General features: G+C 63.5%; 55 protein-coding genes and 1 riboswitch (2 of these 56 running past the window's edge). Of the genes, 26 read left to right on the forward strand and 29 right to left on the reverse strand.

Annotation, left to right across the window (positions count from 1 at the left end):
* Positions 1-66, forward strand: the final stretch of a protein-coding gene (locus ACIPV6_RS07470) for an alkaline phosphatase family protein (protein WP_400270267.1). The gene continues 1,482 nt to the left of window position 1, outside the view; only the last 66 of its 1,548 coding nucleotides appear in the window; its start codon lies off the left edge, out of view; it ends in the stop codon at positions 64-66.
* A gap of 98 nt (positions 67-164) precedes the next feature.
* On the opposite strand, the gene ACIPV6_RS07475 is transcribed toward ACIPV6_RS07470, so the two are convergent.
* The gene (locus tag ACIPV6_RS07475) at positions 165-1,352 is read right to left on the reverse strand and encodes an NADP-dependent malic enzyme (RefSeq protein ID WP_400270268.1); all 1,188 of its coding nucleotides are present in this window, start codon (positions 1,350-1,352) and stop codon (positions 165-167) included.
* A 381-nt stretch (positions 1,353-1,733) separates the two neighbouring features.
* Between ACIPV6_RS07475 and ACIPV6_RS07480 the strand changes: the two genes are divergently transcribed.
* Positions 1,734-2,291: an alpha/beta fold hydrolase gene (locus ACIPV6_RS07480; RefSeq protein WP_400270269.1), complete on the forward strand. Its 558-nt coding sequence runs from the start codon at positions 1,734-1,736 to the stop codon at positions 2,289-2,291.
* A gap of 15 nt (positions 2,292-2,306) precedes the next feature.
* Here the strand turns inward: ACIPV6_RS07480 and ACIPV6_RS07485 are convergent, their stop codons facing one another.
* Positions 2,307-2,912: a TetR/AcrR family transcriptional regulator gene (locus ACIPV6_RS07485; RefSeq protein WP_397324630.1), complete on the reverse strand. Its 606-nt coding sequence runs from the start codon at positions 2,910-2,912 to the stop codon at positions 2,307-2,309.
* A gap of 206 nt (positions 2,913-3,118) precedes the next feature.
* Here ACIPV6_RS07485 and ACIPV6_RS07490 point away from each other — a divergent pair, with 206 nt between their 5' ends.
* From ACIPV6_RS07490 to ACIPV6_RS07515, 6 genes are all read left to right on the forward strand, one after another.
* Complete coding sequence (locus ACIPV6_RS07490) at positions 3,119-4,246, forward strand: FG-GAP repeat domain-containing protein (protein WP_400270270.1); 1,128 nt, start codon at positions 3,119-3,121, stop codon at positions 4,244-4,246.
* 51 nt (positions 4,247-4,297) lie between these two features.
* A complete protein-coding gene (locus tag ACIPV6_RS07495) occupies positions 4,298-5,440 on the forward strand; it encodes an FG-GAP repeat domain-containing protein (RefSeq protein ID WP_400270271.1) in 1,143 nt (380 codons plus the stop codon).
* 157 nt (positions 5,441-5,597) lie between these two features.
* On the forward strand, positions 5,598-7,802 hold the full coding sequence (locus tag ACIPV6_RS07500) for an FG-GAP repeat domain-containing protein (RefSeq protein WP_400270272.1): 2,205 nt from the start codon (positions 5,598-5,600) through the stop codon (positions 7,800-7,802).
* 39 nt (positions 7,803-7,841) lie between these two features.
* A complete protein-coding gene (locus ACIPV6_RS07505; protein WP_400270273.1) occupies positions 7,842-9,689 on the forward strand; it encodes an FG-GAP repeat domain-containing protein in 1,848 nt (615 codons plus the stop codon).
* A 65-nt stretch (positions 9,690-9,754) separates the two neighbouring features.
* Positions 9,755-11,041 carry an FG-GAP repeat domain-containing protein gene (locus ACIPV6_RS07510; protein WP_400270274.1) on the forward strand — a complete coding sequence of 429 codons (1,287 nt, stop codon included), beginning with the start codon at positions 9,755-9,757 and terminating at the stop codon, positions 11,039-11,041.
* Positions 11,042-11,162: 121 nt separating this feature from the next.
* Positions 11,163-12,389, forward strand: coding sequence for an FG-GAP-like repeat-containing protein (locus tag ACIPV6_RS07515; protein ID WP_400270275.1), 1,227 nt, complete (start codon positions 11,163-11,165; stop codon positions 12,387-12,389).
* Between the two features lie 5 nt (positions 12,390-12,394).
* On the opposite strand, the gene ACIPV6_RS07520 is transcribed toward ACIPV6_RS07515, so the two are convergent.
* Positions 12,395-13,699: an MFS transporter gene (locus ACIPV6_RS07520; protein ID WP_400270276.1), complete on the reverse strand. Its 1,305-nt coding sequence runs from the start codon at positions 13,697-13,699 to the stop codon at positions 12,395-12,397.
* Positions 13,700-13,855: 156 nt separating this feature from the next.
* Here ACIPV6_RS07520 and rraA point away from each other — a divergent pair, with 156 nt between their 5' ends.
* A complete protein-coding gene (gene rraA / locus ACIPV6_RS07525) occupies positions 13,856-14,329 on the forward strand; it encodes a ribonuclease E activity regulator RraA (RefSeq protein ID WP_400270277.1) in 474 nt (157 codons plus the stop codon).
* Between the two features lie 132 nt (positions 14,330-14,461).
* Positions 14,462-16,114 carry an MDR family MFS transporter gene (locus ACIPV6_RS07530; protein ID WP_400270278.1) on the forward strand — a complete coding sequence of 551 codons (1,653 nt, stop codon included), beginning with the start codon at positions 14,462-14,464 and terminating at the stop codon, positions 16,112-16,114.
* Between the two features lie 175 nt (positions 16,115-16,289).
* Here the strand turns inward: ACIPV6_RS07530 and ACIPV6_RS07535 are convergent, their stop codons facing one another.
* The 7 genes from ACIPV6_RS07535 to ACIPV6_RS07565 all read right to left on the reverse strand — a co-directional run bounded on the left by ACIPV6_RS07535 (position 16,290) and on the right by ACIPV6_RS07565 (position 24,072).
* Positions 16,290-17,738: an aromatic amino acid lyase gene (locus ACIPV6_RS07535; RefSeq protein WP_400270279.1), complete on the reverse strand. Its 1,449-nt coding sequence runs from the start codon at positions 17,736-17,738 to the stop codon at positions 16,290-16,292.
* 374 nt (positions 17,739-18,112) lie between these two features.
* Positions 18,113-19,891 (reverse strand): urocanate hydratase, encoded by a 1,779-nt coding sequence (locus ACIPV6_RS07540; RefSeq protein WP_400270280.1) that lies wholly within the window; start codon positions 19,889-19,891, stop codon positions 18,113-18,115.
* Between the two features lie 42 nt (positions 19,892-19,933).
* Entirely contained in the window at positions 19,934-20,848 is a 915-nt protein-coding gene (locus ACIPV6_RS07545) for a glycine betaine ABC transporter substrate-binding protein (RefSeq protein ID WP_400270281.1), read from the reverse strand.
* A gap of 77 nt (positions 20,849-20,925) precedes the next feature.
* Positions 20,926-21,678: an ABC transporter permease gene (locus tag ACIPV6_RS07550; protein ID WP_400270282.1), complete on the reverse strand. Its 753-nt coding sequence runs from the start codon at positions 21,676-21,678 to the stop codon at positions 20,926-20,928.
* Complete coding sequence (locus tag ACIPV6_RS07555) at positions 21,639-22,289, reverse strand: ABC transporter permease (protein ID WP_400270283.1); 651 nt, start codon at positions 22,287-22,289, stop codon at positions 21,639-21,641. Before ACIPV6_RS07555 ends, ACIPV6_RS07550 begins: the two co-directional genes overlap by 40 nt.
* Positions 22,286-23,392: an ABC transporter ATP-binding protein gene (locus ACIPV6_RS07560; RefSeq protein ID WP_400270284.1), complete on the reverse strand. Its 1,107-nt coding sequence runs from the start codon at positions 23,390-23,392 to the stop codon at positions 22,286-22,288. Before ACIPV6_RS07560 ends, ACIPV6_RS07555 begins: the two co-directional genes overlap by 4 nt.
* Complete coding sequence (locus tag ACIPV6_RS07565; protein WP_400270285.1) at positions 23,389-24,072, reverse strand: IclR family transcriptional regulator; 684 nt, start codon at positions 24,070-24,072, stop codon at positions 23,389-23,391. Before ACIPV6_RS07565 ends, ACIPV6_RS07560 begins: the two co-directional genes overlap by 4 nt.
* Positions 24,073-24,472: 400 nt before the next feature.
* On the opposite strand from ACIPV6_RS07565, the gene ACIPV6_RS07570 reads away from it, so the two are divergent.
* Positions 24,473-25,939: a sugar porter family MFS transporter gene (locus ACIPV6_RS07570; RefSeq protein ID WP_400270286.1), complete on the forward strand. Its 1,467-nt coding sequence runs from the start codon at positions 24,473-24,475 to the stop codon at positions 25,937-25,939.
* 57 nt (positions 25,940-25,996) lie between these two features.
* Here ACIPV6_RS07570 and ACIPV6_RS07575 read toward each other — a convergent pair whose 3' ends face one another.
* The 3 genes from ACIPV6_RS07575 to ACIPV6_RS07585 all read right to left on the reverse strand — a co-directional run bounded on the left by ACIPV6_RS07575 (position 25,997) and on the right by ACIPV6_RS07585 (position 28,299).
* Positions 25,997-27,220 carry an MFS transporter gene (locus ACIPV6_RS07575; protein WP_400270287.1) on the reverse strand — a complete coding sequence of 408 codons (1,224 nt, stop codon included), beginning with the start codon at positions 27,218-27,220 and terminating at the stop codon, positions 25,997-25,999.
* Positions 27,221-27,232: 12 nt separating this feature from the next.
* Entirely contained in the window at positions 27,233-27,676 is a 444-nt protein-coding gene (locus ACIPV6_RS07580) for a MarR family winged helix-turn-helix transcriptional regulator (protein ID WP_400270288.1), read from the reverse strand.
* A 119-nt stretch (positions 27,677-27,795) separates the two neighbouring features.
* Positions 27,796-28,299 carry a GNAT family N-acetyltransferase gene (locus ACIPV6_RS07585; protein ID WP_400270289.1) on the reverse strand — a complete coding sequence of 168 codons (504 nt, stop codon included), beginning with the start codon at positions 28,297-28,299 and terminating at the stop codon, positions 27,796-27,798.
* Positions 28,300-28,406: 107 nt separating this feature from the next.
* On the opposite strand from ACIPV6_RS07585, the gene ACIPV6_RS07590 reads away from it, so the two are divergent.
* The 5 genes from ACIPV6_RS07590 (at position 28,407) to cycA (ending at position 32,270) form a co-directional block, all read left to right on the forward strand.
* Positions 28,407-28,736: a PadR family transcriptional regulator gene (locus ACIPV6_RS07590; protein ID WP_400270290.1), complete on the forward strand. Its 330-nt coding sequence runs from the start codon at positions 28,407-28,409 to the stop codon at positions 28,734-28,736.
* 1 nt (position 28,737) lies between these two features.
* Positions 28,738-29,103: a DUF1048 domain-containing protein gene (locus ACIPV6_RS07595; RefSeq protein ID WP_400270291.1), complete on the forward strand. Its 366-nt coding sequence runs from the start codon at positions 28,738-28,740 to the stop codon at positions 29,101-29,103.
* Complete coding sequence (locus tag ACIPV6_RS07600) at positions 29,100-29,879, forward strand: ABC transporter ATP-binding protein (protein WP_400270292.1); 780 nt, start codon at positions 29,100-29,102, stop codon at positions 29,877-29,879. The genes ACIPV6_RS07595 and ACIPV6_RS07600 overlap by 4 nt, the downstream gene beginning before the upstream one ends.
* Positions 29,876-30,637, forward strand: a complete 762-nt coding sequence (locus ACIPV6_RS07605) for an ABC transporter permease (protein WP_400270293.1) — start codon at positions 29,876-29,878, stop codon at positions 30,635-30,637. Before ACIPV6_RS07600 ends, ACIPV6_RS07605 begins: the two co-directional genes overlap by 4 nt.
* A gap of 172 nt (positions 30,638-30,809) precedes the next feature.
* Positions 30,810-32,270 carry a D-serine/D-alanine/glycine transporter gene (gene cycA, locus ACIPV6_RS07610; RefSeq protein ID WP_400270294.1) on the forward strand — a complete coding sequence of 487 codons (1,461 nt, stop codon included), beginning with the start codon at positions 30,810-30,812 and terminating at the stop codon, positions 32,268-32,270.
* 70 nt (positions 32,271-32,340) lie between these two features.
* Here cycA and ACIPV6_RS07615 read toward each other — a convergent pair whose 3' ends face one another.
* The 7 genes from ACIPV6_RS07615 to ACIPV6_RS07645 all read right to left on the reverse strand — a co-directional run bounded on the left by ACIPV6_RS07615 (position 32,341) and on the right by ACIPV6_RS07645 (position 40,350).
* The gene (locus ACIPV6_RS07615) at positions 32,341-33,099 is read right to left on the reverse strand and encodes an ABC transporter ATP-binding protein (protein WP_400270295.1); all 759 of its coding nucleotides are present in this window, start codon (positions 33,097-33,099) and stop codon (positions 32,341-32,343) included.
* Positions 33,100-33,112: 13 nt separating this feature from the next.
* Positions 33,113-34,180 carry an iron chelate uptake ABC transporter family permease subunit gene (locus tag ACIPV6_RS07620; protein ID WP_400270296.1) on the reverse strand — a complete coding sequence of 356 codons (1,068 nt, stop codon included), beginning with the start codon at positions 34,178-34,180 and terminating at the stop codon, positions 33,113-33,115.
* On the reverse strand, positions 34,173-35,180 hold the full coding sequence (locus tag ACIPV6_RS07625) for an ABC transporter permease (RefSeq protein ID WP_400270297.1): 1,008 nt from the start codon (positions 35,178-35,180) through the stop codon (positions 34,173-34,175). The genes ACIPV6_RS07620 and ACIPV6_RS07625 overlap by 8 nt, the downstream gene beginning before the upstream one ends.
* 12 nt (positions 35,181-35,192) lie before the next feature.
* The gene (locus tag ACIPV6_RS07630; protein ID WP_400270298.1) at positions 35,193-36,143 is read right to left on the reverse strand and encodes a siderophore ABC transporter substrate-binding protein; all 951 of its coding nucleotides are present in this window, start codon (positions 36,141-36,143) and stop codon (positions 35,193-35,195) included.
* Positions 36,144-36,394: 251 nt separating this feature from the next.
* Entirely contained in the window at positions 36,395-37,543 is a 1,149-nt protein-coding gene (locus ACIPV6_RS07635; RefSeq protein ID WP_400270299.1) for a mannitol-1-phosphate 5-dehydrogenase, read from the reverse strand.
* Positions 37,543-39,561, reverse strand: a complete 2,019-nt coding sequence (locus tag ACIPV6_RS07640; protein WP_400270300.1) for a PTS mannitol transporter subunit IICBA — start codon at positions 39,559-39,561, stop codon at positions 37,543-37,545. Before ACIPV6_RS07640 ends, ACIPV6_RS07635 begins: the two co-directional genes overlap by 1 nt.
* 66 nt (positions 39,562-39,627) lie before the next feature.
* A complete protein-coding gene (locus ACIPV6_RS07645) occupies positions 39,628-40,350 on the reverse strand; it encodes a TetR/AcrR family transcriptional regulator (RefSeq protein WP_397324597.1) in 723 nt (240 codons plus the stop codon).
* 130 nt (positions 40,351-40,480) lie between these two features.
* Here ACIPV6_RS07645 and ptsP point away from each other — a divergent pair, with 130 nt between their 5' ends.
* The 5 genes from ptsP (at position 40,481) to ACIPV6_RS07670 (ending at position 44,004) form a co-directional block, all read left to right on the forward strand.
* Positions 40,481-42,181 (forward strand): phosphoenolpyruvate--protein phosphotransferase, encoded by a 1,701-nt coding sequence (gene ptsP / locus ACIPV6_RS07650; protein ID WP_400270301.1) that lies wholly within the window; start codon positions 40,481-40,483, stop codon positions 42,179-42,181.
* Between the two features lie 32 nt (positions 42,182-42,213).
* Positions 42,214-42,492: an HPr family phosphocarrier protein gene (locus ACIPV6_RS07655; protein WP_397324594.1), complete on the forward strand. Its 279-nt coding sequence runs from the start codon at positions 42,214-42,216 to the stop codon at positions 42,490-42,492.
* Between the two features lie 36 nt (positions 42,493-42,528).
* Positions 42,529-42,948, forward strand: coding sequence for a helix-turn-helix domain-containing protein (locus ACIPV6_RS07660; RefSeq protein ID WP_400270302.1), 420 nt, complete (start codon positions 42,529-42,531; stop codon positions 42,946-42,948).
* A gap of 92 nt (positions 42,949-43,040) precedes the next feature.
* Positions 43,041-43,292, forward strand: coding sequence for a hypothetical protein (locus tag ACIPV6_RS07665; RefSeq protein WP_400270303.1), 252 nt, complete (start codon positions 43,041-43,043; stop codon positions 43,290-43,292).
* A 67-nt stretch (positions 43,293-43,359) separates the two neighbouring features.
* Positions 43,360-44,004, forward strand: coding sequence for a maleylpyruvate isomerase family mycothiol-dependent enzyme (locus tag ACIPV6_RS07670; protein ID WP_400270304.1), 645 nt, complete (start codon positions 43,360-43,362; stop codon positions 44,002-44,004).
* A gap of 12 nt (positions 44,005-44,016) precedes the next feature.
* Here the strand turns inward: ACIPV6_RS07670 and ACIPV6_RS07675 are convergent, their stop codons facing one another.
* Complete coding sequence (locus tag ACIPV6_RS07675; protein ID WP_400270305.1) at positions 44,017-44,670, reverse strand: hypothetical protein; 654 nt, start codon at positions 44,668-44,670, stop codon at positions 44,017-44,019.
* Between the two features lie 362 nt (positions 44,671-45,032).
* Between ACIPV6_RS07675 and ACIPV6_RS07680 the strand changes: the two genes are divergently transcribed.
* Positions 45,033-45,275 carry a DUF6480 family protein gene (locus ACIPV6_RS07680; protein ID WP_400270306.1) on the forward strand — a complete coding sequence of 81 codons (243 nt, stop codon included), beginning with the start codon at positions 45,033-45,035 and terminating at the stop codon, positions 45,273-45,275.
* Between the two features lie 75 nt (positions 45,276-45,350).
* Here ACIPV6_RS07680 and ACIPV6_RS07685 read toward each other — a convergent pair whose 3' ends face one another.
* Positions 45,351-46,412 carry an ATP-dependent DNA ligase gene (locus tag ACIPV6_RS07685; protein ID WP_400270307.1) on the reverse strand — a complete coding sequence of 354 codons (1,062 nt, stop codon included), beginning with the start codon at positions 46,410-46,412 and terminating at the stop codon, positions 45,351-45,353.
* A 47-nt stretch (positions 46,413-46,459) separates the two neighbouring features.
* On the opposite strand from ACIPV6_RS07685, the gene ACIPV6_RS07690 reads away from it, so the two are divergent.
* Positions 46,460-46,693, forward strand: coding sequence for a hypothetical protein (locus ACIPV6_RS07690; protein ID WP_400270308.1), 234 nt, complete (start codon positions 46,460-46,462; stop codon positions 46,691-46,693).
* A 129-nt stretch (positions 46,694-46,822) separates the two neighbouring features.
* A riboswitch (cyclic di-AMP (ydaO/yuaA leader) is annotated at positions 46,823-46,972 on the forward strand.
* A 3-nt stretch (positions 46,973-46,975) separates the two neighbouring features.
* Positions 46,976-48,505, forward strand: a complete 1,530-nt coding sequence (locus ACIPV6_RS07695; RefSeq protein WP_400270309.1) for a hypothetical protein — start codon at positions 46,976-46,978, stop codon at positions 48,503-48,505.
* A gap of 194 nt (positions 48,506-48,699) precedes the next feature.
* Here ACIPV6_RS07695 and ACIPV6_RS07700 read toward each other — a convergent pair whose 3' ends face one another.
* On the reverse strand, positions 48,700-49,620 hold the full coding sequence (locus tag ACIPV6_RS07700; protein WP_400270310.1) for an AEC family transporter: 921 nt from the start codon (positions 49,618-49,620) through the stop codon (positions 48,700-48,702).
* A 157-nt stretch (positions 49,621-49,777) separates the two neighbouring features.
* Positions 49,778-50,992 (reverse strand): PucR family transcriptional regulator, encoded by a 1,215-nt coding sequence (locus ACIPV6_RS07705; protein ID WP_397324581.1) that lies wholly within the window; start codon positions 50,990-50,992, stop codon positions 49,778-49,780.
* Positions 50,993-51,202: 210 nt separating this feature from the next.
* Here ACIPV6_RS07705 and ald point away from each other — a divergent pair, with 210 nt between their 5' ends.
* Positions 51,203-52,321, forward strand: a complete 1,119-nt coding sequence (ald, locus tag ACIPV6_RS07710; RefSeq protein ID WP_397324579.1) for an alanine dehydrogenase — start codon at positions 51,203-51,205, stop codon at positions 52,319-52,321.
* Between the two features lie 162 nt (positions 52,322-52,483).
* Here the strand turns inward: ald and ACIPV6_RS07715 are convergent, their stop codons facing one another.
* Together ACIPV6_RS07715 and ACIPV6_RS07720 are read right to left on the reverse strand one after the other, a co-directional pair.
* On the reverse strand, positions 52,484-53,014 hold the full coding sequence (locus ACIPV6_RS07715) for a hypothetical protein (protein ID WP_400270311.1): 531 nt from the start codon (positions 53,012-53,014) through the stop codon (positions 52,484-52,486).
* A 34-nt stretch (positions 53,015-53,048) separates the two neighbouring features.
* A complete protein-coding gene (locus ACIPV6_RS07720) occupies positions 53,049-53,318 on the reverse strand; it encodes a hypothetical protein (protein ID WP_400270312.1) in 270 nt (89 codons plus the stop codon).
* 467 nt (positions 53,319-53,785) lie between these two features.
* Between ACIPV6_RS07720 and ACIPV6_RS07725 the strand changes: the two genes are divergently transcribed.
* Positions 53,786-54,490: a hypothetical protein gene (locus ACIPV6_RS07725; RefSeq protein WP_400270313.1), complete on the forward strand. Its 705-nt coding sequence runs from the start codon at positions 53,786-53,788 to the stop codon at positions 54,488-54,490.
* Positions 54,491-54,513: 23 nt separating this feature from the next.
* On the opposite strand, the gene ACIPV6_RS07730 is transcribed toward ACIPV6_RS07725, so the two are convergent.
* From ACIPV6_RS07730 to ACIPV6_RS07740, 3 genes are all read right to left on the reverse strand, one after another.
* A complete protein-coding gene (locus ACIPV6_RS07730) occupies positions 54,514-54,996 on the reverse strand; it encodes a hypothetical protein (protein ID WP_400270314.1) in 483 nt (160 codons plus the stop codon).
* Positions 54,997-55,046: 50 nt separating this feature from the next.
* Positions 55,047-55,514: a GNAT family N-acetyltransferase gene (locus ACIPV6_RS07735; RefSeq protein WP_400270315.1), complete on the reverse strand. Its 468-nt coding sequence runs from the start codon at positions 55,512-55,514 to the stop codon at positions 55,047-55,049.
* A gap of 115 nt (positions 55,515-55,629) precedes the next feature.
* Positions 55,630-55,783 carry the 3' end of a GNAT family N-acetyltransferase gene (locus ACIPV6_RS07740; protein ID WP_400270316.1) on the reverse strand. 350 nt of this gene lie beyond the right edge of the window, so 154 of the gene's 504 nt are visible here — the last part of the coding sequence; its start codon lies beyond the right edge, outside the window — the gene reads right to left on this strand; the stop codon is at positions 55,630-55,632.

Below are 55,783 nucleotides of genomic sequence, written 5' to 3' on the forward strand. Positions count from 1 at the left end.
AGCTTCCGTTACACCGGAACCAACAGCGCCTTCTGGACGGTGGACCAGGTAACCCTGGACTGCTGACGGTTCATTCGGGAACCAGGTCACGGCCGGAAACCAAGAACGACGGCGACGCCCCCGGAAAGGGAGCGTCGCCGTCGTCGGTCTTGCGTAGGTGAGCGCTACTCGGTCACGGCTGCGGCAACTGCCGCGGTAACGGCGGGTGCCACGCGGGCATCCAGGGGGCTCGGGACGATGTAGTCCGCAGAGAGATCCTCCGCGGCCAGCTCGGCGATGGCACGGGCAGCCGCGATCTTCATCTCCGAAGTGATGCGGCGGGCGCCGGCATCCAGTGCACCGCGGAAGATACCCGGGAAGGCCAGAACGTTGTTGATCTGGTTGGGGAAGTCGCTGCGGCCGGTGGCAACAACGGCCGCGTGCTTGCGGGCGACCTCGGGCAGGACCTCGGGGTCAGGGTTGGAGAGCGCGAAGACAATCGACTGATCGTTCATCAGCTTCAGGTGCTCTTCGGCGAGCTTCGAGGAGGAAACGCCAACGAAGACGTCTGCACCGGTGAGGGCCTCGGCGGGTCCGCCGGTAACGCCGCGGGGGTTGGTGCGCTGGGCGAAGCGGGCCTTGACGCTGCCGGAGTCGGCAACCAGGTCCGCCCGGTCCGCGCTGATGACGCCCTTGGAATCGAGCAGGATGACGTCCTCGACGCCCACAGCCAGGAGAATCTCGGCGATCGCGATGCCTGCCGCACCGGCGCCGGAAACAACAACCTTCAGGCCCTCGATGGCGCGGTTGGTCACCTTGGCGGCATTTGTCAGGGCTGCAAGGACTACGACGGCGGTGCCGTGCTGGTCATCGTGCATGACCGGGACGTCCAGGGCCTCGATGAGCCGCTCTTCGAGTTCGAAGCAGCGCGGTGCCGAGATGTCCTCGAGGTTCACGGCTCCGAAGCTCGGGCGGAGGCGGACCAGGGTCTCAATGATCTCGTCAACGTCGGTGGTGTTGAGCACCAGCGGGATGGAGTCGAGGTCGCCGAAGGTCTTGAAGAGAGCGGACTTGCCCTCCATGACCGGCAGGGAGGCGCTGGGGCCGATGTTGCCCAGGCCCAGGACTGCGGTGCCGTCGCTGACCACCACGACCAGGCGCTCGGCCCAGGTGTGGGTGCGGGCAAGCTTGGGGTCGGCGTGGATGGCGCGGCTGACCTGTGCAACGCCGGGGGTGTACGCGATGGAAAGGTCGCGCTTGTCGTTCAGGGGTACCGTGCTGGAAACGGTCAGCTTGCCGCCCTCGTGGGCTTTGAAGATTTCCTCTTCGGTAAGGACCAGGTTCTCAGTGGCTTCAGTTGTCTCAATGGACACGTCTTTGTCTCCTCAGGCTAGCCGTGGACCCACGGCGTGGTGAATGGCAGGAACAGAACTGCGGTTCGGGCCAAGGGTGGCTGGCCCGGCGGTGAGTCTGCAGGTATGGGCTGCTAGCCGCTTCGGTATTTCCAGCCTAGGCAAGCTACAGGGGTACAAGATTCAATACCTAAAGAGACGATTCGAGAGTAAAACGTTCAACCAACCAAATATGTGATTCATCTCACGCCAAAACAGGCCATTTTGACACCCATCGGTCTAGACCACCACCCAGGCTGCAGTTCTCATGAGGTCCAGGGCCGCCGACCGTGAGGCAGAATGACGTCCGTGGCCAAACGCATAATGGTTCCAACTTCCCGAGGCCCGGTGGAGATAGCCACCGTGCCAGGAAACCAGCCCTACGTCCTCTTCTTCCCTGGCGGGCACTGCTCCGCCGTGAGCGACTGCGGTTGGAGCTTCTACACGGATCGCGGCCTCGGAGTCCTCTCCTTCTCGCGGCCCGGCTACGGCGCCACCGACGTCGGTGACCTCACCGCAAGCGAGTTCGCGCCCTTGGTGCGGGAAGTGTGCCTCGACCAAGGGATTACCAACCCTGTGGTGGTTGGTGTGTCCTTCGGAGGACTCCAGGCGATGGCAGTTGCCGGCGACCACGGCGTCCAGGCCCAGCGCCTGGTCCTGCACAGCTGCGCCCCATCCACGCTGCCGTATCCGGACTCGCGCGCGGAGACCCTGATGGGGCCGGTGGTTTTCTCGCCGTGGGTGGAACGGATCACGTGGGCACTGGTCCGCACGGACATCGGCCTTGGGCTGATGATGGCCCAGTTGTCCCGCCTGCCGCGCCGCACGCTGGTGGAATTGGATTCGCCCTCCCACCTGCTGTGGATTGGGACCGGCAAAGAGAAGGCCGCGCAGGCCATCCGGCAGTTCCTTAGCCGCTGACCACCGGCGGGCCAGTCACTCTCCGGTCAGCAGGCTGCAGGCCTTCTTGAGGTCCTTCTCGGCTTCGAAGAGGGACAGCCTCCGGCAGCGGACGGCCTGGACCAGGCCGCTCACCAGATGCAACAGGATGCGTGCCTTCACCGGGTCCTTGCCGGAATCCTCGCTCAGGGACCCGACCACTTCCTGGGACAGGGAATCGATCTCGCGCAGCAACTGGGCGGTATCCGTGTCCTTGCCCGCAGGGCGGATGAGGCAGTGTTCAACTCCGGGCTGCATGACGCGCAGGTGGAAAATCTCCATCATGAGGCCCGCCAGTTGGCCCTTGCCCCGGCGTTGCCGGACGCCGTCGCGCAGTTCCCGCAACTGCTGCCGGTACACGGCCAGCATGAGGTGCGCCGTAGAGGGAAAGTAGCGGTACAGGGTGCCGAGGGGCACATCAGCCCGCGCCGCGACATCGGACAGGCTCAGCGTATCGAACTGGCGCTGCGCGAACCCGGCCGCGGTCTTCAGGATGCGGGCATAGCGCAACAACTGCCGCGGAGTGGTAGGCGCGGCAGCCATGCGGGGCAGCCCTGTTGTCAGATCCAGGGAGTACGGTTCCAGTGAATTTGCTGCAGACATCTCCGGCGATCTCTTGGGAAGCTGGCAAGGAAGCGGCCGGTCGAGGATGGAACCCACGGCTGGCCGATCGGATCAATGATACGGGAGCAAAATGACCGTTTCCTGAATGCCGCCGCGAACAAGGCTTACGCAGCGTTCCAAGGATTCCCCCAAGCGTGCCCCTAAACTTCAGTGAGGTTTCAAGTCTGCACACGGGAGGAACACAGATGGGGAACGTACGACGGCGGGTGGCGGCAACGCTGACGGGCGCCGCATTGGCGGCCATGGCACTTAGTCCCCTGCCGGCGTCGGCCGCGCCCAGCAACGGACCCGATCCCGTGGTCAACGGCCAACCGTTCGTGGGCAAGACGCTGACCACGGACATCGGGCCTTACACGTTCTACGGTTGCGGCGGCGGCAAGGGCCCGGACTTCAGCATCTACTGGACCCGTGACGGCTTCCTCGTGGCAGGGGAAACGGGCAGGAACTACGTGCTGCAGCAGGACGACGCCGGCTCAAGGATGGCTGCGCACCTGACCGCCAGCAAGACCGCGTGCTCCGGGGAAACCCTCCACAGCAACGAGACCGCGCCCGTGGGATCCGTCAACCGCGCAGCCGGGTTCACTGGGCGGTCCTTCGAACTCCTGACCCGCGGATCCGACGGTTCGCTGTCTCTTTTCGGCCGCACCGGAAACGCCTGGAACGCTCCCCGGACCGTGGGCTGGGGCTGGAACATCTTCACCCTCGTCTTCTCCCCCGGCGACTTCAACGGCGACGGTAAGACGGATGTAATTGCCCGCGACTCTGCAGGCACTTTGTACCTCTACGCGGGTGACGGAACCGGGGGTTGGAAGCCCGGACAGACCATCGGCAAGGGCTGGAACATCTTCGACTCCATCGTCAGCCCTGGAGACTTCAACGGCGACGGCACCAACGACATTCTGGCGCGCGAACCGGGCGGTGCCCTCTATCTGTACCCCGGAAATGGTTCCGGTGGCTGGTTGCCGCGAACCGCCGTCGGGCAGGGCTGGCAGGTGATGGACGCGCTCCTGACACCCGGCGATTTCAACGGCGACAGCAAAGTGGACATCCTGGCGCGTGACCGCAGCGGCTACTTGTACTTCTACGGCGGAAACGGCGCCGGCGGCTGGACGCGCTCTTGGTTGATCGGCGTCGGCTGGAACACGTTGAAGGCTGCGGGGGCGGCCGGCGACTTCGACAAGGACGGCAATCCGGACGTCTACGGCGTGGACCAACAGGGCCGGTTGATGGTCTATTACAGCGATGGCAGGACCGGGTGGCGCGGCTCGGAAGTGGCCGGTAACGTATGGGGCGCCTTCACAGCAATCTTCTAGGTATATCCCAGCCGCGGTACCATTAACCGCATAAAGTCTGGGGAGGACACCATGTACGCTTCATCACGCCCGACGTCCGGCGTGCGCCGAGCGCTATCCGGAATCGCTGCCGCAATCGTCGCGGCAGCCACCTTCGCACCCGCACCCGCCATGGCAACCATGGACCCCGACCAGCCGGTGGTGCACGGCGCACCGTTCGTCGGGTCGACCCTCACGGTCGAGATCGAGCAGGGCTCGTTCAGCGGTTGCGGTGCGGCCGCCGGACCCGACTACAGCATCTACTGGACCCGCGATGGAGTCCTTTCTTCGAGGCAGTGGCCGAACTACGTGGTGACCGAAGCGGACCGCGGAGCAACCATCGCAGCCCACCTCGTGGCCAGCCAAAATGGTTGCGAGCCCGTGGAGGTCTCCAGCGAGGAAACAGCGCCCGTCTCCGCTTCCCACCGCGCCAACGGTTTCACCGGGCGGAGCGCTTTCGAGCTGCTGGCCCGCCGCTCCGACGGCACACTCATGATGTACCCACGGATCAACAGCGCCTGGGAATCGGCCCGCACCGTAGGACCCGGCTGGAACGGCTTCACCACCGTCCTGTCCCCAGGCGACTTCAGCGGCGACGGAACCAACGACATCCTGGCCCGCGACTCCTCCGGCCGGCTTTTCCTCTACGAAGGAACGGGCGACGGCGGTTTCCGCGCCGGCCGCCAGATCGGGAGCGGCTGGAACGGGTTCACGTCCATCGTCTCCCCGGGCGACTTCAACGGCGACGGGAGCAACGACGTCCTGGCCCGTGATTCGTCCGGAAACCTGTACCTGTACCCCGGCAACGGCACCGGCGGCTGGTTGAACCGCTCCCTCGTGGGCACCGGCTGGAACGTCCTCAACCAGATCATCACGCCCGGCGACTTCAATGGCGACGACAACGTGGACATCCTGGCCCGCGACACCTCTGGCAACCTCCGCCTCTACAAGGGCAACGGCAGCGGCGGGTGGAGCGGATCGGCCACCATCGGTTGGGGCTGGGGCAGCCTGTCCAACATCGCCGCCGCCGGCGACATCGACAGCAACGGCAACATGGACGTCTTCGCGGTGGACGGCTCCGGACAACTGCTGGCCTACTACGGCGACGGCGACGGCGGCTGGAACGGTTCCGGCGCCATCGGCTGGGGCTGGGGCGGGTTCAACGCAGTTTTCTAAGCCGATTTCGGTTGCTTTTCGGGCTTGACTTGTCTTTCCCGTGAAATTTTGCCAGCGAATTCCCAGCTTTCTCATTCCTCCATGTACTCTCTAGTCACTTACACCCGCCGGTTGTCTGTGGCCGGCCTGAATTGGGGGAACCATGGGGAGCACTCCTGTGCGCTTTCTGTCTGCGTCTACGCCTGTCCGCACGCTTCTTGCCGGGATGGTTATTGCCCTGGTGGCCATGCTGTTGACCCCGGCCGTGCCGGCCCACGCTGCAGCGCCGGTCCTCTCGAGTTTCGCCCGCACCTCAGCTGCAACCGTCGACGCCGGCGCCCCGGTCAGCTTCGCGTTCACGACGTCCGTCGCGGTCAAGCGCGTTGAAGTAAGCCTTCACAGCGCTGCCGGGACACATACTCTCGCTTGGACATCTGCCGCGGGCGGCAAGAGTGGAACGGTCAGCGGAGTCGCTTCGGCTTCGTCATGGCCCAACGGATCCATTGAGGTCAGCTTTGTCCAAGTGATCACCACAGCGGGGGCGTCCCAGGTCTACTACCGCGGAGGCAGCGTCTACCCGCCGGGAACGGGCACGTCTCCGTTCGGTGACCCGGCTGCCCAGGACTTCAAAATCAAGAACCCGCTGCTTCCGTATGCAGCGCCCGTTCCTACTGCCTTGACGCCAGTGAAGGCCAGCTTTGTTCCCGGCCAAAACGCCCAGGTCCAGGTAAAACTCTCACAACTGGCCCAAGATGTCCGGCTGATCTACCGCGATGCTTCCGAGATCACCACCTTTGAGCTTGCGTGGACAGGCAACCCAGCACCCGGTCCTTTGACCGTTGTTGCGAGCGGTGCCGTTACCGCAGCGCAGGCCTCCGGTGCCTACACGCTGGATCGAGTGGTTGTCAGTTACTTCGATGGCCGGGCCAAGGACACCTATCTCCGCGACGGCACCCTCGAACGGACTGCCCCGGTTCCAGTGGGTTCCGTGGCACGAGCTGCTCTTTCCACGGGCGACTTCGCCGTTAACAACCCGGCGAAAGTTCTTAAAAAGCTCTCCTACTCGGTTGCTCCGAGTATCCAGGGTGAGCTTGTCTACAACACCACACTCTCGATCAACCGGGGAACATGGCCAGGCGAACCCACCTTCTCTGACTTCCAGTGGTACCGCAACGGAACGCCCATTGACTACGCCCACGCCGATACCTACCAGTCCAACATGACAACGGACCCCGGGAACCTGGTGTGGGTGAAGATGACCGTCCGCGCCCCGGGGTATCTGCCGACGAGCGCTGCGACGACCGTCTTCGGGCCCATGCCGCGCCGTGTCTGGGTCGGCAACCTGCGGATCACCGGTGATGCCAGCGTGGGAGGCCGTCTTTGGCTTGACCACGGCCCGGCAGGGGTGGACCCGGAGGGTGGACAGCCTTCCTACACGTACGTTTGGAAGCGCAATGGGACTCCCATCCCGGGCGCAACATCGCGGGACTACCGGCCGTCCCTGGCTGATAAGGGCAAGATCATCACGGCCGGAGTGACAGCACGGTTTGACGCCGGATCGGTTGCCACTGAGGTAGTGGACCTCGTCGGCCCCCTGGCGGACAAGACCCGGGGCAAGGGGTTCAATGCTGACGGCACCGGTGACATCTTTGCCCGTGACGGAGCAGGGAACCTTTGGCTTTATCCCAGTAACGGGTCCGGCGGCTGGCTGCCGGCACAGCGAATCGGCCAAGGCTGGAACACCTTCAACTCGCTGTTTTCACCGGGCGACTGGGACGGCGACGGCAATGTAGACGTCATGGCCAGGGATGGCGCAGGCAGGCTCTTCCTGTATCAGGGCAACGGTCAGGGTGGCTGGCTCCGCTCCTACCAGGTTGGCCAGGGCTGGGGTTCCATGAAGGACATAGTGGCGCCTGGTGACTTCAACAACGACGGCACGGCCGACCTGATCACACGCGACGCGTCCAACATCATGTGGGTGTACCCCGGCAATGGCCGCGGCGGCTTCCTGACCCCTTACGTGCTCAGCCGAGGCTACCAAGAGGGAGGCTGGCAAGAATTCAATGCCTTCGTTTCACCCGATTCGCGCATCATCTTTGCGCGGGACGGCCAAGGCAACCTGCGTATGTACAACGGCGCGGGCAACGGCTACTTCTACGACAACGCTTGGACGCCAAACGCCTTCAGCTCCTATGCAGGCTACGGCTGGGAAGGATTCAGCAGAATCGGAGCACCAGGCGATTTCGACAGTGACGGAGTGCCTGAAGTCTACGGAATACATCCCGACGGGCGGCTCACCATGTTCTACGGACTGGGTCACGTAGCCCTCAAGCGCCAGGCAACCATCGGTTGGGGCTGGGGCGGATTTACGTCGGTCTTCTAGGCCATGGCTGCAACGACACAACATGACACGGGGGACACCTTGACCACTACCCATGCTGCGGGCCGCCGGCCCCAGCCTCTCCTGCTCCGAGCCCTTTCCGTCCTGATGGGACTCACCCTGGCTGGCGTCATGCTGGCCTCGGTGCCCCTAATGGCAGCGGAACCATCCTCAGCAGCGGAACCACAGGCTCCAAAGTTGACATGGGTTCAGCGCCTGTCTGCCGCGACGCTAGCCCCCGGAGCCAAAGTGCAGCTCACGTTCAAGTTGGCCGAGCGGGCGCAACGCGTCGAATTCAATTACAGGGATGGGTCCCGGGTCACAGAACACAAGGTTGTGTGGACAGGAACGCCGGCAGCAGGGCCCCTGACTGCCAGCGCAACCCTGACGCTGCCCGCCGACGTGTTCCACGGGTCCCACACTCTTCAAAGCGTCTTCGTCACGTACAGCGACGGTGAATGGCGGCGGGAGGTGGCCTACTACCGCGGGAGCACCAATACTTATCCCTTCCCCGTCGCTTGGGAATCGCTGGATTTTACGGTGAACAATCCCACAAGAGTGCTGGCCCCGAACTCCGCCGAGACGCCGCCATCGCTCACCATTGCGGAATCCAGCTACTCCTCGCCACAGTATGAAGTCCGCCACGGCACCTGGGCCGCACCGCCGTCGGACTACGATTACGAGTGGTTCCGCGACGGCGTTCTTGAGAACTCGGGGTGGTTTGAAGTCCCCCGGAGCGTAGCCGGAACGGGTTCGGGCCTGACCCTCAAGCTGACAGCGTTCGCAGCAGGGCATTTGCCGGAAACGGTCGAGACCAAGCCGTTTTACCTGGTCAGCGCTTCTAACCCCGCGGTCTCGGGGTACCCGATGGTCAAAGGCACAGTAAAGGCCAGTTTTGACGCCTCCACGATCAAGGGCCTTCCTGCTGGAGCCAAACCGACATTCAGTTATCAATGGCTCCTGAACAACTCGGAGCCAATCCCGGGCGCCACGAGGGCCAGCTATTCCCCGAAGCCGTCGGACGCAGGGAAACCGCTCGGCGTCGCGGTCATCATTCGCTACGCAGGCAGCATCGTCGGCCTCCTCACCAGCCCCGGTTCTTCAACCGTGGTCAGATACCAGTCCATGCTCCGCGACTTCGATGGTGACTCCAGGCCCGATGTACTGACGAGGAAGCCGAACGGGACTCTGACGCTCTTCTCCGGCGGCACCGACGGCACGTTTGCCAGCGGCAGCAAGGACATCGGATGGGGATGGGCCAACTTCACTGCGCTGCTGTCTCCCGGTGACTTCGACGGTGACGGGAACATGGACGTCATGGCCCGGGACAAGTCCGGACAGTTGTCGCTTTACCGGGGCAACGGAAAAGGTGGCTGGCTTGGCTCTTCCGTGGTTGGAACGGGTTGGGCAGGTTTCACGGAAATCATCCCTGCCAGCGACTTCAATGGTGACGGGACCAGCGATGTCCTTGCCCGGGATACGCAGGGGCGTCTTTTCCTCTACCCCGGCAATGGCCGTGGTGGCTGGCTGCCTTCCTCGCAGGTAGGACAGGGCTGGAACGGCTTCAACAGGGTCTTCAGCCCGGGTGACTTCAGCGGCGATGGCGTCTCCGACCTGCTGGCCCGCGGCACCGACGGCAGCCTCCATGCGTACTACCCCAACGGCACAGGCGGCTGGGCGGGGTCCAGAACGTTGATGGGCAACTACTCGTCAAGCCGCTACATGGGCGGTTTGGGCGGGTTCAACACTTCGGACCCATACAACTACTTCTTCAGCGTCACGGACCAAGGCGTCTTCAGGACAGAGCAAATGGGCTCCGAACTTTACAGCTACTACCGCCAAACACAAGATCCCGGCAGCGGTTGGGGCTACCTGACGGCAGTGTTCTGATCTTGCGTGAGTACACGAATTCACATCAATCCGCCGGTCAACAACCCGGCTTGAATGGGGGAACCATGGGGAGCACTCCTCTGCACCGGGTGCGCAGTTGGCTGGCCGCAGTTGTGGCCGGCATCGTCCTGCTCGGAGGGCTGGGCTTCGCGCCAGCGGCGCACGCCGATGACGTGTTTGCTCCGGTCCCGGTGTCTGTATCGACAACGCCGAAATCAATCGGAGCAGGGGGGCAGGCAACGTCGCGGGTCACCTTCGAGACCGGTGGTGCCATCAGCAACCTCTACGTCTTCTTCCGGAACACCATCACGGGCGAATGGCACCGGGGACTGACGCAGGGTTCGTTCAATCAGGCCGACTCCACATACTCCTTCAATGCGGTGTTTCCGCAAGGCACAGCGCCGGGAACCTACAGGGCCGAATTTCTGCAGTTCAACAACTCCGCGGGACAAGAGTTCGGCTACTTGAGGGACGGATCCCTTGTCCATAACCCGGGGGCAGTCCCTACATCCGGGACTCCGGCCGTTTCGCTGGCAGGCCTGGACTTTAACTACAACACTCCGTTCGATATCGACCGTCCACATACAAGCGGCTTTTATCGGCCATATTTGCTGGCGACCCCTTACAACATGAGCTTGTTCGTCCGCCTGTCCGATGGCCGCCTTGGGCTCTATCCCACCGATGGGAAAGCAACCTGGTTGCAGGCGGGCCAGGTCGGATCCGGCTGGCAGATTTTCAACACGATGCTGGCCGCTGGCGACTTCAACGGCGACGGCGAGAACGACGTCATTACACGCGACAGCGCCGGCTCCTTGTTCCTTTACCCCGCGAATGGCCAAGGCGGTTGGTACCCTCGCCAGCAGATCGGCTGGGGCTGGGGCATCTTCAGCAGCATTTTCGCCGCCGGAGACTTCAACGGCGACGGCCACAATGACTTGCTCGCCCGCAAGACCAACGGCGAACTGGTGCTCTACCCGGGCAACGGCCGTGGCGGCTTCCTGGCGTCCTCCACCGTGGGTTGGGGATGGAACGGCATGACCTCGATCTTCTCTCCCGGCGATTTCGACGGCGACCGCAAGCCTGACGTCCTGGCGCGCGACAGTGCCGGCAACCTGGTCTTCTATGGTGGCAACGGCGCGGGCGGCTGGACTTCCAGCCGGGTCATTGGCCAAGGCTGGAACGCCATTGCCAAACTCGGCGGGGCCGGCGACTTCGACGGCGACGGCGCGAACGATGTCTGGGGCATCGACACCTCCGGCCAGATGCGTATGTACTACGGCAACGGGTCCGGCGGATGGAAGAGCTTCGGCGTTGTTGGTTGGGGCTGGGGCGGGTTCAACGCGGTTTTCTAGGCTTCAACAGTCGGATCCGCCCAATGCCGGGCGGATCCGACATTTCACTATCCGCACCGGCTCGTGCAGCTGGATCTTGAATGGGGGAAATCCTGTGGGCTTTCTTGCTACCTCGCACTCGATGTCGACCGGCCATCGGCAGCGTTTCGTTTCACTCCTGACGGCTGCAGCCATCGCCGGTGCGGCCGGTCTGGTTGCAGTCCCAGCGGCCTCCGCCGACGCAAGCCCAGCACTCTCACGTGCTCATGCCGCACCCGCCCTGGTTCCGGCACGCCAGGTGTACATGGGCCAGCCGAAGCTCAATGGCGATCCGACCCTCGGAGGCCTCCTGAAGGCAGAGCTCGGCGGCTATGCCCCGTTCGTCATACCCGAGGGCGGGACGCCAAGCTTCAGCTATGTTTGGACTCGCGACGGCCAGGTCATCCCAGGGGCCACCGCCTCCACGTACCGCGCCACCCAAACGGACATGGGGCGTGTGATCGCGGTTTCAGTCACGGTGTCCTATGACTCCGAATCCAAGCTGACCCTTCAGGCCGACTATCCACTCCGGATTGCTGCCAAGCCGCGGGCACGAGGTTTCGACGGGGACGGGACACATGACCTCTTTGCCCGTGACAGCGCCGGAAGGCTCCTGCTCTACCCCACTGATGGTCGGGGCAACTGGCGCCCGGCCCAGGTGCTGGGAACGGGGTGGAATGTCTTCAACACGCTTTTCTCACCTGGCGACTTCGACTGCGACGGCACGGTGGATGTTATCGGTCGTGACGGACAGGGCCGGTTGTTCCTTTACCAAGGGAACGGCACGGGCGGCTGGAAGAAGGCGTTCCAGATTGGCCAGGGCTGGCAGGATTTCCGGACCATCTCGGCGGCCGGCGACTTCAACGGAGACGGCAACAACGACATCATTGCCGTCGACCGCTGGTACCAAGCAATCCTTTACCCGGGAAACGGGCGCGGTGGCTGGCTCCAGCCGTACGGAGTGGACACTTACTGGATCAATAGGGATGCCGTTTTCACCGTTGGACACTTCGGTGGTACGAACAAACTCGGGATTGTCTCCCGAGACATTTACGGACACCTGACACTGCACGAGACCACTCGCAGCGGCTGGTTTGATACCCAGAGCAGCGGCATTGGGTGGGGATTCAACGGTTTTCCGTTCGTGGGCTCCGGCGGCGACTTCAACGGTGACGGCAACGTCGACGCGTTCAGCGTCGACACTTCGGGTCGTCTGACCATGTATTACGGCAAGGGGGCGGACTACCTGACCAGCAGCCAGCCGTGGATCCGCTGGAGCGGCCAATCCGTGGTCGGCTGGGGCTGGGGTGGCTTCACCGCCGTGTTCTAAACCAGCTACGCGACGCTCTTGATCTTCACCACGAACACCGCGCCCAGCAGGCCGATGACGGCGGCGGCTATGTACAGCGAGACGTAGCCGCCCCAGTAGGCAACAAACGGGAACGCTATGCTCGGCGCGATCACCTGCGGCAGCGAGTTCGCGATGTTGATGACCCCCAGGTCCTTTCCACGGTCCAAAGCCGTGGGGAGGACCTGCGTGATTAAGGCGAAGTCCACGGCCAAGTAGGCGCCGAATCCTATCCCAAGGACAATCGCCCCTGCCAGCGCACCGATCCAGGTCGGCGCGAAGGCGAGGATCAGCGAAGCCAATGCGATGATGACGGACGATGCGATAACCAACGGCTTTCGCTTGCCCATCCGGTCGCTCAACCGGCCGCCGAGCACGCTCGTGATGATCACCGCCACAGCGTAGAGCCCGGTAAGGATCAGGACGCCGAAAGCAGGATCAATGCCCTCGGTCTCCTTCAGGTGTACGGCATCACTGAGGAAAAACAGCAGATACAACGTGACCATGTGGTTGCCCGTGCTCACCAAGAGCCGCGTAAGCCAAGCCCAGCCGAAATCCGGGAAGCGCTTCGGCGACACCCAAAAGCCCCGGAGAAAGGCGCCCATCCTGAACGGGGGCCGGTCCTGCCTGGGGAGGGGCTCGTCGTCGTTCTTGAAGAGGTAAAGCACGACGCCGGCGAGCAGCGCCGCTGCGCACAGCCAGTAACCGAGTGCGAAGTTTCCGGCAACGACGGCGGCAATCACCGCGCCGATCAGGATGCCCACGGTTTGCCCCATGGCGGCAAGGCCGCCGACGGTTCCGCGCTGCGCTACCGGGACGCGGTCCGGCACGGCGGCCGTGATGGCGGCATACATTCCGTTGGCACCGGCTTGGACGAGGCACCAGAGCACGGTCATCACCGCGACATTGGGGGCGCCGGCAAGCGCAACGAGGGCCACGGCGCCAAGAATCGCGCCCAACAAGACCCACGGCACCCGTCGTCCGTACTTCGACGTGGTGCGATCACTGAAAGCACCGAACAAGGGATTGGCCACCATGGAAACGGCGGCGCCGCAGCCTGTCACCAACGCTAGGATCGCTTCCTTCTGGCCATCGTCAAAATGAGCCGCCTGTTGGCCCAAGAGCACTTGTAGGGGACCGAAGAAGGCCGCGTTGATGCCGAGGTTGACCAGCACCACGCCGGTGACCCACAGCGAGCGGACGCGTTGTACCGGCTCGGCGAGTGCCGTCGTCGTGCTGGCACGTACCACGGCCGGATCAGGGACCGGCCCGGGCAGGTCAGAAAGGCTCATGGCAGGTTTCCCCCTTGGTGTGGATGCTTGGATTCAGCCTAGCGCGGCGGACAGTCGTGAGAGCTTTGTGGCGGTGTTGTCCACATAGCGTGGACAAGCCGTGCGGGGCTTTGGATACGGGCGTTAGTGTGGCCTCAAACCCCTTAAGGAGAACCCATGAGCGAGCATGTGAACACCGCCGACCTGTACGACGAGCGCGGCGAAGAACTTGAGTCGATTTCTATTCAGTTCCAGAACCTCGGCGGACAGTCCCACTTCAGCGGCCCAGTACGAACGGTGCGGTGCTTCGAAGACAATGCCCTGGTTAAGAGCATCCTGAACACCCCCGGCGAGGGGGCCGTCCTGGTGGTGGACGGACACGCCTCGCTGCGAACCGCCCTCATGGGAGACATGATCGCCGAGAGCGCCGTGGCAAATGGGTGGGCGGGCGTCATCATCAACGGCGCCATCCGGGACAGGGAAGCGCTGGCACGGCTGCCCTTGGGTGTCAAAGCGCTGGGCAGCAACCCCAGGAAGAGCGCCAAGGCAGGTATTGGCGAGGTTGATGTGGATCTGGTGATCGACCGCGTCCGTATCCAGCCGGGCGTAATGATCTACAGCGATCCGGACGGCATCCTCGTGGAACGGTGATGCTTCGCCAGGACGTGATTTACGGTGAGTTCGCAAAAAAGTTTGGTGACCCGGGAATCAATCAGGCATCAGGATAGTTACTGAAAGCAACTATCCTGCTTAAAACCCACGCCTGCCTCTCATGGAGAAGATATGTCCAACTCTGCGCCCGTCCGGGCCGCCGGTGAGGTGCTGACGCATCGTCAGACACTCACCGTCATGGTGGGACTCATGCTCGGCATGTTCCTGTCCTCGCTGGACCAGACCATTGTGTCCACGTCCATCTACACCATTGCCAACGACCTCGATGGCTTGTCCCTCCAAGCGTGGGCCACCACCGCATACCTCATTACCTCCACAGTCAGCACTCCGCTGTACGGCAAGCTCAGCGACATCTTCGGTCGCCGCCCGCTGTACCTGGCTGCCATCCTGATCTTCCTTGCCGGATCCCTGTATGCAGGCTCGGTCCACTCCATGACCGAACTCGCGATCGCCCGCGGCGTCCAGGGCCTGGGCGCCGGCGGCCTGCTGGCTCTGGCGCTTACCATCATCGGCGACATCGTGGCCTTGAAGGACCGCGCCAAGTACCAGGGCTACTTCATGTCAGTCTTCGGTATCTCCTCCGTGTTGGGTCCGGTCATTGGTGGCGCCTTCGCCGGCGCCTCGAACATCCTGGGCTTCGATGGATGGCGCTGGGTCTTCTTCATCAACCTGCCGATCGGCCTCGCTGCGCTGGTGGTTGTGTTCATGTTCCTGCACCTGCCGGCCCGGCACGTGAAGCAGAAGATCGACTACTGGGGTGCTGCAGCCATCACCCTCGCAATCGTTCCGCTCCTGCTTGTTGCCGAACAGGGCCGTGTGTGGGGATGGACCTCTGGCGGCTCGTGGCTCTGCTACGGACTCGGTGTCCTCGGCATCGTTGCGTTCCTTTTCGCTGAAAAGCGTGCCGGCGACTACGCACTGATCCCGCTCCGCCTCTTCAAGAACGCCACGTTCGGCCTGTCCTCGCTGTTGAACTTCATCATCGGCATTGGCATGTTCGGCGCGATCGCCATGCTCCCCATGTACCTCCAGTTGGTCAAGGGCCTCACGCCTACCGAGGCCGGCCTCATGATGATCACGTTCACCGTGGGCATCCTGTTCGGCTCCATCACGGCCGGTCGGACCATTTCGTCCTCGGGCGTCTACCGTGTCTTCCCGATTCTGGGTACCTTCACCTTGGCCGCAGCCGCAGTCGTCATGGGCTTGGTGTTGGGCGTGGACACCGGCCTTTGGGTCCCCGGCCTGATTGCCGTGTTCTTCGGTGTAGGCCTGGGCTTCTGCATGCAGCCGCTGACGCTCGCCATGCAGGTTTCCGTACCGCCGAAGGACATGGGCGTTGGCACCTCCACGGCCGCGTTCTTCCGTTCCATGGGTGGAGCCGTGGGCACAGCAGTGTTCATCTCCATGCTGTTCAGCCTTGCCGCGGACAAGATCGCGGACGGCATGAAGACCGCCTCTTCCAGCCCGGACTACCAGGCCGTGCTGAAGGATCCGGCTGTGGCCGCCGATCCCGCCAACGCCAAGCTGTTCGACTTCTTCAAGAACGGCGCCAACAACGATTCCCTTAACGACACCAGTTGGCTGCACGCGGCCAACAGCACGCTGACCCGCCCCATCACCGAAGGCTTCGCACAGGCCATCGACACCGTGATGCTTACCGCGGCGGGCCTGATGGTCATCGCGTTCCTGATCAGCTTCGCGTTGCCGAACAAGAAGCTCACCGACCCCAAGTCGGCGGCGAAGGAAGCTGTGGCTGCGCACTAAGTCAGCGCGACGGCGGTAGCTCGCAACAAGAAACGGCAGGCAGTCTGTGGACTGCCTGCCGTTCCTGTGTTCTGCGCAGGATGGCGGCTGCGCCGTCCCGGCGCCAACTCAGGGCTGCGCCGGTCCCAGCGACCAGGCCGGGCTGCCCTACCGGCATCCGCGACCGTCGCTGTCGTCAGCCTTCCCCGACCAATCGGATGGCCTGCTCCAGGTCTTCCCGAAGGTCGCGATCGCCCATCCCGGCGGGCAGTTGGAACCCTGCGGTGAGGAGGTTCCGCAGCGTGGTGTTCGGGAAGTCCTGCGGTACCTTGCCTTGTTGCCGCAGGGCCCGGACAGCACAAACAAGTTCGACGCCGTTCACGGTCGCCAGGGCTTCAGCTGTGGACTGCAACTGCGCCGCAGCAAGGCTTGCGAAGCTGGCATCCTCTTCCGCGCCCAGGGACAGGACGACCGTCTGGAGACTGGCTGGCTGGGCGTTGGCGCGAATCCTGCCAACGGCTGCCGCCGCCACGTATTCGAGCATCATGACGCCTGACTGGCCGGAGCCGTCCTCGGCCAGGAACGGATGCAGACCTGTGTAAGACGGATCGCACAGGAGGTCGATGCGGCGCAGGTGGGTGGCGCAGGCAGCCCCGATGGCCAGGTTCAGGGTGTCCAGCCGCCGGGCCAGGTTTGTCATCTGGAAAAGCCCATGATGGGCAACATCGTTGCTGCCGTCTGCCGGCGATCCGTAGACCAGCGGATTCTCGTTTCCGGCCACCACCAGCCTTTCGAGGAGTGCACCCAGCGCATCCAACTCTTCAGCTTGGGACCCGAAAACCTGAGGCAGGGTCCGCAGGCAATAGGGGTCCTGGATCCGGGCCGGTTCGCCCACAGTTCCCTGAACAAGGGCACGCAAGGTGTTTGCCGCCGTCGTAATCGATCCACTGTCGGCTGCCGCTGCCACGGCGGGGCTCAACGCTTCGGTGTTGCCGGACATGGCAACGAAGGACAGACCTGCCACTGCCATGGCGTTGCCCAACAACCGCGCCAACTTTTGGTGGGCCAGGACTGCTTGGGCAATGGTCAGCGCACTGGAGCTGATGAAGGGAAGGGCGTCCGACGTGGGCCACGTTTCCAGCACAAAGGGAACCGCGCCGCCGCCCAAGGGTGCGCGTTCCCCGAGCATGGTCAGTGCTGTTCCAGCGAGGGCGGGGAGGTCGGCTGTTCCGATGCCACCAAATTCCCGGATTTCAGGAACCGTGTCCGCGTTGATCATGCCTGCCAAGGCCTCGGCAATCACGGGACTGATACCGGAGCCACCTGCGGCCAGTTGGGACAATCGGACCACCATCATGGCCCGGACCGTTCGGCGGTCGAGGGCCGCGCCGGCATCGACGGCGTGGCTCCGCAAGAGCTTGAGGCCGTGGGTATCGCCACTGCCGGCCTCGGCCAGGGCGACGGTCTTGTTTGCTCCCACTCCCGTGGAACGTCCGTACACGGGACGCCGGGAAGCAGTGGCCACAGCCGAAGCCTGTGACGCATCGATGCGTTCCAAAGCCTCGGCAGCCAGGCCAACCGAAGCTCCGTCGGCAACCGCCACGATTTCCGCGAGAGTCAGGTTCCTGCCGTCGATCTCAATCATGGACCGATCCTTTCATTTCCCAACTGACTGGCAGTTGTGGTTGCTATGAAGGCTCGAAACAACCACGACTGCCAGTCAGTCGGTTTCCGGAGCGAAGCGGATAGGGTTCCAGGGCGCAGAAACCGGCCGGGCGGCTACTCGTGGGCAAGGGGCCGTGTCGGCCCGCAGGCCAGACCCCGCCTGCACTCTTCCGCCACGCGCAGCTCTGGTGTGGGCAGATCCAGTCTGCACAGATCCGCTCTGGGCTGTTCCGGCCTGCACAGTTCCGGTCTGCGCCGAACCCGCCTGGGCAGATCCTGTCTGCGCCGAACCCGCCTTTTCCGGGCCTGGGTCTTGGCCGACCAGCAGGTGTTGGGGGCTCGTGGACACGGTCATTATTCGCCCTCCGGAGCCGCGCCGGTGACGGTCTGGGCTTGCGCAGGCTGGGATCCCGGGGTTTCCATGGGGATGCGGACGCCGCGTTCGTGGGCGACGTCGATGGCGCGTTCGTAGCCGGCGTCGGCGTGACGGATCACGCCCATGCCGGGGTCGTTGGTCAGCAGCGCGGTCAGTTTCGCCGCAGCGAGCTCGGTGCCGTCGGCCACGGAAACCTGCCCGGTGTGGATGGACCGGCCAATCCCGACCCCGCCACCATGGTGGATCGACACCCACGTAGCCCCGGACGAGGCCGCGGTGAGCGCGTTCAGCAGCGGCCAGTCAGCGATCGCGTCCGAGCCGTCCTTCATCGCTTCGGTCTCCCGGTACGGGGACGCGACCGAACCCGAATCCAGGTGGTCACGGCCGATCACGATCGGGGCCTTGACCTTGCCCTCGGCCACGAGCTTGTTGAACAACAGCCCCGCCTGGTGGCGTTCGCCGTACCCAAGCCAGCAAATACGCGCCGGCAGGCCCTCGAACTCCACCCGTTCCTGGGCGGCGTCGATCCACTTGTGCAAGTGCTTGTTCTCCGGGAAGAGTTCCTTGATCGCCTCATCCGTGACGCGGATGTCTTCCGGGTCCCCGGACAGCGCCACCCACCGGAACGGGCCCAGGCCCTCGCAGAACAACGGACGAATATACGCCGGAACAAACCCGGGGAACTCAAACGCACGGGTGTAGCCGCCCTTGCGGGCCTCGTCCCGGATGGAGTTGCCATAATCAAAGACCTCGGCCCCGGCGTCCTGGAACTCCACCATCGCCTGCACCTGGCGGGCCATGGACGCCTGGGCCTTCTTCGTGAACCCTTCCGGGTCAGCCGCGGCCTCAGCATGCCACTCGGCCACGGTGATGCCCTCGGGCAGGTAGGACAACGGATCATGCGCGGACGTCTGGTCCGTGACCACATCAATGGTCAACTCCCCCGCCCTGTGCCGGCGCAGCAGCTCCGGGAAGACCTCCGCGGCGTTGCCCACATACCCGACGGACCAGCCACGACGCTCAGCCTTCGCGGCCTGGACCTTCGCGATCGCGGTGTCCAGGTCCGTTTCGACCTCGTCCAGGTAGCGTTTCCCGGCACGGCGACGCAGGCGGGTCTCGTCAACATCGATGATCAGGCAAGCCCCGTCGTTCAGCGTCACCGCCAGCGGCTGCGCACCGCCCATGCCACCACACCCACCCGTCAACGTCAGCGTCCCAGCCAACGGACCCTCCGACGAGCCCTCCGCAGCAGGAGCCGGGTGCCGGCCGTCCGCGACGAGCTTGTTCCCCAGAGCCGCGAACGTCTCGTACGTGCCCTGCAAGATGCCCTGCGTGCCGATGTAAATCCACGACCCCGCAGTCATCTGCCCATACATCGTCAAACCCTCAGCCTCCAGGCGGCGGAACTCCGGCCACGTCGCCCAATCCCCCACCAGGTTCGAGTTCGCCAGAAGCACACGCGGCGCCCACTCATTCGTGCGGAACACCCCCACCGGCTTGCCCGACTGCACCAGCAGCGTCTCGTCCTTCTCCATCGTCTCCAGGGTCCGGGTGATCGCATCAAACGCATCCCACGAACGCACCGCACGGCCCGTACCGCCATAAACCACCAGATCATCCGGACGCTCAGCAACCTCCGGATCCAGATTGTTCATCAACATGCGCAACGGCGCCTCGGTCTGCCACGACTTTGCAGTCAGGGCGGTTCCCCGTGCGGCACGAACCGGGCGGGCTCCTGTAGTGAAATCGGCAGTCATTCTCTTGCTCCTCTAAAACAAACCTCTACAAACCGGCAGGGACTAGCCCAGGTTCTTGCTCTTCAGCCATTCCTTGGCGATCTCTCCGATGTCCTCGAATTTGGCTACACGGCCGTTCATGGTGATGAGGTCATCGGTGGTCAGGGCCGCAGAGACCTTGTCCAGCGTTTCCTTAACGGTGGCCGTGGACTTCTTCTGGTTGATGACAGGCGTGATGTTCTCGGACAGGAAGAGGTTCTTGTTGTCCTCCAGCGCCACCAGGTTGTTGTCCTTCAGTGCGGGATCCGTGCTGAAGAGGTCGGCCACCTGTACCTGGCCGGAAAGGAGGGCGTTCAGCGTCAGCGGCCCACCGGCGTCGAGCGCTGAAAATTCCTTGAACTCAAGGTTGTAGACCGACTTCAGGCCGGCCACGCCGTTCAGGCGGGTCTTCCACTCCGGCGGTCCGCCCAGGACGAGGTCCTTGGCAACGGGCTGGAGGTCTTCGATGGTCTTGAGCTTGTACTGGTCCGCGGTCTCCTTCTTGACGGCAAGGACGTCCTTGTCCTGGGCGTCTGAGGCTTCGAGGACGGCCAGGCCGGACGGGATCTTGGTGGTAAGTTCCTCGGCGACCTCGTCGGAGGAGACAGCCTTCGTGGCCGGGTCAAGGTACTGGAGCAGGGCGCCGCCGTACTCCGGCATCAGGTCGATGGAGCCGTCCTTGAGGGCTGGGATGGTGACCTCGCGGCTGCCGATGCTCGGCTTCTCCGTGACGGACACGCCCTTGGCCTTCAGTGCCTCGGCGTAGATCTTGGCAATGAGCTGGCTCTCCGGGAAGTCGGCGGAACCAACAATGATGCTGTCGCCCGAACCTCCTGCAGCTGCAGTGTTGGACGAGCTCAGCGGATCTCCGCCGCCGCAGGCGCTCAGGGTGATGGCGGCAACGGCCGCGAGGGTGAATCCGGTCAGGTGCTTCTTCATGTCAACTCTCCTGGAATGGCTCGCGCAGGGCATGCAGCGGCCAGGTGGGGGTGGGTGGAGATGGAAATGGGTGGTGCTTAGACCGTGACGGGGGTCTTCACGGGTTCGGCCACGGGAGCCGTTTTGACGGTTCGCCGAGTGAGTCCTGGTGAGACTACGCGGCGGGTAATGAACGCGAGCAGCTGGTCGAAAAACAACGCCAGCAGTGCGACGAGGACGGCACCGGCGACCATTTGGCCGTAGTCGTTCTGGGCCTTGCCGTCGATCAGGAGGCGGCCCAGGCCGCCGAGCGATATGTACGCGGCGATGGTCGCCGTCGAGATGATCTGCAACAGAGCACTGCGGACACCGGACAGAACAAGCGGAAGCGAGCACGGGAGCTGGACATCCGTGAGGATCTTCATGGGGCGGAAACCCATGCCTCTGGCGGCGTCGACGGCGGCCGCATCCACCGCTCGGACGCCGGCGTAGGTGTTGGTCAGGATGGGCGGAACCGCGAGCAGGATCAGGACGATGAGGCTCGGAAGGATGTAACCCATGCGCGACGGGAAGGCCGGCGAGAGCAGCAGCACCAGCAGGATCAGCAAGCCGACGCTCGGGAGGGCGCGCAGCGCGTTGGCCAGACCAGCGATCATGAACACGCCCTTGCCTGTCACGCCGATGTAGATGCCCAAGGGAACAGCGATGATGGCAGCAACAGCCAAGGCGATGAGCGAGTACAGGAGGTGTTCGCCGATGAGGGTTGGGATGCCGTCGGCGCCGCTCCAGTGCGAGGGGTCGAACAAGTAGTTCACGAGTGCACCACCTTGGGGGTCCACGGTGTCAGCCACCGGTTGAGGAGAATGATCAGCCCGTCAAGAATCATCGCGAGGACCACGCAGAGGATGATGCCGGCGATGATCGGGGTGAAGAAGCGGAGTTGGAAGCCCTGCGTAAAGAGGGAACCGAGCTGCGGAATACCCAGCAGCGCGGCAACGGAGACGAGGCTCACGTTGGACACGGCTGCCACGCGAAGTCCAGCGGAAATGACAGGGACGCCTACGGGAAGCTCCACCTTGATGAGGCTCTGGTAGCCGCGGTATCCCATGGCCTTCGCTGCTTGGACCGTGTCTTCTGGAACGGATTCCAGGGCATCCGCTACCACGCGGACCAACAGCGCCACGGTGTAGATGGTCAGTGCCGCCACGATGTTCAGCGGATCCAGGATCTTGGTGCCCAGGACCAGCGGCAGCAGGACGAAGAGCGCCAGGGAAGGAACGGTGTACAGCAGGCCTGCAACCCCTACCAACAGGGGGTAGATACGGCGGCTGCGGTGCGCCCACCAGCCCAGGGGCAGTGCGATGAGCAAGCCCAGGACCAGGGGGATGACGGCGAGCAGGACATGCCAGCCGAGCAGGAAGACGATGTTGTCGAACTGGCGTCCCAGCCATTCAAAGTTCATCGGGCCGTCTCCAGGTGGGGTTCGGCTTCAATGGCCTTGACGACGTCGGTCGCGGTCACCGTTCCGAGCAACTCACCTTGCTCGTTGACCACCACGCCGCGGCGGCTCGGTGAGGAGAGTGCGGCGTCGAGCAGTTGTCGCATGGTTCCTGACACGACTGCGGGGATGCCGCTGAGGTTCAAGTGCTCGCGCTTCAGTTCACCGCTGAAGAGATCCGGCTGCGCCCAGCCCAAAGGCTTGCGACCGCCGTCGAGCACCAACACCCAAGCACCCGACGCCTTGGCGCGGGCCTCCTCGGCGGTAGCGCCGAGCTGGACCACGGATTCTTCGCCGATGGCCACGTTGCCGGCAGTCTTGGTGAATCCAAGGGAACGGTAGCCACGGTCGCGGCCCACGAAGTCGGCAACGAACTCGTCCGCGGGCGAGGTGAGCAGCTCGGAAGGCGAAGCCATCTGGGCGAGCTTTCCACCTACCCGCATCACGGCAACCTGGTCACCCAGCTTGAGGGCTTCGTCAATGTCGTGGGTGACCATGATGATGGTCTTGCCGATCTCGCGCTGCAGGCGGAGGAACTCATCCTGCAGTTGGCCGCGGACCACGGGATCAACGGCACTGAACGGTTCGTCCATCAGCATGAAAGCCGGATCCGAGGCCAGTGCACGGGCCACACCGACGCGCTGCTGCTGACCGCCGGAAAGCTGCCAAGGGTAGCGTTTGGCGAAGCTGGCCGGCAGTCCCACGCGCTCAATCAGCTCGAGCGCCTTGGTCCGCGCCTTCTGCCGGCTCTCGCCAAGCAGCACCGGCATGGTGGCCACGTTGTCCACGATCGTCTTGTGCGGGAACAGGCCGGCATGCTGGATCACGTAGCCGATCCGGCGGCGGAGCAACGCCGCGTCCATGCCGGAGGTTGGTTCGTCGTCGAGGTAAATGGTGCCGCTGGTGGGTTCGATCAGGCGGTTGATCATCCGCAGGGAGGTGGTTTTTCCGCAACCGGACGGACCAACCAGGATGGTCAGCTTGCCGGTGGGAGCTTCCAGATTAAGGCCATCGACGGCGACAGTGCCATCGGGGTAGGCCTTGGTGACGTTTTCAAACTTGATCATTTCGCTTCCATGCTTTCCTGGGGTAGCTCAGAAATTTCGGTGTTCAGGGTGAGGACGCCTCCGGCTTCCTCCACCAATTGCTGGCCGATCTTGATGGCCTTCAGTTCGTCCACGCGGTAGCTGGGGGCAACGATGCTCAGGGAAGCCACCGTCCTTCCTCCCATGACCACCGGAGCGGCAATGGCCGTCACGTCGTCCTCCACACCGCTGCGCACCACGGCGAAGCCACGCTCGGGCTGTTCACCCTTGAGGACCTGGCCGGAAGCTGTTCCTTCGAGCGGGATGCTCCGCCCGACCCAGCTGGAGTGCCTGATCGAATGAGTGCCCTCAACGATCGCGATGTAGATTCCCGTGTCCCCCACTCCGGGAATGCTCAGGTAGCACGATTCGCCCGTTTCAGCGACGAGGTGCTTCATGGCGGGCGTGCACAGGGCAACAAGCGATTCTTTGCCGAGTGCCAGCGCGCCGAGCTGGATGATGGACGCGCCCGGGCGGAAATTCCCGTCGTCGTCGCGTGAGACGAAGCCGCTGCCTTCGAGCGTGCGGAGCAGGCGCAGCGCCGTGCTGGGAGAGAGATCAACGCCCCTTGCGGCGTCGCTCAGGGCGACGGCGCCTTCCGAGCAAACTGCTGCCAGCAGGGCCAGCGCCCGCTCTACCGTCCGGGTGGAAGAATCCGCCATCACATACCTTCGCTTCGTGGTCCCCATCACATTTGCTCTTGCCATTCAGTAAAAACCAATTTTCATTAAATGGCAATGGTTGGGCGACTGGCCCGACAAAAGATGACGACGGCGGGACTCGACGTTAGTGCCCGCGCCGCCTGCCGCCGTCGGCCGCTTGTGTTAAAGAAGTTCAAGCAAAAGACCAGTTCAGGCGCTTTAGGCACCCACGCCGGACTATCTGGAGGCCTTCGCCGCTTGTTGAGTTCAGGAAGTGAATGCATGTCATGTCCGCGCGCATGACTGGAAGTTGCCCGATATGACGTGCCACACTGTGTAGCGCGCGTGCACCGGCGACCCGTCGGGCCGGCCGACGACGTCCCGCACTGTGAAACCCATTCCACTGCCGCAAGGGAGAACCATGTCCAGCTCAAGCACCGAAGGCGTGCCCCCAGTCTCCCGAAAAGTGGTGGGACTGGCTGTTGCGGGAGCGGTAGGCGGCTTCCTCTTCGGCTTCGACTCCTCCGTGGTCAACGGCGCCGTGGATGCCATGAAGGACGAATTCATGCTGAGCGAGGCCGTGACCGGCTTCGCCGTAGCCATCGCCTTGCTCGGTTGCGCGCTGGGCGCGTACCTGGCAGGAAAGGTCGCGGACCGTTATGGCCGTATTCCTGCCATGAAGATTGGTGCACTCCTCTTCCTGGTGAGTTCCATTGGCACGGGCCTGGCCTTCGGAGTGTGGGACCTGATCTTCTGGCGCCTTGTGGGCGGCCTGGGCATCGGCCTCGCGTCCGTGATCGCCCCGGCCTACATCTCGGAGATCTCGCCCCGCCATGTCCGTGGCCGGCTGGCATCCCTTCAGCAGCTCGCGATCACCACCGGTATCTTCGCCGCGCTCTTGTCCGACGCCCTGCTGGCAAACTCTGCAGGCAGCGCCGGCAACACTTTCTGGTTCGGGATCGAGGCGTGGCGTTGGATGTTCATCGCTTGCGCCCTTCCGGCCGCAGTCTACGGATTGATTGCCTTCAGGTTGCCGGAGTCCCCGCGCTTCCTGGTGCTCAACGGCAAGGATGAGCAAGCACGCACGGTCTTCAAGGCCATCATGCCGAATGACGACATCGACCGGCATATCCGCGAGATCAAGGAGTCAATCCACGAGGACGAACTCTCCAGCAAGAAGGGCTCCTTACGCGGCAAGGCGTTCGGACTGCAGCCCGTAGTGTGGATCGGCATCATCCTGTCCGTGCTGCAGCAGTTCGTGGGCATCAACGTGATCTTCTACTACTCCACCACGCTGTGGAAGGCGGTGGGATTCCAGGAGAAGGACTCCCTCACCATCTCCGTTGCGACTTCGGTGACCAACATCCTGGTGACGCTCGTTGCGATTGCGCTGGTTGACCGCGTGGGCCGCCGTCCGATCCTGCTCACCGGATCCATCGGCATGGCCGTCTCACTGGGCGTCATGGCCGTGGCATTCTCCTCGGCAACCGGGACTGGCTCGGAGATCACCTTGCCCGGCGGTTGGGGACCCGCGGCGTTGATCGCCGCCAACGTTTTCGTGATCAGCTTCGGCGCCTCCTGGGGCCCCTTGGTCTGGGTGCTGCTGGGCGAGATCTTCCCGTCCCGGATCCGCGCCCGGGCGCTGGGACTGGCCGCGGCTGCGCAATGGATCGCCAACTTCGCCATCACGCTCAGCTTTCCCGTCATGGCGGCAGGTTCGCTGCCGCTGACGTACGCCATGTACGCGGCGTTCGCTGCGGCGTCGTTCTTCTTTGTGATGTTCAAGGTGCCGGAGACCAATGGCATGTCCCTGGAGCAGGCCGAAACCTTGTTCGTCCCCAAGGGTGCGCAGGTTTCGCCGCTGCCCACCGCCGAGGAACCCAAGTAAGTCGCAGTTCAGGTCGTTCCCAGCGCTGGGAACGACCTGAACTGCTACTCAGTTGGGCTAAACGAGGTGCGGTTCGTGCGACTTCAGGTAATTACGTCCACCGAAGGCCACCAGGATCGCGATGACCATGGCCACCGCGCCAGCGAAGAACGGAACCTGCGAGCCAAAGTGCTCGCCAAGCTGGGCTGCGGCGAACGGAGCCAGCGCGCCACCCATCCAGCGGACAAAGTTGTAGCCGGCCGAAGCCACGGGCCGCGGTGAATCCGAAACGCCCATGGCCAGTTCGGTGTAGATCGTATTGTTGATGCCCAGCAGGGCACCGGCCACGATGACAAGCACGACGACGGCAGGCACCGAGTGCCCCGCGGCCAGTCCCAGCCCGATCAGGTCCAGCATCAGGACGAACAGCGTGCCCGTGAGCACCTTGACTGCACCGAAGCGGTTCTGGAGGACGGGTGCCACGAACACGGAGAACACAGCGACGGCGACGCCCCAACCGAAGAACACTCCGCCGATTCCGTAGGCGTCCATGCCCAGAATGAACGGCGTGAAGGCCAGGATCGTGAAGAAACCGTAGTTGTAGAAGAGTGCGCTGGCGGCCGTGGTGCTGAGGCCCTTGTGACCCAGTGCCAGCAGCGGATCCCGCAAGTGTGCCTTCTTGGCCGGTGCGGGAGTCTTGGGCAGGAGAGCCAGCAAGGCAATTAACGCCGCTGCCATCAAGACGGCCGTGCCGAAGAACGGCGCGCGCCACTGCCAGCCGCCAAGAAGCGCTCCCAACAGTGGGCCGAGGGAGATGCCCAGGCCAAGGGCGGCCTCGTAGAGAATGATCGCGACTCCCGTGCCGCCAGTGGCCACGCCAACAATAACGGCCAACGCCGTGGCGACGAACAGGGCGTTGCCCAGTCCCCAACCGGCGCGGAAGCCCACCAACTGCTCAACACTCCCGGACAGGCCGGACAACGACGCAAACACCACGATCACTGCCAGCCCGATCAGCAGCGTCTTCTTGCCGCCGATGCGCGATGACACGAATCCACTGATCAACATCGCCACGGCCGTCACCAGGAAGTAGCTGGTGAACAGCAGGGAGACCTCGCTGGGCGAGGCTTCGAGGTTTTTGGCGATGGCTGGCAGGATCGGGTCCACCAGGCCAATGCCCATGAAGGCGAACACGGCGGCGAGGGCTGTTGCCCAGACGGCCTTGGGCTGCTTGAGGAAGGAAACCTTCTCGGCTTCCAGGGTGTTTTCGGCGCTTGTTGCGTCAGCCAGTTGGCGTGACATGCGGTTGTGCTCCTAGTTCTGGAATGAATTGTTGATTTTTGCGATCACGGGAAGGGCCGCGGCGAGCTGTTCGATTTCGTCGGGATTGAGCCCTTGCAACAGTTCGGCCACCATGGCGTTGCGGCGGTGGTTGGCGGACTCGACGGCGGCAAGCCCCGCCTGGGTGGTGATCACCTGCACGGCGCGGGAGTCGTGCGGGTCCGGTTGACGATTGACCAAGCCGGCGCGTTCGAGCTTGATGATCTGCTCAGTGGCACTGGGAACCTTAATCCCCAGGTTCTTGGCGATGTCTCCAACCCGCAGGCCGCCGTCGGAAATCATGGACAGCAAGCTGAGCTGCGCGGCGGTGAGTTCGCCCTCCGGGTCCAAGCGGCGGAACATGTACACGCCCAAGCGCAGTGCTTCGCGGAAGTCACGCGCTAGATCGAGGAGCCGGGGATCGAAAGCATTCGTCATATTTAGGTAGCCTAATAGTTAGGGTACCTAATAGTCAAGAGGCGCCCAACTGGGTCGCAGATCAGGTCGTTCCCAGCGCTGGGAACGACCTGATCTGCGACTTAGACGGGTTGGGGAGGTTAGAAGGTGAGCTTCATGCCCTCGTGGCTCGCTACGAACCCCAGCCGCTCATAGAAACGGTGTGCCGCTGCGCGGGATTTGTCGGTGGTCAGCTGAACCAAGGAGCAGCCGCGTTCCCTGGCCTGCCCTATGGCCCACTCGATCATCAGTGTCCCGATGCCTTGCCCGCGCAGCGCCTCGGACACCCGAACGGCCTCGATCTGCGCCCGCCAGGACCCCGTGCGGGACAAGCCCGGGAGGTAGCTGAGCTGGAAAGTGGCCATAACGCCCCCGTCCCGTTCGCCCACCACCAGGAGGTGGGCCGGATCGGCGTCGATCGCGTCAAAAGCCTGTTCATACGGCGCCAGGTCGTCGGCACTTTCGCGGGTGGCACCCAGCTGATCGTCCGCGAGCAATGCGAGGATCCGCGGCAGGTCGTCCTTGCGGGCACGCCTCAGGGTGAAGGTGCCGGAGTCGACGGCGGCAGTCAGCAAAGCGGGCACGGAGGCGGAGTCATCGGTCACCACCCCAGCTTGCCATTTCTTTTCAGAACTCAGTGTTGCTAAGTACCACTACTTAGTTCTACTATGTAGTGGTAGCTAGTAATACCGAGTAGTGAAGGAGGTGTCCGATGGGCAAGCAAATGACGGAGATGCTCAAAGGCACATTGGAGGGCATTGTGCTGGCCCTCCTGACCGGAAAGGCGGCGTACGGATACGAGATCACCACGCTGCTCCGTGCACAGGGCTTTACCGAGATCGCTGAAGGAACCGTGTACGCACTGCTGGTCAGGATCGAACAAAAGGGGCTGGTGGACGTCGAGAAGCGGCCGTCCGAAAAGGGCCCGCCCCGCAAGGTGTACACGCTCAACGCCCAAGGCAAAACCGAACTGGACGAATTTTGGAACACATGGAGCTTCTTGTCCGAACGGCTTGAACAGCTCCGCAAGGAAGGAAATTAACATGGCAGCAAAATGGATCGAGCTGGTCACCGGATCGCTCGAACAGAAGAAGCAGTACAAGCAGGCCAAGGCACGCCTGGACTCCCTGCCTGAGCCCTACCTCACCGTTGCAGGCGCCTTCAACCGGTACCTGATGTACTACGGCGGCGTCACCGAGGGCGACACCATGGTCCAGATGTTCACAGACTTCGCAGACTTGTGGGAACGCGCCGCCATCGACGGCACACCCGTCAGCGAGATCGTAGGCGAAGATCCGGTGGAGTTCGCCGAATCCTTCGCCCAGGCATACGGCGGAAAGCGCTGGATCGACAAGGAACGCGAGCGCCTGGAAAAGGCCATCAATAAGGCAAAGGAGGCGGAATCATGACCGCGACAGCAATTCGGGTCCAGGGCATCGAGAAGTCGTACAAGGATCTCCATGTTCTCCGCGGGGTGGATTTTGAGGTAGCGACGGGCAGCATCTTCGCCCTCCTGGGCTCCAACGGCGCGGGTAAGACCACCATGGTGAAGATACTGTCCACGCTTCTCAAGGCGGATGGCGGGCAGGCCGCCGTCGAAGGTTTTGATGTTGCGGCGGAATCGCTCCAGGTGAGGCAGTCCATCAGCCTCACCGGACAGTTTGCCGCGGTGGACGAGATCCTCTCCGGCAAGGAAAACCTGGTGTTGGTGGCGAAACTGCGGCACTTGAAGAATCCGGGCCAGATCGCGGATGAGTTACTGGCGCAGTTCAGCCTCACGGAGGCAGGACCGCGCAAAGTGGCGACATACTCCGGCGGCATGCGTCGTCGCCTGGACATCGCCATGAGCCTGATCGGCAAACCCAAAGTGATCTTCCTGGATGAGCCCACCACCGGCCTGGACCCAGAGGCCCGCTTGGAGGTGTGGCAGATCGTCAAGAACCTCGCCAACCAAGGGACCACGGTTCTGCTCACCACCCAGTACCTCGACGAAGCCGAGCAACTGGCAGACAGAATCGCCATTCTTCATGAGGGGCGAATCATTGCCAACGGCACCCTCTCCGAGCTCAAGCAACTGCTGCCGCCGGCCAAGATCGAATACGTCGAAAAGCAGCCGAGCCTGGAGGACATCTTCCTGGCCCTGGTCGGCACCGGAAACAACGCGTCAGTAAAGGACAGGTCATGAACACCCACTTCTTCGCAGACACGTCCGTGCTGCTGGGCCGTTCCATGCGGCACATCTTCCGCAGCGTGGACACCATCATCACCACGGCGATCACGCCGATTGCCATCATGATGCTGTTCGTGTTCGTCCTCGGCGGGGCGATCGAGACGGGCACGGACAATTACGTCAATTACCTGCTGCCGGGCATCATGCTGATCGCCATCGCATCCGGCATTGCCTATACCGCCTTCAGGCTGTTCATGGACCTGAAGAGCGGCATCTTCGAACGGTTCCATTCCATGCCCATCGCCCGGTCAGCAGTGCTGTGGGCCCATGTGCTGACGTCGGTGGTGGCCAACCTCCTGTCGGTGGTGATCATCGTGCTGGTAGGCCTGCTGATGGGCTTCCGCACCTCGGCTGGGATCCTGGAATGGCTGGCAGTGGCCGGAATCCTGACCTTGTTTACAGTGGCCCTGACCTGGGTGGCTGTCATCGCCGGCCTCAGCGCAAGCACCATCGAAGGCGCCAGCGCCTTCTCCTACCCACTGATCTTCCTGCCGTTCATCAGCTCGGCCTTCGTCCCCACCGACACCATGCCTGGCCCGGTCCGGTGGTTCGCCGAGAACCAACCGGTCACGTCGATCGTCAACACCATCCAGAACATCTTCGCGCAGCGGCCCGTGGGATCGGACATTTGGGTAGCCCTCGCATGGTGCCTGGGAATCCTGGTGCTGGCCTACGTTTTCGCGGCAAGGGTGTACCGGCGGAAGATCTCCTGATTTCCTGACGCAGAACAAAGGAACCAACGGCTTAGCTCCCCTGTCCACAGCGGGAGCTTTCGCCATGCAGACCGATTCGCCATTTGTCAGACATAAGTTATAGCTTTACAGAACCAAATTTGTAACGGCCGTCACCATTTTGACGGTTCTTCCGAAGGGTTCTTGAACACTCATGTCCGACCAGACAACAACGGGGCAGCACACTGCCTCCAGCAGGGATGCCGAGCCCCACCTGTCACGCTCGCTCAGCAACCGCCACATCCAACTCCTGGCCATCGGCGGCGCCATCGGAACGGGCCTCTTCATGGGTTCCGGCAAGACCATCTCGGTTGCCGGCCCTTCCGTGATCTTCGTTTACATGATCATCGGCTTCATGCTCTTTTTCGTCATGCGGGCCATGGGACAGCTCCTGTTGTCCAACCTGAACTACAAGTCCTTCAGCGACTTTGCCGGCGATCTCCTGGGGCCATGGGCCGGATTCTTCACCGGTTGGACCTATTGGTTCTGCTGGGTTGTCACGGGCGTTGCAGACGTCATCGCGATTGCCGGTTACGCGAACGAGCTCTGGCCCGGGATTCCCCTGATGATCCCCGGGTTCGCGACCATTGCCATCCTCTTGTTGCTGAACCTTCCCACCGTGAAGGCGTTCGGCGAGACCGAGTTCTGGTTCGCCCTGATCAAGATCGTCGCCATCGTGGCACTGATCGTGGTGGGCCTGGTGCTGATCTTCACGGGCTTCCAGTCCAACGCAGGCACCGCAAGCTTCACCAACCTGTGGAACCACGGAGGCTTCTTCCCCAAGGAATTCATGGGCTTCGTGGCCGGCTTCCAGATCGCAGTGTTCGCGTTCGTGGGCATCGAACTGGTGGGCACCGCCGCTGCTGAAACCAAGAACCCGGAGCACAACCTGCCCCGCGCCATCAACGCCATCCCCCTGCGCGTCATGCTCTTCTACGTCGGCGCACTCATCATCCTGATGTCCGTTACCCCCTGGACGGAATTCAAGGCCGGGCACAGCCCGTTCATCGCCATGTTCTCCCTGGCGGGCCTCGGCATGGCAGCCACGGTGGTGAACCTGGTGGTTCTCACCTCCGCAATGTCCTCGGCCAACTCCGGCATCTACTCCACGTCCCGCATGGTCTTCGGCCTCGCGAACGACGGCGACGCCCCCAAGGTCTTCGGCCGGCTCTCCAGCCGCAAGGTACCCCAGAACGCGTTGTTCCTCTCCTGCGTCCTGCTGCTCTCCGGCGTAGCGCTCCTGTACTTGGGCAAGGACGTGGGAGCAGCCTTCGACATGGTGACCACCGTCTCGGCCGTGTGCTTCATGTTCGTGTGGTCGATCATCCTGGCCAGCTACCTCGTGTACCGCAAGCGCCGGCCGGAGCAGCATGCGGCCTCGCCGTTCAAGATGCCTGGCGGTGTAGTGATGGTCTGGGTGGTCTTCGCCTTCTTCGCGTTCCTGGTCTGGGCGCTCACCACCCAGCCGGACACGCTCACGGCGCTGTTGGTAACCCCCGTGTGGTTCGCGATCCTCGGTGTTGCCTACGCCGTAGTCCGCCGCTCGCCGCTGCACCAGGCCCGCGTGGCCGAGTGGAAGGCAATGGCGCAGCGCGAAACCGCGGCAGCGCGCTAAGTCCAACACGCAGAAAAGCCCGACGCCGGACACTCAACGCGAGTGCCGGCGTCGGGCTTTCTGGTACGCGTCAGGCGAAGTAAACGCCGATGCGGTTGCCGTCGATTTCTTCGATGCGGATGTGGATGTCGTAGACGTCGTGCAGCATCCCGGCGCGCATGATGTCCGCCGGTGTGCCTTGGTGAACGAGCCTGCCGTCCTTCATGGCCAGGATGTTATCCGAGTAGCAGGACGCGAAATTGATGTCGTGGACCACCTGGACGATGGTCTTCCCGAGCTCGTCGGCCAAGCGCCGCAGCAACCGCATCATCTCCACGGAGTGCTTCATGTCGAGGTTGTTGAGGGGCTCGTCCAGCAGCAGATACTCGGTATCCTGCGCCAGCACCATCGCGATATACGCGCGCTGCCGCTGACCGCCGGAGAGCTCGTCCACGAACTTGTCTGCCATGGAAGTGAGGTCCAGCTGGCGGATCGCCTCGTCCACGTGCCCAAGGTCCTCAACTGTCGGCCGGCCGCCACTGTGCGGAAAGCGCCCAAACGCCACGAGATCCCGGACTTTGAGCCGCATGGTCAGGTGGTTTTCCTGCCGCAGAATGGCCATGGTCTTGGCCAGTTCCTTGCTGGGCGTGGCAGTGACATCCAGCCCGGCTACGGAGACTCCCCCGGCGTCCATGGGCTGGAGGCGGCTGATCAGCGAAAGCAGCGTGGACTTCCCGGCGCCGTTGGGGCCGATGATGGACGTGATGCCGCCACGGGGAATTTCGCAGCTGACGTCGTCCAGCACGGTGGTGCCGCCGTAGCGCTTGGTGACGTTGCGGACGGTAATCATGGGCGGAACCCGGTCATTTCAGCGAGCCTTTCAGCAGGAGGTACAGGAAGAGGATGCCGCCGGTGAACTCAATGATGACGCTGAGCGCGGTGGCGAAACCGAACACGCGCTCCAGCACCAACTGGCCACCCACCAGCGCAATCGCCCCGATGAGCACCACGATCGGCAACAGCCACGCATGCCGGAATCCGCGGCAGAGCTGGTAGCCGAGACTGACTACCAGGAGTCCGAAGAACGTCACGGGACCCACCAGCGCCGTGGAAATCGCCACCAGCAGCGAACACGCCAGGAGGACGCGCATCACTACGCGCTTGTGGTCCACGCCCACGTTGATGGCCACCTCGCGGCCCAGCGCCAGCACATCCAAGGTGTGCCGCATCCGCCACACAGCGACGCATACGGCAGCGATCAAGAGCGCGGAAACACCCAAGAGCCCCGGGTCCACGTTGTTGAAGCTGGCAAAGAACAGGTCCTGCAGGATGATGAATTCGCTCGGTTCCATGAGCCGCTGCAGCAGCGAAGACAGCCCGCGGAAGAAGGTCCCCAGTACGATTCCCACCAGCAACAACAGGTGCAAGGACCGCGTGGCACCGGTGAACATCCACCGGTACAGGAACGCGCTGAACCCCACCATCAGCAGGATTTCCAGGCCGAACTTGAGCGTGGAGGGAGCCGTGGCCAGCGTCGCAGCACCTGCCACGAATGCCAGCGCGGTCTGCACCAGGATGTACAGCGAATCGAAACCCATGATGGACGGGGTCAGGATCCGGTTGGCCGTCACGGTCTGGAACAACAGTGTGGACACGCCCACCGCTACGGCCACCAGCAACATTGCGGACACCTTGATGGCCCGGCGCGGAAGGATGTAGGCGATGTTGCCTTTGAGGTCGATGGTCAGGAAAACAGCAACAAGCACGACGGCGGCAATCGCCAGGATGCCGATCACGAGTCCCGGCGGGGTGCTTCGGATTGCCTCGCGCCATCGTGCAGGCGACCATGGCCGCCGGCCTGGCATGCCGCCGTCGTGCGTTGCTTGAGTGCCGGACGAAGTCAGGGCCGATGTCACAGGGTTTTCAGGCATTGCGTTTCCTCAGGAGCAGGAAGAGGAACAGCACGGCGCCCAGCACGGACATGACCATGCCGACGGGTACCTCGTAGGGGAACCGGATGGTCCGGCCGATGACGTCGCAGACCAGCACGAAGGCTGCCCCGAACAGAGCGGTCCAGGGAACGGCCCTGCGGAGGTTGTCCCCGAAAAGCAGGGACACGATGTTGGGTACCACGAGTCCAAGGAACGGAACGGCGCCGACTGTTGTGACGACAACGGCCGAGATCAAGGAGACGATCATCAGGCCGAGCCGCATGGTGCGCGCATAGTTGAGGCCAAGGTTGGTGGTGAAGTCCTGCCCCATGCCGGCAACGGTGAAGCGGTCTGCGGCGAAGAGGCCCACCAAAACCAGGACAGCCACGATCCACAGGAGTTCGTACCGGCCACGCAGCACCCCGGAGAAATCGCCGATCATCCAGTTGCTCAGCGTCTGGAGGAGATCGAAGCGGTAGGCAAAGAATGTGGTGACAGCGGCAATGACGCCGCCCAGCATGATGCCCACCAAGGGGACCAGCAGGGTGTTGCGGGCCGGGAGCCTGCGGAGGATGGCCAGGAACAATGCCGTGCCGAGGATCGCGAAGACGCTGGCCACGATCATCTTGGTGAGGATCGGGGACTCCGGAGCCAGCACCGTCACCACCAGTATCCCGAGCGTGGCCGATTCCACGGTCCCCACGGTGGACGGCTCCACGAACCGGTTCCGGGCCATGAGCTGCATGATCAGCCCTGCAACGGCGACGGCCATCCCGGCCAGGACCACAGCCAAGGTGCGGGGCACCCTCGAGACCCAAAAGATTTCCCAGGTCCCGGCGTCGTTCGCCAACAGGGCGGGTAGCGAAACATCGCTGACGCCCACGAAGATACTGCCGACGGCGATCAACAACACAACGGCAGCAGCCGCAACCAGGCGGGCGGATTCGCCCGTCCGGTTGCGGCGTGCTGGTGCCGTGGGATGCACGGCGGTAGTTGTCACTGCAGGGGTGTTTTAGGCGACCGAGTCGGCCACTGCGGTGACCATGGCCTGGACGTTGTTCAAGCCATAGCCCACGATGTACCAGCCGGCGGGATCGAGATTGACGATCTTGTTATTCTTGGCGGCGTTGGTGGACTTTACGAGCTCGTTGTCCAGGATGGGGTTGGCCGTGGAGCCGGCGGTGCCGATGGCGGTGTCGCGGTTGATGACGTAGAGGATGTCCGGGTTGGTTTCCTTGATGTATTCGAAGGAAACGGCCTCGCCGTGGGCGCCCTCGGACTTGACCTCGGCAGCCGTCGGGACGCCCAGGACGTCGTGGATGATGCCGAATCGGGAACCGGCGCCATAAGCGGTGACTTCGCCGCCGGAGGTGAGGACGATCAAACCCTTGCCGGCGGTAGCTGCCTTGGCCTTGGTCTCGGCGACGGTCTTGTCCACCTCTGCGAGCTTGGAGGCGACTTCGTCTTCCTTCTTGAAGATCTTGCCGAGCTTCTCTGTCTGCGCCTTGAAGCTCTCCATCGGCTTGGCAGCGTCTACAGAGAGGTCGATGGTGGGAGCGATCTTGCTCAGTTCTTCATAGGCGCCGGAGGTGCGGCCGGAGATGATGATGAGGTCGGGAGCCGCGGAGCTGACAGCTTCGAAGTCGGGTTCCTTGAGCGAACCGACCTTGGCGTACTTGGCCTCGGAGAACTTCTTCAGGGCGTCCGGGTAGCTGGCCTCGGGAACACCGGTGGGCTCCACGCCGAGTGCGTTCATGGTGTCCAGCACGCCGAGGTCGAACGTGACAACCTTGGCCGGGTTCACCGGGACGTTGGCTGTGGAGCCTTGGGCGTGCTCGACGGTGATGGTGCTGGCCTCTTCCGGCTGCGACGACGCGGTGGCGCCGCCTCCGCAGGCCGTGACGGTCAGCAGGGCTGCCCCTGCAGCCAGTGCCCCAATGTAGCTCGACAGCCTCTTTTTCACGCCGGTACTCCACTCACTAATAAGTCATAGATGTGTTGCCTAATTGCGCTTTGACTCTATTAGTAAGGTGAGGCTAACTTCAAAACCGAGTGGCGTTAGAGGGGCTAAAAGTGAGCGAACTCACGGGTTTTTCTCCTCCTGGAGACCTAAAGGCTCTCTTGCGTACCGACCACCCGCCCCCTCACTTTTGTCCGTCCAACTGACGAAAGTGAGAGAGCAACCGGGAAAAGCGGGCGTTCGGTGATAGAGCGTTAGAGCTCTGCCTTGCGGTCCTCCACCAGTTTCAGGACTGCCGGGAACAGCGGGTGCGACGGCGTCAGTTCCGTCACCCGTTCGACGACGGCGGCCGCGTCCTGTTCCGCCAGGAGGTTGGCGAGTTCCACGGCCTCGTCATCGGACCCGTCGTCGAAACGGAGGGCCGCGGACATGGCTTCGAGCAGCGCCGAGGGAGTCACGCCGCGCTCGGCGAGCTCCGCAGCGGGACCGATGAAGCGCTCGTGCCTGCCCAGCTTCCGCAGCGGGGCGCGGCCCACGCGAACCACCGTGTCAGGCAGGTGCGGGTTGGTGAAGCGGGACAGGATCTTCTGCACGTACGCTTCCTGCGCGGTTTCCTCGAAGCCGTGCTTGGCAACCAGCAACTCCTTGGTTTCCTCCAGGACGGCACGGACCTTCGCGGCAACGGACGGATCAGCCATGGCATCGGAGATCTTCTCCAGCCCAGCCTGGTACCCGAAGTAGGCCGCCGAGGCGTGGCCCGTGTTCACCGTGAAAAGCTTGCGCTCGATGTACGGTCCCAGCTCGTCAACGAAGGTGGCCCCGGGGATAACGGGCGGGTTCGCGCCAAAGGGCGTCCGGTCGATGACCCATTCGTAGAAGGTCTCCACTGTGACGTCCAAGCCCTGGCCCGGAGCCTGGTTGGGAACGATCCTGTCCACGGCAGTGTTGGCGAAGACAGCCACGGAGTCCAGGTCCCCCGCGGAGTCGTCCCAGGCCGCCCGGACCTCCACGTGCAGGAGGTCCGTGGCGTTGATTGCGTTCTCGCAGGCCATGACCTGGAGGGGCGGCAGGTCCGCGGGCCGGGCAGCCAGTCCGCGGGCGATTACTGGGGCCACGAACTTCAGGATGTGAGGCCCCACCGCCGTGGTGACCACATCCGCCGTCGAGATTTCCTCCACCACGGCAGCTTCCTCGGTGCTGGAGTTCAGCGCACGGAAGCCGTCCACGGTCTTCACCGCGGCGTTCTCGCCAACCTCGTGTACCTCGTAGCTGTCCGCCGAGGCCAGCTGGCTGATCAGGGCATCCGCGACATCCGCGAACACCACCTCGTAGCCGGCCTCGTGCAGCAGCAGCCCCACAAAGCCTCGTCCAATATTGCCCGCCCCAAAATGGACTGCCTTCACTATGCGTTGACCTTTCCGAACAGCTCCAGGACTTCCTCAACCGTGGTGGCCTCCTCCAACTGGGCAACCTGGGCCTTGTTGGTGAAGATCTTCGCGATGGAGGACAGGATGTGGAGGTGCTCATTGTTGAGGCCGGCAACACCGACCACGAACTTCACTTGCTTACCGCCCCAGTCGATGCCTTCCGGGTAGCGGACGATCGAAACGGCCGAGTGCTTGATGTGGTCCTTGGCGTCGTTGGTACCGTGCGGGATCGCCAGGAAGCTGCCCATGTACGTGGACACGGATTCTTCGCGTTCGTGCATGGCGTGGACGTAGCTGACATCCACGGCGCCACGGTCCAGCAGGAGCTGGCCGGCCTCGTCGATCGCGGAATCGCGGTCACGGGCAGTGCCGTTCAGGGTGACGCTTTCGGCCAACAGCACGCCCTTGCCTCCGACGGCGGCACCCGGCTCCGCGGCATGGGCACCGTGGCTCGGGGCTGCTTCCGTCTCAGCAGCACTGCTTGGGTGTGCGGCTGCGGGACCCTCGGTGTTGCTGGTCTTCACGAGCTCCACGATTTCGTCATACTTTGGGCTGTTCATGAAGTTGTCCACGGAGTAGTGCACTGCGCTGGAGGTCTTCGGCTGGGCGCGTTCGGTGAGGTCCTGGTGCGTGACCACTATGTCGTAGGTATCGCTCAGGTTGGCGATGGCCGAGTTGGTGACCTTGACGTCCGGGAAGCCCGCTGCCTTGATCTTGTTGCGGAGTACCGAGGCACCCATGGCGCTGGAGCCCATGCCGGCGTCGCAAGCGAACACGATGTTCTGGACCGGACGGGTGAGGACCGCCACGTCGCTGCGGCCGCCACCTTCGCCCACCAAGGCGGAGGAAACGGAGCTCTTCTTGCCCTTCATGGCTTCCATGCGGGACGTTGCGGCGGAGAGGTCGTCCTCGCCCTTGTTCTTGGACGTACGCAGGATCAGCGAGGCGATCAGGAACGAGACTGTGGTGGCCAGGACCACGGCCAGGATCACGCCGAAGTAGCTGTCGCGGGCAGTCTGGGCAATGACGGCGATGATGGAACCCGGAGCGGCCGGAGCCACCAGGCCGGAGTTGGTCAGGGCCAGGGTTGCAATGCCGGTCATACCGCCACCGATAGCGGCGAGGATCAGGATCGGCTTCATCAGGACGTACGGGAAGTAGATCTCGTGGATGCCACCGAGGAAGTGGATGATCGCAGCACCCGGAGCGGAAGCACGGGCGGCACCGCGGCCAAAGAACATGTAGGCCAGCAGGATGCCCAGGCCGGGGCCGGGGTTGGCTTCGAGCAGGAACAGGATGGACTTGCCCTGCTCCAGGGACTGCTGGACGCCCAGCGGAGTCAGCACGCCGTGGTTGATGGCGTTGTTGAGGAACAGGACCTTGGCGGGCTCAATGAAGATGCTGGTCAGCGGCAGGAGTCCGTTGTCCACCAGGAACTGGACCACGTTGCCGGCACCCTTGCTGAATCCGGAGACCAACGGGGAGATGCCATAGAACCCGAGCAGGGCCAGGGCCGCTCCCCAGATACCGGCGGAGAAGTTGTTGACCAGCATCTCGAAGCCCGGGCGGATCTTGCCGTCCCAGAGGCGGTCGAGTTGCTTGATGGTCCAGCCACCCAGCGGCCCCATGATCATGGCGCCGATGAACATCGGGATACCGGCACCGACGATCACACCCATGGTTCCGATGGCACCCACCACGCCACCACGGACGTCGTAGACCATCTTGCCGCCGGTGTAGGCGATCAGCAGCGGCAGCAGGTAGGTGATCATCGGGCCAACCAGGCCCACATTGGCAACACCCTCGGCGTTGGTGCCGAAGCCACCGAGCTGGGGCACGGGGATGTAGCCCTTCTCAATGAAGAGGGCCGTGATGAGGCCCCAGGCGATAAATGCCCCGATGTTGGGCATGATCATGCCGGACAGGAAGGTTCCGAACTTTTGGACGCCAACGCGCAGGCTGGTGCGGGGCTTCGCAACGGTCTCTGTTGCCATGTGAATTCCTAACGTGTGTCCCGCGGCGGCGCGGGGTCAGTCGATATAGATCGAGCGAGGACAGCTTTAGGAGCTGCTGGAAATGCGGTGAAGCCACTCAAGGAAAAGCTTCAGTTCAGAGCTGGACAATTGATCTGAATGCGAGGCCTGCAGTGCCGCGTTCAGGGCGATTGCCGCAACAACCACGGAGGACTTGCCGGAGTCCTCCGCTGCGGCGCCACGGGCTGTGTCCGTGGAGACGGCGAAAATCATGGAATCCCGGGTCATGGTTGAGAGCTCCAGGTTCCGGTCTTCCACCGGTTCGGCGATAAGCATGAGCGTGACGCCCACGTTGGCCGCGAGGATACTGCGTGCCGCCTCGCGGGGCGGCACATTGATCTGACCTGAGATGGCGGCCTTGTTCAGCATTTCCTCGAGGAGTGCTTCAGCATCGGCCACGATGGCTGGGCGGCTCTCCGGACGGATGTTGCCGAACATTACCAGGTACAGATGGGGCTGGGTGAGGCCGAACTGGACGTGGTTGTCCCACATCCGCCGGACGTCCTCCAAGGGTTCCCCGGACGGTGCAAAATCGCGCTCCCCTGCCACATATTCTTCAAAGCCGGCCGAAACGACGGCGTCGAACAGGCCTTCCTTGTCGCCGAAGTGGTGGTAGAGCGTGGGCGCCGTAACCCCCGCAAGTTTGGTGATCTGGCGCGTTGAGACCGCTGACCCCTCCGAATTCGCCAGCAATTCGGCAGCTGCGCGAAGCAACCGAATTTTCGGCGGAAGCTGGTCATCGAAACTCATAACCGCTACCCTAGCACCTATAGCGTTGCTATATGAAGTGGCTCACAGCAGAATTTTGTAGGCTATTTCCACAGGCCCAGGGTGCCGTTGCCGGTGGGCCCGATCCAACAAGCAGGGAACAGAGGATTCAGTGCAGAATTTCCAAGGAGTAGGGGTAAGCCCTGGACGCATCATCGGTTCCGTCCGTCAGATGCCCAAGCCGGTGAGCGAACCGCCGTCGGGCGAACGGCTCGCCGCGGACACCAGTCCGGAAGACGCCGTCGCGGGCCTGAAAGCCGCCGCGCAGTCCGTCCATGACGAACTGAAGGGCCGCGCGGACATCGCCACCGGCGACGGAAAGGCCGTCCTCGAAGCCACGGCCCTCATGGCCAAGGACACCATGCTGCTGAAGTCGGCCACCAAGCTGATCAACGGTGGTTCGTCCCCTGAACGGGCCATCTGGGAAGCAGGAGCGTCCGTCTCCGAGATGCTGCACAACCTGGGCGGCTATATGGCCGAGCGGGCCACCGATGTCCTGGACGTCCGCGCCCGCATCGTCGCCGAACTCCGCGGCGTTCCCGCCCCCGGCATCCCCGCCTCCGAGACTCCCTTCATCCTGGTGGCCGAGGACCTCGCCCCCGCCGATACGGCCACCTTGGACCCCGCCAAGGTGCTGGCCCTGGTCACGTCCGGCGGTGGCCCGCAGTCCCACACCGCGATCATCGCCCGCTCGCTGGGCTTGCCTGCCGTGGTTGCCGCGCACGGCGTCGACGCCGTGGCCGATGGCTCCGAAGTCTTCGTGGATGGCGCCGCCGGCTTCGTGTCAGTTGAACCATCCGAGGAGCAGCGCGCTGCCGCGACGGCATGGGCCGAAACTTCCGCAACGCTCGCCTCCTTCGACGGCAACGGCACGACGGCGGACGGTCACCTGGTGCCGCTCCTCGCCAACGTGGGAGGTGCCAAGGACGCGGTGGCCGCTGCAGGCCTGGGCGCCCAGGGCGTGGGCCTGTTCCGCACCGAATTCTGCTTCCTGGAACGCGATACCGAACCTTCCGTGGACGAACAAGCCGCAGCCTATAAGGCCGTTTTTGATGCCTTCCCGGGCAAGAAGGTGGTCCTGCGCACCCTCGACGCCGGCGCCGACAAGCCCCTGCCCTTCCTCACGGATGCCACCGAGCCCAACCCTGCACTGGGCGTCCGCGGCTACCGCACCGACTTCACCACGCCCGGTGTACTGGAACGCCAGCTCGAAGCGATCGCCCGCGCCGCATCCGAATCAGAAGCCGACGTGTGGGTCATGGCACCCATGATCTCCACGGCCGCCGAAGCCGGACGCTTTGCCTCATTGTGCGCAGCTGCCGGAATCCAGACTCCCGGCGTCATGGTGGAAGTACCCTCCGCGGCTTTGACCGCGGCCACCGTGCTGCGGGAGGTCGGGTTCGCCTCACTCGGAACCAACGACCTCACTCAATACGCCATGGCAGCAGACCGCCAACTTGGTCCTCTCGCGGAGCTCAACACTCCTTGGCAGCCTGCTGTGCTCCGGCTCGTGCAGCTCACTGTTGAAGGGGCGGCGCAGGAAAGCTCAGGCCGCGAGGGAACGCCCAAGCCCGTCGGCGTTTGTGGCGAGGCGGCCGCGGACCCGGCCCTCGCCGTCGTGCTTGCCGGCCTGGGCGTCACCACACTGTCCATGACCGCACGGTCCCTGGCCGCCGTCGGAACCGTACTCAAGACGGTCACGCTGGAACAGGCGCAGGAACTCGCCCGCCTGGCCCTCTCCGCACCGAGCGCCACTGAGGCCCGCGAGTGGGTCCGCGCCAAGCTCCCCGTGCTCGAAGAGCTCGGCCTGTAAGTTCCGGAAGTTCCAACCGCAAGGAGAAACCCATGCCCGAACGCACTGCCACCATTGCCAGCAAGTCCGGACTGCACGCCCGCCCCGCGGCGCTTTTCGCCGAGGCCGCCGGCGAACAGTCGGTGGATGTCACCATCGCCATGCAGGGCGAGCCGGCGGATGAAGCGCTCGACGCCGCAAGCATCCTCTCGCTCATGACGCTCGGAGCCGCGAAAGGGGACGTTGTTGTGCTGCGGGCCGAGGGCGAAGGAGCGGATGAGGCACTGGACGCACTGGTAAAGCTGCTGGAGACGGACCTGGACGCGGTCTGATCGTTGCCGGGAACCCGCCCGCGCTAGGCTTCTGCCATGGCATTGATAGCTCCCCGCGTCACGGCAGGCCTGCCCGCCGACGACGCCCGGAACCTGGCACGATCGCTCCAGGACAGCAACGACATCACGGTGTTCGTCGACGGCACGGTCCACCGCCTGCCGGACCAGGCGAGGGACGCCGTCGTAGACCTTCTGGCCCGGCTGGGCCGTGGCGAAGCGGTGACTGTCAGCAGCGTGGAAGAAATGCTAACCACCTCGCAGGCCGCCGAGCTCGCGGGCATTTCGCATACCTATCTCCGCAACATGACCGACCGCGGCGAGATCCCTGTGGAATACCGGGGAACCCACCGCCGGATCCGGCAGGCGTCGATCATCGCGTGGCTGGAGTCCCAGAAGCGGAAACAGGAAGAATCCGCGGCTGGAGGCGGCACGGGGACCGACGCCGACGCCAGCTGAAATGCGTCCGGCAGATGTCGGAGTGATAAGGATCAAGCAACGATCCAAGCCAACGGGCCAGCACCCGTAAACACCGGGGTTACGCTTGTTTGGTGGGCAATTTCAAAGGGTGGCATATCGTGGCCGGGATGGCCGCAATGGCACTTGCCGCACCCTTGGGGTCCGCTATGGGATTGAACTTCGTAGCCACCTTCATGTTCGCCTGCGTCGTATTCGTGGCGGTGGCCATGTGGACCGAATCACGGATTGCCCGACGCCGGGAGGCAGCCAACGCCGGCAGCGCGCCTGACGCTTCGCGCCCCGCGGGAGACGCCGCCGAATCGGACGACGCCACGCGCGACTGACCCGCGGCGGCCAAGGGAAGGCCTCCAAACAGGGGAAAAAGCCGGCGCTTGCTGTTTGAATAGCCATATGTCTTCGAGGTCCCGCTCTGTGGTTTGGCCGGTGGTGCATGAGGAACGACGCGCCCTCATCAAGGACCTGGAAGCACTGCACGGTCCACTCTGGAACGCTGAATCCTTATGTCCCGGCTGGAGCGTCCATGATGTGCTGGCCCACTTGATCGACTCAGCCAAGACCACTCGCCTGGGGTTCGCCCGACGGATGATCGCCGCCCGTTTCGACTTCGACCAGGACAACGCCGTGGGAGTAGAGCGGGAACGGGCGTCCGATCCACGCCATACCCTGAAGTCCTTCCATGCCGTTGCCGCCAGGACCTCCGGACCGCCAGCTTCTCTGGCCACCCGGCTGGTGGAAGCGTTCGTGCACGGCGAGGACATCCGCCGCCCGCTGGCGATCAGCCACAGCTATCCTCCTGAACACGTGGCCACGGCATTGGACTACCAACTGAAGACCACCACCAGGATGGGCGGCGGCAAGGAGGTCGCAGCAGGATGGCGCCTCGTTGCGACGGATACCGGGTACGCGCGCGGCGAGGGCCCGGAAGTGCAGGGACCCGCCATCTCACTGCTCCTCGCCGTCTCCGGGCGGGCCATTGCAGGCCATGAACTAACAGGCCCGGGCGCGGACGTTTTCCTGCAGCTGGCGCGGGGGTAGGGCGCGGCGACCCTAACCTGGACGGGTGGCGAGAATTCCAGGAACTCGAGTGGTTGATTCGAGCCATCCGGCGAGGTTCCGGTCCAACATCCGAGCCAGCTTCAGGCAAGCCTCGTGGGCCTGCTGCACGGTGAGCCGATGCTGCTGACCGGGGAGCGGAAAGCCAGCCACAAAAGGCTCATGATGGGCAGCCCTGTTTCGTGCGGCATGGACGATGGTGACGACTCCCAATGTCCAGGTCCTTGTGAATTTCACGCCGTCAGCCGTAGCCGCCGATCTTCCACCTCGAAATGCCCTGTTGAGGCAGCTATTCCAAAGAAGCTCATGCGACGCCCGAAATCGCTGTGGTTCCCGCCCTACATATCCCCCCGGTTCCAAAAGTCCCTTCCAGAAGCCGAACATCAAGCCTGCAATGAGGTGGCCGGAGGTGCGCCGTCCCTGCGGCAATTTCGACCAGGCCTCGGCCAGCTTGTTCCGGCTCGGCCCATCCAGCCCAATGTCTGCCGTGTACCAGAAACGCCCGTAGGCAATCTCCAGTTGCTTGGCCATAGCGTTCCTCACGGCCACTTCCACGATTGCGATGTCGGCCAAAAGGGCTGCCGAAACGTCACGATCCCAAATATAGAGCTGTCTCGCCAGCGAGTGATCGTACGAGGCAGCGGCCATGTACGTTGCCATGCGGACTGGGGTGATGGCCTCGTCGAGGGCGCGGCTGTGGGCGCCGTTGGACCAAGTTTGGGCATTGGTCAGTATTCGGCGCTCCTTGCTAGACTGCAGATGAAGTCCCCGGACCCGCCTCTCTGGACATGAGCCATGATGCGGCCGGGGTTTTTTGTACGCCCATTCTAGGTAAGGGGCCGAAACAGAACTCTGCAAAAACCATCTTTTCCACAGGCCTCTCACTGAACGGGAAAGACTTTGAGCGCGAGGAACGGCGTGGCGCCGGGCTGCCCTTGTTGGACGCGGGGCCCGAGGCTAGGCTGGCAGGGCAGTGCAAATCATAAGGTTACTGAGGAAGAGGTTTGGCCATGACGAGCTATGACCCCGAGGACGACCCCCAAACGTTCGGCGTTTCCGGCGCCGCAGAGCCGGACAGCATCCACGAGGATCCGGACATGCGGCAGGACGAAGACCAAGACCCCGCAGCCTCCTCGAATCCGGATCCGGAAGACGGCAACATCACCGGACTGGAGCCGGGCGGCGGAGTGCCTCCGGGAGAAACCCCTCCCGGTGAAGGCAGCATGAGCGGCGACCAAGGCCACGAGGAGTAACCGCTCCACATCAATCGCCAGGCCGCTGCTCCGTTATGGGCAACATCGAGATAGCGGCTTGGCGGCGATTGGGCGCTATTTCAGCCGCAGGATCTCGCCCAGATCGTAGTCGGCCGGTTCCTCCAGCTGCGAGTAGGTGCAACTGTCCGGAGTCCGGTCCGGCCGCCACCGACGGAACTGGGTGGTGTGCCTGAAGCGATCGCCCTCCATGTAGTCGTATGCCACCTCGATCACGAGTTCCGGGCGCAACGGCACAAAGGAAAAGTCCTTCCCGGCACTCCACCGGCTTTGGCCACCGGGCATCCTGGATCCCCCGGCGGACTCCTGGTTGGCCCATTCACCCCACGGATGCTCGGCGAATTCCACCTGGTATGGCTCCAACTCGGCTACCAAGGCTTCCCGCTTGGCCATGGGGAACGACGCCACGACACCCACATGGTGCAGGTGGCCTGAGTCGTCATAGAGCCCCAGCAACATGGACCCCACAACCTTGGCTGTTTTGTGCCAACGGAATCCTGCCACCACGCAGTCAGCCGTCCGTTCATGCTTCGTCTTGAACATCACCCGCTTGTTCGGCTGATAGGTGCCGTCCAGCGGCTTGGACAGCACGCCGTCGAGCCCGGCTCCCTCCAGTTGCACGAACCATTCCTTGGCGCGGTCAAGGTCGGTGACCGCAGGCGTGATGTACACGGGCGGTTCGGCGTCGGCGAGCGCCTTCTCCAGCGCAGCCCTGCGTTCGGCGAAGGGCCGTCCTGTCAGGTCCTCATCCCCCAGGGCGAGCAGGTCGAACGCCACCAGCGAGGACGGTGTCTTCTCTGCGAGCATCCGGACGCGGCTGTCGGCCGGGTGGATTCGCTGCTGGAGCCCCTCGAAGTCCAAACGGTTGCCGGAAATGAGGATGATCTCACCGTCGACTACGCATTTCTCCGGGAGGTTCTTTTGGAGCGCGTCCACGAGTTCGGGGAAGTAGCGGGTCATGGGCTTCTCGTTGCGGCTGCCGAGGACGATCTCGTCTCCGTCCTTGAACACGATGGTCCGGAAGCCGTCCCATTTAGGTTCGTAGTGCCCCACATCCGGGATGTCGGGCACGGACTTGGCGAGCATGGGCGAAACGGGCGGCATCACAGGCAGGTCCATAGGATCATGTCTACCGGCCAGTACATGCCCAAAGCTAGTGTTGACCCATGGATTTGTTGGCCGTGCTGGCTGCCGTACTCTGCGGTCCCGCCCTCGTGGCGCTCCTTTGGATCTGGACCCGGCGCCGGAGCAGTAAGCGTCCGGTGAAACGCGCAGCCTTGGCGGGCGTCCTCGGCATCGTGGACGAGATCTACCGCCCCGAAACCCACCTTGCGCACCAGGTACAAAAGGTCCAGCATGAATTGCCGGCTAGGGCGCCAGCACCGAAGGGTAGGCGATAAGGTCACCTCGAATCCTTGGACGTTCCGTCCGTTACATTAATGTGACTTTACTTCCCTGCTCCTGTACGGTCGAAGGGCGACCCCGATCTCCGCTGGGCCGCTTCCGGGCTGACGCCGAGCTCTGCCGCATCCCGGAATCCGCCAGATCCGCGGCAGAGACGGGGGACCCAGAGTTCCCGGGCCTGCATTCCGCAGGCCCTTGGGGTGAAGCCGCCACGTGCGGCCGGACGGCCTCGTCCGAACCCGACAGCTAACCTCGCAGGCGTTGAGAGGCAATCACCCATGTCCCCAACCATGGATCAGCCGCGCCGTGCCCAGGAGGCCACCGAGCGCACCAAGCCAACCGGACGCCGTCGGGCCCAACCCAGCGGACAGTCCCCCACCAGCGTTGAAAGCACGACGGCGGCATCCGCCGCTGCTGCCAATCCCACCGCTCCTGCGCCCACCGCTCCTGCGCCCATGACGCGCGCGGAGCGCCGCGCGGCCGAGCGCGAGGCAGCCGCCCAGGCTGTCATCGCGCCGGAAGCTTCGGCTTCGGACGATGTTGCTGCTCCTGCCTCAGACCACGTGCCCAGCACGACGGCGGACGATGCCCCTCGGATTGCGTCGACGACGCCCGGGCCGCCGACGTCCGCGATCCCCGTGGTGCAGCCAGCCGAGCCTGCTTCTGAGGCAGAGGCCGCTCCGGCGACGGCCGCCATCCCGGTGGTACAGCCCGCCGAGCCCGCTTCTGAAGCCGAAGCTGCTCCCGCGACGGCGGCTATTCCGGTGGTACAGCCCGCCGGGCCCACCTCCGAAGCCGAAGCCGCTCCCGCGACGGCCGCTATTCCGGTGATGAAGCCGTCCGAGCCTGAACCAGCCACCGCATTCATTCCGACAGTCGCCGCCCCGGCGATCGGCGCATCCGAAGCCCATCCTGAGTCCAGTGCCCAGCCGAAGACGCCTGCACAGATTGCCGCTGCCGCAACGGCCTCCGCGGGCTTGGCAAGCCAGCAGGCCAGAGCGGCCAAGGCAGCTGACGGTTCACAGCCGCGCAGGGCCGCCACTTTTCCCGGTACGGCCACGTCAGCGAGCCCGGCCACGTCGGCCGCCACTGGCAAGTCGACCACCGCAAGCAAATCGGCCTTCGGTTCGTTTGGGGCGTCGTCCTTCACCCGGGAACCGCACTCGGTCCTGACCAAGGCCGCTTCCGTGAAAACGATGGGCCAGCGCATGGCCGTCGTGGCTGGAGCGCTGGGCTTGGTCCTGACGGTGGGTACGGTCAGTCAGGCCTTGGATCTCCCGCTGTTCGGCCAGGACAACCAATCGCAGCAAGCCAGCGGCTCTTCCAAGGACGCCGACGGGCGGGCAACGGGCACCGCATCCCCCGGCCCGACGCCGTCGTACACCACGGCTTCGTCTACGTCCGCAGCCACGACCGACGCGGGCCAGCCCTCAGCCGACGCGGCACCACCCGCAGCCGAGGCACCTGCTGCCGCACCGGCGTCGTCGGCAGCTGCTCCGCAGGTTTCGCTGGCAGCACCCAAGTGGGTCCCGTCCACGACTCCTTCGGCCGTTGCCCCGGTGCCCGGAGTAACTTCCCCGGTCCCGAGCCAGCCTGCAGCGCCGCCGTCGGACACCATCACGGCACCGACGCCGACCCCCACCACTACTCCGACACCCACAGTCACACCGACGCCGACGCCTACACCCACCCAGACGTCCAAGCCGAGGCCCAGCAACGACCCAAAAGCAAGCAGCGCCCCGACGACCAGTGAGCCCACCCTGAGTGTGGACGGCTTGCTGGACCTTGCCAAGGAGGCGCTGAAATGAGCACGCGCATGCCTCGGACAACCACGCACATCGGCTGGCACGGCCGGTACTGCAGCAGCAGCCGGACGGCGTCCTTCCGCCGCCGGATGGGCCGCTGGAGTTGCCAGCGCTTGCGGCGGTCGTAGGATCCAGAGCAAGAAAATGAGGCAGTCACCCGCGCGGGTGGCTGCCTCATTCGCATTGCCGCCGCCAAGTCACCCCAATAACCAGGCGACGACCAGAAGCGCCGCAACGCAGAGCACGGTGGTGCACAGAATCACATCCCGGGCCACAACCGTGCCGCGGCCATAGGGAGAAGCAAAGAGGAACACGTTCTGCCCAGTAGGCAGGGCGGCCATAATGACGCTTGCCAGCAAGTGGTTGCCGTCCAATCCAAAAACAAACCGCGCCAGAACCCACGCCACCACGGGCATGCCTGCCACTTTGAGAAGCGTGGCCACCAAGGTCTCCACCCTCCCGTCCCCCTGCTGCAGCGGCGCCTTCCCTGCCAAGGACATGCCGAAGGCCAAAAGAACCATGGGCACGGCAGCCCCCGCCAGCATGTCCACGGGCTTCTGCACCAACTCCGGCGCGCGCCAACCGGTCAGGGCCATTGCAACGCCAAGACCGGATGCAATGATCATGGGGTTGCCCAGGGGTTGGAGGATGACGCGCTTCCAGTGGATCTTTTCGCCACCCGCCAGGCCAAGGATGGTCACATAGAAGGGCGCCAGGACCAGCAGTTGCACCAGGAGGACCGGGGCGACGTGCTGGGCCGTCCCTACGGCATAGAGGGAAACCGGGATGCCTATGTTATTTGCATTGGCGTAGCTGCTGGCCATGGCACCGACCGCCGTTTCCGCGACGGAGCGGCGAAAGAACAGGAAACTCAGCAAGCAATAGAGAAGCCCCACGATCACCGCGGAGAGCAGCGCGAGCGGGGCATCGATACCCAGCGCGGCACGGATATCGCTGCCGGCCACCACCGTGTACAGCAACGCCGGGTTGGTGATGTAGAAGGCCGTCTTGGTCAAGGCGCCTTGGACGTCGGGCGACAGCACCTTCAATCGCACTGCCACGTATCCCACGGCGATGACCGCAGAAATGATGAGGATTCCGGAAACAACGCCGCCCACACTGATCCTTCCGAGAAGTGAGAAACCGTTTTCTCAGAGTAGGCGGACGGCAGCCCGGCTGTCCATTTGGTTCTGGTGCGCGGCTTGGGGCACGGCGTGCGGCTCAGATGCGCGGCGTGCTGCTCGGCTGCCCGGGGCGCGGCTCAGCCGGCGGGGGTCAGATCCGGGGCCGCCCGGCCCAGCGCCGCGCTTTCAACGCTGCATGCAGCTCCAGCCGGATGGCACCGCCCAGCGGATCCGCTCCGATGAGTTGGCGGATCTTGCCAAGCCGGTTGTAGATGCTGCTGCGGTGCAGGTGGAGTTTTGCGGCGACGTCCTGGACCGAGCCGTCGTTGTCGTACAGCAACTCGAGGACGGGAAGCAGTTCGCCGTTGCGGTCGTGGTCCTCGAGGGCGCGGAAGTGCACGGATCCGGCGTCGTCCCAGCCGCCAGGTGCCTGCAGCCGGTCGAACAATTGGTAGACCCCCACGGACTTGCTGTCCACGAGCTCGCCGAGTGGAAGATCAACAGCAGCAGCCTGGGCGGCCACCTTCGATTGGCGGTAAGCACCTGCGAGTTGCCGGATCACCTGGATCGGCTCGCTGATGCCCAGGATCACGCGATCCACTTTCCGCCCGGCGCGCTTGGCCAGTTCCAACTGGTAGTGCACCAGGACTTGGGCGTGATCGGCACGGCCGCCGGATTCGCGGAACAGCACCACGGAATGGGTCTCGGTCCCGGCACTGAACAGGGCCGCATCAACGCCGATGGTCGACTGCAACGCGGCGGAACGGTGCGTCAGCGTGGCCGCGAGAGGGTCGACGGCGGACCCGGCACCGTCGGCGTCCAGTATGGTCACTACCTGCCAGGGGCCGCGGCCTTGGATTTCCTTCCACCCGGCAACGGCGGCCACTGCGTTGGATTCTCCGCCGCAGGCCGCCAGGAACTCCTGTTCCCGGCGCCTCCGGAATTCCGACTCGGCCGTGTTCGAGTCGAGCAGGAGCCCTGCCAGCAAGTCCAACTCGTCACGGACCCCTGGCAGTTCGGCGAGTATCGCCGTCGCGCTTTGCTCCTCAAGGTCCTGCTGGACCCATAAGTAGCCCACGCGGAAACCGCGGACCAGCAAGGGGACGCACACCCGGCCCAGCATGCCGAGCTCGTCGTTCGCCGGCACCACAACGGGACGCACCGCCGTCGCAATTCCGTGGGAGAGCTGCCACGCGCTGACGTCGCTTGGCACCTTCTTGCTGAGCAGGAAATTTACGCGGACGCGGTCGGCGTGCGACTGGTTGGAACTGTAGGCGAGGAGGACGCCGTCGAGGTCTTCAAGCGAGAGTCCGCGTCCCAGCTTCAATGCCACGCGTTCAACGATTTGCTCCACGTCTTGCTGCATCCGGAAAGCGTACCAACACCAGGCGACACTTGACGCTTGAGTGCTCGACAAATGTCGAGCCTGAAATCCAGAAAACCTTGAATTTCCGCGGTTTCTGCCAGCGCACTTCAGCAGCGTCCATGTCGCCTGCCTCACAGCCGGATCTATTCTGGAATCACAGCCCACAGCAACAAATCCGGCCTTAAGAGGCCGCTGACGATGGAGCCCCACATGATCATTGGCGTCCCCAAGGAAATCAAGAACAACGAGTTCCGCGTAGCCATCACGGCCGCCGGCGTGCACGAGTTCCGCACCCACGGGCACACCGTCCTAGTGGAGCGCGGCGCAGGCCTCGGATCCGGCATCACCGACGAGGAATACTCGATCGCCGGAGCCGAAATCGTTGCCGACGCTGACGACGTTTGGGGCCGCGCAGACATGGTCATGAAGGTCAAGGAACCCATCAAGGCCGAGTACCACCGCTTCCGCAAGGGCCTGATCCTCTTCACCTACCTGCACCTCGCCGCCGAACCCGAGCTCACCGCTGAGCTCATCAACTCCGGCGTCACGGCCATCGCCTACGAAACCGTGCAGGAAGGCCGCACCCTCCCCCTGCTAGCCCCGATGTCCGAGGTCGCAGGCCGCCTGTCCGTCGTGGTGGGCGCGTCCTCCCTCATGGCCCCGGCTGGCGGCAAGGGCATCCTCCTGGGCGGCGTACCGGGCGTCCGCCCGGCCAAGGTTGTTGTCCTCGGCGCCGGCGTTGCGGGAACCAACGCCGCTGCCATGGCGCTGGGCCTCGGTGCTGATGTCACCATCATGGACATCAACATCAACCGGCTGCGCGAACTCGACGCCCTCTACCAGGGCCGCCTGAAGACCGTCGCCTCCAACGCCTACGAGATCGAGAAGTCAGTTGTCGACGCAGATCTCGTGATCGGCTCCGTCCTGATCCCGGGCGCCAAGGCTCCCAAGCTGGTCACCAACGAACTCGTGTCCCGGATGAAGCCGGGCTCGGTGCTGGTGGACATCGCCGTGGACCAGGGCGGCTGCTTCGAGGACACGCACCCCACCACCCACCAGGAACCGACGTACAAGGTCCACAACTCGATCTTCTACTGCGTTGCCAACATGCCCGGCGCCGTTCCGAACACCTCCACGTACGCACTGACCAACGTCACCCTGCGCTACGCCGTCGCCCTGGCAAACCTGGGCGTCAAGGCCGCCTTCGACCGCGACCCCGCACTCGCTGCCGGCCTCAACATCGCCGCAGGCCACGTGGCACACCACTCCGTCTCCGAGGCGCACAACCTGCCCCTCGTTGAGGACTGGCACAGCCTGGTCTCCGCCTAGCCTTTCAGGCGAGTACGACGGCGGGGTACGGCTTCCATCGAAGCCGCACGCCGCCCGAACGGTCCCACGTCCGCTGGTCGCGAAGGGCGTCAGGGTTCTGGTGGTTGGCGCCGGCAGACACGTGAAGATTCCTGGCGGGTGGTGGAACGACCACAGCAATGTTCAGCGAGTCCCGCGGGCAGCCCTCGCTGCATGGGGTCGGGCTCGGAGCTGAATTAGCCGCAGTACTTCCTCCTCATTAGCCAGGCTGCCATCGATGGAAAGCAAAGAAAGCAACTGCAAGGGACGGTGGGCTTCCGCTGCGGCCTGCATTTTGTGATGGCCATCGAGCAAGAAATGCGTGATGCCCCAATGGCCGTAGTAGTCCGTTCCGTTGTCGACGGCCGGCGCACAAACATCAAGGATCGACACGGCCACTGCAGTCGGGGTAGACGAGTTCAAGAGTTCTTGTGCGTACTCTTCCACCCGACCGGATTCGTTCCAGTTAGGGGGCACCATCGGAACGACGAATTCGAATGCGTGTGCCGAAGCATTCACCGGGGCTTGCCATGTCCGGTAGTACGGGGTTTGCGGATACTCGGGGAGGCCCCAAAAACCTGAAATTCCCCAGGTATCTACCTGTTCCTCGCTAAAGTAATCCCCTTCGCGGCCTGGATACACCAAATCGGGCTGCACCCGCAGGAGCAGTGGCACGTAGGAACCCTCCGGCAGAATCGCGGCGAAGGCGTCAAGGACGCCGCTCTCGATTTTTGTCGATACCGGAGTTCAGGGTCTTCTGCATTTCCGGAAGAGATAATGTCTCCGTTGCCCCTTCCAGGCGCTTGAACAGCAGCGGGCAGGTTCCGCACCACCACGAGAGCTCAAACGCGGGTTCAGCACCCTGCCACAGCAGACGTCGCCCAACCCCTTGTCCGTTCGGTTTCTCTTCCTGTCCGAGCCGCAGCACCGATGACTTCGAGTCCCTGACGAACCGGGTCTCACCCGTTTCCAACAACATGATCGGCAGTCTAGCTCCGTTGCACCCGCAAGAGATTCAAAAGGGATTGTCAGCGCTGGTCGAATCCTCGGGCACCCCAATCGACCGGCCAGTAATCGCAGTTGCACGTACCGTTCCGATGAGGGACCCTCCGGCTGGTTACATTTAGGCTTCCTGCGAAGTCGATACTGCTGGCTCCCCGGAAGAACTGAGGACATTCATGGCCTCTGAAGCGGCCGAAGAACCAGGCGTCATTTCCGTAGAGGACACGGTCGTCCGGCTTCTGGAGCGCCTCGGAATCCCGCTCCCGAAGTGTCTGCAGGACTGATGTGGATGACCGATCAACAAAGTAGGAAGAGAGGCTCAAAGGCGGGGCGCTAGTGACCGACTCAAACGGCGCCCCGTACGCCAATCCCTCACCGGGACACATTTGAGACCTGAAACTCAGTCCTGTTTACAGGTTCCCTCCCTTGCTTCACAGTCGAGGCATGAGAGCGGCAGGCATTCTTCCTGAGGACGCCCCGGATCCCCGTGCCAAATGGGCCGAGAACCTGAAACTTATGCCCATTCCGGTGATGGGGCTTACGCCCCAACCTTCGTTGGAGGACACGGACTCCGTGGGTGTGACCAACGGCTGGGATGAGCATGGATACAGCGAAGTGACCGCTAGCATCACTTACACGCTATGGCGAAACCCGGATAATCACGAAGATCCGGTAAACCTCGCAGACCTCGACGAGAAGTCGAGGAGATCGATTGAGGAAGTTCCGCCTTGGCCGCGCCCCCCGTGGCTGATCGAGCAGGTGGAGCGACTGCGCTACCCGCAACTATGGGACGCAGTGCGAACCACCTGGCACCGCGCTCCATCCGAGCACTCATCGGTTCAACGCCTTCTGGCTGATCACATCAATCACATCCTCATGAACCAGTACCGACAAGAGCTCTGGCCGGGAAGCGACCCTTGGGACCATCACCCACCCCCGATAACCAGCCGGATGGTCAACAGCCACGTCAGGACCGTCGTTAACGGCATCAGCGTGCCTGGTGCAGAGGTCGACACGGACCCGTTCGTGTACGGCATCGGAGCCCAGCTGGCAACCGGCGGCGTCGTGACGGCAGTCCTTCCGCGCGCTGAGCTCGGGCACATCCAGATCCATTTCACGACCCGCGGAAACAAAGTCCGACGTCCGTAGGAGGATCCCCTACCGGACGGTTTTCAATCGAGGCTTAGGATGCAGTGCTTTCCAGTGGTTTGACCGTCTACATCGAACTCGACTTGCAGTGTTCGGGCATTGGGCGGGGGTGCGGGAGTGTAAATCCAGAGTGCATCCCACTCTGTTCCGCTACCTGCCATCTTGCCGCCCACACGAAGGTACTCGGTACCGACATCGTCAGTGAGTTCGATGCCAATCTGATCGAAGACAGCGATGCTCGGCATCTGGGGAGGATATTCTTCCTGACCAACAACTTCGAGATCTTTGTCTCGTTCAGACCAATCCTGAAGGTCTCTTAAGAACTGGCTATCTCGAAGTTGGGTTTCGGTGCCGCGGATACCGTTTAGGTGCAGGTGGACACTCTGTTCGCCTGCCCTTTCTCCTACGTATCCGGGTGCCATATCCAGGTTGATACCCGCGAAACGTACGTCAATTCCGTCGCTATTCGCAATGACAAGGTCTGATGGGGCGGAAATGATGTTCATAGGCTCACCCTAGTCATCGATCGGCCTGTTGCCGGGGCGAAGGCCGTCCCTCAAGTCCATTCCCACCGGGACGCCTCGAATAGGATGAGCTCTGACTGACCGCCGTCTGCGGTCACTCCGCGAATCTCCGAGAAGCGGGCGACGGGCCGGAAGTTGAGAGCCTCATGCATCCTGATGGATGCCGTGTTGTGTTCGTTCGTGAAGTAGTACGCAATGGAATCCCGGGACCAGATCCATTTCAATCTCGCTCGGGTTAGTGCAGAACCGATACCTCGCCGGCGGAAACCCGGAGCGACTTCCACGCCACCGAGATAGTGGCCCGCTGGGGCGTTGCCTTCGGGATCTGGGTGGAGATGCGTCTTGGCCACGCCGACTACTCCATCCTGTGTGACAGCCACCAGAACGACGCGGTCGCTCCTTGGAGCGATCATCTCGCTGGTCCAACGAGTTCGGCCACTGGCATCACAGACCGCATTCACATGTCCCAGGTCATCCATGGTGGCTTCACGAACCTGCATAGGCACAGCGTACCCGGAGAGCTGAGCCGCTCCGCCGTTCCCGCCCGCGAGCCAGTGGCTCTGCGGATACTCCAGCGTCCGTTAGGGGATCCTCCAGCGGGCGGCCTCGGACCATCTACAGCTGCATACTCAGAACTGTTCGGGCGGGGATATTCCCGCCTCGATCATCAGCGATGCGGTGCATTCCAATTTTTTCAGCCACCCGCTCTGAAGCGCGGTTATCCGGATGGATGATGGCTATCAGTTCCGTGGTTGCAAGATTTTGTCGG

This window comes from Paenarthrobacter sp. NPDC089988, from assembly GCF_044748465.1.
In the GTDB taxonomy this organism is placed as follows: Bacteria; Actinomycetota; Actinomycetes; order Actinomycetales; family Micrococcaceae; genus Arthrobacter.

What these genes read in the sequence shown, in the direction of transcription:
- ACIPV6_RS07690 (WP_400270308.1), top strand. Translation starts at nt 46,460, where the DNA reads ATGGATTTGTTGGCCGTGCTGGCTGCCGTACTCTGCGGTCCCGCCCTC.
- ACIPV6_RS07590 (WP_400270290.1), top strand. Translation starts at nt 28,407, where the DNA reads ATGGGCAAGCAAATGACGGAGATGCTCAAAGGCACATTGGAGGGCATT.
- ACIPV6_RS07495 (WP_400270271.1), top strand. Translation starts at nt 4,298, where the DNA reads ATGTACGCTTCATCACGCCCGACGTCCGGCGTGCGCCGAGCGCTATCC.
- ACIPV6_RS07580 (WP_400270288.1), bottom strand. Translation starts at nt 27,676, where the DNA reads ATGACGAATGCTTTCGATCCCCGGCTCCTCGATCTAGCGCGTGACTTC.
- ACIPV6_RS07535 (WP_400270279.1), bottom strand. Translation starts at nt 17,738, where the DNA reads ATGATTGAGATCGACGGCAGGAACCTGACTCTCGCGGAAATCGTGGCG.
- ACIPV6_RS07545 (WP_400270281.1), bottom strand. Translation starts at nt 20,848, where the DNA reads ATGAAGAAGCACCTGACCGGATTCACCCTCGCGGCCGTTGCCGCCATC.
- ACIPV6_RS07510 (WP_400270274.1), top strand. Translation starts at nt 9,755, where the DNA reads ATGGGGAGCACTCCTCTGCACCGGGTGCGCAGTTGGCTGGCCGCAGTT.
- ACIPV6_RS07730 (WP_400270314.1), bottom strand. Translation starts at nt 54,996, where the DNA reads ATGAACATCATTTCCGCCCCATCAGACCTTGTCATTGCGAATAGCGAC.
- ACIPV6_RS07555 (WP_400270283.1), bottom strand. Translation starts at nt 22,289, where the DNA reads ATGAACTTTGAATGGCTGGGACGCCAGTTCGACAACATCGTCTTCCTG.
- ACIPV6_RS07570 (WP_400270286.1), top strand. Translation starts at nt 24,473, where the DNA reads ATGTCCAGCTCAAGCACCGAAGGCGTGCCCCCAGTCTCCCGAAAAGTG.
- ACIPV6_RS07575 (WP_400270287.1), bottom strand. Translation starts at nt 27,220, where the DNA reads ATGTCACGCCAACTGGCTGACGCAACAAGCGCCGAAAACACCCTGGAA.
- ACIPV6_RS07640 (WP_400270300.1), bottom strand. Translation starts at nt 39,561, where the DNA reads ATGGCAACAGAGACCGTTGCGAAGCCCCGCACCAGCCTGCGCGTTGGC.
- ACIPV6_RS07725 (WP_400270313.1), top strand. Translation starts at nt 53,786, where the DNA reads ATGAGAGCGGCAGGCATTCTTCCTGAGGACGCCCCGGATCCCCGTGCC.
- ACIPV6_RS07695 (WP_400270309.1), top strand. Translation starts at nt 46,976, where the DNA reads ATGTCCCCAACCATGGATCAGCCGCGCCGTGCCCAGGAGGCCACCGAG.
- cycA (WP_400270294.1), top strand. Translation starts at nt 30,810, where the DNA reads ATGTCCGACCAGACAACAACGGGGCAGCACACTGCCTCCAGCAGGGAT.
- ACIPV6_RS07485 (WP_397324630.1), bottom strand. Translation starts at nt 2,912, where the DNA reads ATGTCTGCAGCAAATTCACTGGAACCGTACTCCCTGGATCTGACAACA.
- ald (WP_397324579.1), top strand. Translation starts at nt 51,203, where the DNA reads ATGATCATTGGCGTCCCCAAGGAAATCAAGAACAACGAGTTCCGCGTA.
- ACIPV6_RS07680 (WP_400270306.1), top strand. Translation starts at nt 45,033, where the DNA reads ATGACGAGCTATGACCCCGAGGACGACCCCCAAACGTTCGGCGTTTCC.
- ACIPV6_RS07600 (WP_400270292.1), top strand. Translation starts at nt 29,100, where the DNA reads ATGACCGCGACAGCAATTCGGGTCCAGGGCATCGAGAAGTCGTACAAG.
- ACIPV6_RS07735 (WP_400270315.1), bottom strand. Translation starts at nt 55,514, where the DNA reads ATGCAGGTTCGTGAAGCCACCATGGATGACCTGGGACATGTGAATGCG.
- ACIPV6_RS07490 (WP_400270270.1), top strand. Translation starts at nt 3,119, where the DNA reads ATGGGGAACGTACGACGGCGGGTGGCGGCAACGCTGACGGGCGCCGCA.
- ACIPV6_RS07530 (WP_400270278.1), top strand. Translation starts at nt 14,462, where the DNA reads ATGTCCAACTCTGCGCCCGTCCGGGCCGCCGGTGAGGTGCTGACGCAT.
- ACIPV6_RS07515 (WP_400270275.1), top strand. Translation starts at nt 11,163, where the DNA reads ATGTCGACCGGCCATCGGCAGCGTTTCGTTTCACTCCTGACGGCTGCA.
- ACIPV6_RS07655 (WP_397324594.1), top strand. Translation starts at nt 42,214, where the DNA reads ATGCCCGAACGCACTGCCACCATTGCCAGCAAGTCCGGACTGCACGCC.
- rraA (WP_400270277.1), top strand. Translation starts at nt 13,856, where the DNA reads ATGAGCGAGCATGTGAACACCGCCGACCTGTACGACGAGCGCGGCGAA.
- ACIPV6_RS07675 (WP_400270305.1), bottom strand. Translation starts at nt 44,670, where the DNA reads ATGGCCGCTGCCTCGTACGATCACTCGCTGGCGAGACAGCTCTATATT.
- ACIPV6_RS07605 (WP_400270293.1), top strand. Translation starts at nt 29,876, where the DNA reads ATGAACACCCACTTCTTCGCAGACACGTCCGTGCTGCTGGGCCGTTCC.
- ACIPV6_RS07540 (WP_400270280.1), bottom strand. Translation starts at nt 19,891, where the DNA reads ATGACTGCCGATTTCACTACAGGAGCCCGCCCGGTTCGTGCCGCACGG.
- ACIPV6_RS07615 (WP_400270295.1), bottom strand. Translation starts at nt 33,099, where the DNA reads ATGATTACCGTCCGCAACGTCACCAAGCGCTACGGCGGCACCACCGTG.
- ACIPV6_RS07565 (WP_400270285.1), bottom strand. Translation starts at nt 24,072, where the DNA reads ATGGCGGATTCTTCCACCCGGACGGTAGAGCGGGCGCTGGCCCTGCTG.
- ACIPV6_RS07645 (WP_397324597.1), bottom strand. Translation starts at nt 40,350, where the DNA reads ATGAGTTTCGATGACCAGCTTCCGCCGAAAATTCGGTTGCTTCGCGCA.
- ACIPV6_RS07560 (WP_400270284.1), bottom strand. Translation starts at nt 23,392, where the DNA reads ATGATCAAGTTTGAAAACGTCACCAAGGCCTACCCCGATGGCACTGTC.
- ACIPV6_RS07685 (WP_400270307.1), bottom strand. Translation starts at nt 46,412, where the DNA reads ATGGACCTGCCTGTGATGCCGCCCGTTTCGCCCATGCTCGCCAAGTCC.
- ACIPV6_RS07520 (WP_400270276.1), bottom strand. Translation starts at nt 13,699, where the DNA reads ATGAGCCTTTCTGACCTGCCCGGGCCGGTCCCTGATCCGGCCGTGGTA.
- ACIPV6_RS07620 (WP_400270296.1), bottom strand. Translation starts at nt 34,180, where the DNA reads ATGCCTGAAAACCCTGTGACATCGGCCCTGACTTCGTCCGGCACTCAA.
- ACIPV6_RS07705 (WP_397324581.1), bottom strand. Translation starts at nt 50,992, where the DNA reads ATGCAGCAAGACGTGGAGCAAATCGTTGAACGCGTGGCATTGAAGCTG.
- ACIPV6_RS07720 (WP_400270312.1), bottom strand. Translation starts at nt 53,318, where the DNA reads ATGTTGTTGGAAACGGGTGAGACCCGGTTCGTCAGGGACTCGAAGTCA.
- ACIPV6_RS07670 (WP_400270304.1), top strand. Translation starts at nt 43,360, where the DNA reads ATGTCTTCGAGGTCCCGCTCTGTGGTTTGGCCGGTGGTGCATGAGGAA.
- ACIPV6_RS07660 (WP_400270302.1), top strand. Translation starts at nt 42,529, where the DNA reads ATGGCATTGATAGCTCCCCGCGTCACGGCAGGCCTGCCCGCCGACGAC.
- ACIPV6_RS07595 (WP_400270291.1), top strand. Translation starts at nt 28,738, where the DNA reads ATGGCAGCAAAATGGATCGAGCTGGTCACCGGATCGCTCGAACAGAAG.